Here is a 56,499-nt window from a genome sequence, read left to right as displayed (position 1 = left end):
CGCCGCTTCACGCCCGTTCCTGACGCTTTGTATTCATGCGCCGATGATTCACGTCAGTGCCTGCGATGATTCACGGCAGGTGCAGGTAAGGCCTGTCGATTAGAAAAATGCCCTTGCTGTAAGGCGTGCATCGCTTTGAAACAGATCCCCCGTTGGTCAGCATGAGCTCCATGTTCCCGGTGTTGCTTTCCTGCAATCAGCGCAGGCGAAATGTCGTGCGGCGAATCATCCGGAAGGATGATGCGATCGTTATCACGAAATGGTCTGACCTTGCAATGGAGGAACCATGGACACTGATCTTGATGGCATGTCGCGGGAACAACTCATCGCCGAAGTCAGAAAGCTCAGGCACGGCATTCGCGTGCATCGCGACAGCACCGGCCACGAGTTGTGCTGGCACCACCCCGCCTTGTGGTCGCTGCTGCCGGAGAAAACGGATCCGCTTCCGCTTGTCCCCGAGTGGCCACAATTTCTTCTCGGATGCTTGCGTTATCGAGAATCGCTCGACACCCAACTCCCAGATGCGCCGAGAAATGATAAACCCTATCGCGCCTGAAACAACATAAAACCCTTCACACCATCTTTCTGTCTGCAGCTTGTCCAATAACGTTGTACGCTGTAGCCTTGGGTACCGGAAATTTTTCACTGACCCCGCAACTTGTCCGGTACAACCATGAGGTGTAAACAGTCGAGTCACAGCGCGGTTACCTGAAGCGATTTGGTACCACGGGGTCAGCGATCCTTCAGGTGCAGCGTGCATAGGAGGCCCTATGAATGTCGTTCGCAATTTTCTGACGCGTTACGAACAGACGCGAGAAGAAGAACTGTCCATCGAGGAGTACCTCGATGCCTGCAAAAACGATCCCCTGGTTTACGCGACGGCGGCTGAGCGAATTCTCGCCGCTGTGGGTGAGCCTGAACTGGTCGATACCCGACACGATCAGCGCCTGTCTCGCCTGTTCGGCAACAAGGTCATCAAGATTTACCCGGCCTTCCGTGACTTCTACGGACTCGAAGATCCGATCGAGCAGGTGGTGTCCTACTTCCGCCATGCCGCGCAGGGGCTGGAAGAAAAGAAGCAGATCCTGTATCTGCTGGGCCCGGTGGGCGGCGGCAAGTCTTCCATCGCGGAGCGGCTCAAGCAGCTGATGGAAAAGGTGCCCTTTTATGCACTCAAGGGTTCGCCCGTCAACGAGTCGCCGCTGGGGTTGTTCAACAATGCCGAAGACGCGCCTGTGCTTGAGGCCCAGTACGGCATTGCACCGCGCTACCTGCAGCGGGTAATGTCGCCGTGGGCCGTCAAGCGGCTTGAAGAATACGGCGGCGACGTGCGCCAGTTCCGCGTGCTCAAGCGTTACCCGTCCATCCTCAAGCAGTGCGCGATAGCCAAGACCGAGCCCGGTGACGAAAACAATCAGGACATTTCTTCGCTGGTGGGCAAGATCGACATTCGCAAGCTGGAGACCTACGCCCAGGACGATCCCGACGCCTACAGTTATTCCGGCGGCCTGTGCCTGGCCAACCAGGGCCTGCTCGAGTTTGTCGAGATGTTCAAGGCACCCATCAAGGTGCTGCACCCTCTGCTCACCGCTACGCAGGAGGGCAACTTCAAGGGAACGGAGGGCTTTGGCGCCATTCCCTTTGACGGCATCGTGATGGCGCACTCCAACGAAAGCGAATGGAAGGCTTTCAAGAACAACAGAAACAACGAGGCTTTCCTGGACCGGATCTACATCGTCAAGGTGCCTTATTGCCTGCGCGTCACGGAAGAGGTCAAGATCTATGAAAAGCTGATCCGCAACTCGTCGCTGCTGAACGCGGTTTGCGCGCCCGGCACGCTGAAGATGATGGCGCAGTTTGCCGTGCTGACGCGCCTGAAGGAGCCGGAAAACTCCAGCATGTTCAGCAAGCTGCAGGTGTATGACGGCGAGAACCTCAAGGACACCGACCCGAAAGCCAAGAGCTATCAGGAGTACCGCGACTACGCCGGCGTGGACGAGGGCATGAACGGCATCTCGACACGGTTTGCCTTCAAGATTGTTTCCAAGGTGTTCAACTTCGACTCCACGGAAATTGCCGCCAACCCGGTGCACCTGATGTATGTGCTGGAAAAGCAGATCGAGCGCGAGCAGTTTCCGGTGGAAACCGAGCAGAAGTACCTGGGCTTCATCAAGGAAACCCTGGCCGCGCGTTATGCCGAGTTCATCGGCAAGGAAATCCAGACCGCCTACCTGGAGTCCTACTCGGAGTACGGCCAGAACATTTTCGATCGCTACGTGACCTACGCCGACTTCTGGATCCAGGACCAGGAATACCGCGACACGGACACCGGCGAAATTTTTGACCGGTCTTCCCTGAATGCCGAGCTCGAGAAAATTGAAAAACCGGCGGGCATCAGCAACCCGAAGGATTTCCGCAATGAAATCGTCAACTTCGTGCTGCGTGCGCGGGCCAACAATGCGGGCAAGAACCCGACGTGGACCAGTTACGAAAAATTGCGGACCGTGATCGAGAAGAAGATGTTCTCGAACACCGAGGACCTGCTGCCGGTGATTTCATTCAACGCCAAGGCCAGTGCGGACGAGCAGCAAAAACACGAAGACTTCGTCAACCGCATGGTTGACAAGGGCTACACGACGCGCCAGGTCCGGTTGCTGTGCGACTGGTACTTGCGGGTTCGCAAGAGTTCCTGAACCCCAGGGAAGGTTGCGCGCCATTTAGTATCAGACCAGGGAACCCCATGCTCCAGCAAGTCATTGACAGGCGCCTGTCGGGAAAAAACAAATCCATCGGCAACCGGGAACGTTTCCTGCGCCGGTTCAGGGGGCAGATACGGGACGCCGTTCGCCGCGCAGTTTCCGGCCGCAGCATCCATGACATCGAGCAGGGCGAAGACATCACGCTGCCGCGGCGCGATGTGTCCGAGCCTGTTTTTAGCCACGGCGCGGGCGGTACCCGCGAGATGGTTCACCCCGGCAACCGTGAGTACGTGCGCGGCGATCGCATCGAGCGTCCCGAGGGCGGTGGCGCCGGCGGGTCGGGCCAGGGCGCCAGTCAGGACGGGACGGGCGAGGACGACTTCGTGTTCCGCATCACGCGTGAAGAGTTCATGCAGTACTTCTTCGACGACCTGGCTCTGCCGCATCTGATTCGCACCCAGCTTCTGCCGGACGCGCCGGAGTGGAAGTCCCAGCGTGCCGGTTTTGTTTCGGAGGGCACGCCGACCAACCTGCATGTGGTGCGCTCGATGCGGGTGGCCCTGAGCCGGCGTATTGCGCTGGGTGGTGAGTCCCGGCGGAAGCTGCATGAGCTGGAAGCGCAACTGGCCGAGGCCTTGCGCCTGGGCCCCCGCGTGCCCGACGAAACGCCTGCGTTGATTGTGCAGATTGAAGCGCTGCGGCGCAGGCTCAGGCACATTCCCTTTTTTGATCCGTTCGACCTGCGGTACCGCAATCGCGTCAGGGTGCCGGTGCCAACGGCCAAGGCGGCGATGTTCTGCCTGATGGATGTCTCGGGTTCGATGGACGAAGCGCGCAAGGATATTGCCAAACGCTTTTTCATCCTGCTGTATCTTTTCCTGCAGCGGCACTACGAACGGACCGACGTCATCTTCATCCGCCACCACACCCAGGCGTCGGAAGTCAGCGAAGAAGAATTTTTCCGGTCGGCCGAGACCGGTGGCACCGTGGTGTCGAGTGCTCTGACATTGATGCAGCAGATCATCGAGGCGCGTTATCCGCCCGGGGAGTGGAACATTTACGGCGCCCAGGCGTCGGACGGCGACAACTGGCACCAGGATTCGTCCAAGTGCCGCGAACTTCTGGTGAGCAAGCTGCTGCCGGCCTCCCGGTACTTTGCCTATGTGCAGGTGGGTGATGAAGACCAGAACCTGTGGCAGGAATATTCCGAGATACTCGGCACCCACGCCAACTTCGCCATGCGAAAGATCAGCGAGGCGACGGACATTTACCCGGTGTTCAGGGACCTGTTCAAGAAGGAAGGCGTCAGCATATGAGCGCAGCTGAATCCGCCTTGCCCTCGCGGATGACGGCGTCCGACCTGCGCGCCGTGGAACGGCGCGAGCGGCTTCCCTGTCCGTCGGACTGGTCGTTCGAGCTGATTGAGATTTACCACAGGGAGATCGCGCGAACGGCCCGGTCCTTTGGCCTGGACACCTACCCGGTACAGCTTGAGGTCATCACGGCCGAGCAGATGATTGATGCCTATGCGGCGGTGGGCATGCCGGTGAACTACCGGCATTGGTCATTCGGGAAACAGTTTATTTCGACCGAAAAAAGTTACCGCCGCGGCCAGATGGGACTGGCCTATGAGGTGGTGATCAATTCCGACCCCTGCATTGCCTACCTGATGGAAGAAAACACCATGCCGATGCAGGCACTGGTGATGGCGCATGCCTGTTATGGGCACAACTCCTTCTTCAAGGGCAATTACCTGTTCCGGATGTGGACCGATGCCGGCTCCATCATTGACTACCTGGTGTATGCGCGGGCCTACATCGCCGAGTGCGAGGAGCACCACGGCTGGGATGCTGTCGAGCAGTTGCTGGACTCCTGTCACGCGTTGATGAGCCATGGGGTAGACCGCTACCGGCGTTCGCAGAAGCTGTCGCTGGCCGAGGAAGAGGCGCGCCACAAGGACCGCGAGGCTTACCTGCAGCAGCAGCTCAACGATTTATGGCGCACCGTGCCCAAGTCCGCGGAAAAACAGGCGGACAGTGAAAAGGCCAACCGCCGCTTTCCGGCGGAGCCGGAGGAAAACCTTCTTTACTTCATCGAGAAGAATGCGCCCCTGCTGGAACCCTGGCAACGCGAAGTGGTTCGCATCGTGCGCAAGGTTGCGCAGTATTTTTATCCGCAGCGGCAGACCCAGATCATGAACGAAGGCTGGGCCACGTTCTGGCACTACACGCTGCTCAATACCATGTACGACGAGGGCCTGCTGACCGATGGCTTCATGATCGAATGCCTGCGCTCCCACACCAACGTCATTTACCAGCCGCCGGTCACGCACCCGGGCTACAGCGGCATCAATCCCTATGCGCTGGGCTTTGCCATGTTCAGCGACATCAAGCGCATTTGCCAGACACCCACGGAAGAAGACCGGCAGTGGTTTCCCGACATCGCCGGTTCCGACTGGCTCAAGACGCTCGACTACGTCATGCGGCACTTCAGGGACGAGAGTTTCATCGGGCAATACCTTTCACCGCACCTGATGCGCGAGTTCCGGCTTTTTTCTGTGCTGGACGATGCCTCGGAGACGGAGCTGGAGGTGGCGGCTATCCACGATGAAGCCGGCTACCGGCATGTGCGCGAGGCACTGTCACGGCAGTTTGACATCAGCTACCGCGAACCCAACATCCAGGTCTGGAACGTGGACGTGCGCGGCGACCGTTCCCTGACCCTGCGCCACACCCGCCATGACGACCGGCCGCTCACGGAGGACGTGCAGGAGGTCATCAAGCATGTGGCGCGGCTTTGGGGGTTTCGGGTCCAGCTCGAGAGCGTGGACAAACACGGCAAGGCGTTGCAGACCTGGGACGCGAAACCACACGCTTGAACCGCCTAAGGGGTCTCCCGCGGGGGAGGCTAAATCGCAGCTTCCAGTCCGCTCCTGAAATGGGCCTGCATGGTTTGCATGGCGCCCGGCGAGTCATGCCGGGCCAGCGCATCCATGATGGCGCGGTGCTCGGCCAGCGACTCCTCAATGCGGCCGCTCTTGAGCAGCGAGTTATGCCTGTTGAGCTTCATGACTTTGCGCAGGTCAGCCACCATCTGGTCGCGCCAGCGGTTATTGGCAATTTCCAGCAAGCGCATGTGGAAAGCCTCGTTGATCTGGAAAAACCGTTCGCGATTGTTGACTGCTTTTTCCAGATCACGGTGCAGCGTTTGCAACTCCTTGAGCTGGGCGTCGGTCGCCTGGATGGCCACCACGCCGGCAGCATCACTTTCCAGAAGCGAGAGCAGGTGGTAGACGTCGGCCAGGTCGCGCTCGGACACTTCGGTGACGTAGGCACCGCGGCGCACCTTCATGGTCACCAGCCCCTCGGTGGCCAGCACCTTCAGCGCTTCGCGCAGGGGAGTGCGGCTGATACCGTATTCTTCGGCCAGCTTGAGTTCGTCGATCCAGCTGCCGGGCGCCAGTTCTCGGCTGAAAATGCGCTGGCGCAACAATTCCGCCACTTCTTCGTAAAGTGCTCGGGGGGTCAATGAAACAGCGGCCATAGTCTTATATAGAGGTCAATTGCAGCCTGAGGCTGGACAGGGCGATCTTATATGAAACTATATTTTGCATCAATAATTATAAATAATGTAAACTGACGACCTCGGCAGCGCACCTGCCCAACCAGACCTTATCCGCGCCATGAGCACCCCAAAATCTTCCGACAGTCCAGAATTTGCCCCCGCCAGCCTGGAAGCCTGGGCCAAAGCGGCCACCAAATCTGCACCGGGCGGCGATCTCAATGCGCTCAATTGGCACACGCCCGACGGCATTGTGGTTAAACCCCTGTACACCGCAGCAGACGTCAAAGACCTGCCGCATACCGACACTCTGCCGGGGTTTGAGCCGTTTCTTCGCGGCCCCCAGGCCACCATGTACGCGGTTCGCCCGTGGACCATTCGCCAATACGCGGGGTTTTCCACCGCCGAAGAATCCAACGCCTTCTACCGCAAGGCCCTTGCCGCGGGCGGCCAGGGTGTTTCAGTCGCCTTTGACCTGGCAACGCACCGCGGCTACGACAGCGACCACCCGCGCGTGACCGGTGACGTCGGCAAGGCCGGCGTGGCGATTGACAGCGTCGAGGACATGAAGATCCTGTTCGATCAGATCCCGCTGGACAAGGTGTCGGTGTCCATGACCATGAACGGCGCGGTACTGCCGGTGCTGGCGGGTTATGTGGTGGCGGCCGAAGAGCAGGGCGTGGGCCAGGAGCAACTGAGCGGCACCATCCAGAACGACATCCTCAAAGAGTTCATGGTGCGCAACACCTACATCTTTCCGCCGGCGCCCAGTATTCGCATCATCGGCGACATCATCGAGTACACGGCGCAGAAAATGCCCAAGTTCAACTCGATCAGCATTTCGGGTTACCACATGCAGGAGGCCGGAGCCAACCAGGCGCTGGAGTTGGCTTTCACGCTGGCTGACGGAAAAGAATATGTGAAGACCGCCATTGCCAAGGGGCTGGATGTTGATGGTTTTGCCGGGCGCCTGAGTTTCTTCTGGGCCATCGGCATGAACTTCTACCTCGAAGTGGCCAAGATGCGTGCGGCGCGCCTGCTCTGGTGCCGCATCATGAAGGAGTTCAACGCCAAAAGCCCCAAGAGCCTGATGCTGCGCACCCATTGCCAGACCAGCGGCTGGAGCCTGACCGAGCAGGATCCGTACAACAACGTGGTGCGTACCACCATCGAAGCCATGGCCGCGGTGTTTGGAGGCACGCAAAGCCTGCACACCAACAGCTTTGACGAGGCGATTGCCCTGCCCACCGAGTTTTCATCGCGCATTGCCCGCAACACCCAGCTCATCATCCAGGAAGAAACTCACATCCCCAACGTGATCGACCCCTGGGCCGGCAGCTACATGATGGAAAAGCTGACCCAGGACATGGCCGATGCCGCCTGGGCCATCATTGAAGAAGTGGACGCCATGGGCGGCATGACCCGTGCCGTGGACAGCGGCTGGGCCAAGCTCAAGATCGAGGCCGCGGCCGCTGAAAAGCAGGCACGCATCGACAGCGGCAAGGACGTGATCGTCGGCGTCAACAAATACAAACTCAAAACCGAAGACGCGATTGAAACCCGCGACATTGACAATGTGGCGGTGCGCGACGGGCAGATCAAGCGGCTCAAGGCCATACGCGCCAGCCGCGATGGGGCGGCAGTGCAGGCGGCGCTGGACGCGTTGACAGCAGCGGCCGAAAAGGGCGACGGCAATCTGCTGGACCTGAGCATCAAGGCCGTGCGCCTGCGCGCTACAGTTGGTGAAGTGAGCGATGCGCTCGAAAAAGTTTACGGGCGCCACCGCGCCGATACGCAAAAGGTGACCGGTGTGTATGCAGCTGCCTATGACTCGGCCGAAGGCTGGGAAACCCTCAAGACAGAAATCAACGCGTTCGCGGAGGCCCAAGGGCGGCGACCGCGGGTGATGATTTCCAAACTCGGCCAAGACGGCCATGACCGCGGCGCCAAGGTGGTGGCCACGGCCTTTGCCGACTTGGGTTTTGACGTGGACATGGGCCCGCTTTTCCAGACCCCTGAAGAATGTGCGCGCCAGGCGATTGAAAATGACGTGCACGCCGTGGGTGTTTCCACCTTGGCTGCCGGTCACAAAACCCTGGTGCCGGCCATCATTGCCGAGCTGAAGAAGCAGGGCGCCGACGACATCATCGTTTTTGTCGGCGGCGTGATTCCACGGCAGGACTATGAGATGCTTTATGAAGCAGGTGTCAAAGGCATCTACGGCCCGGGTACACCGATTCCGGCCAGTGCCAAGGACGTGCTTGAGCAGATCAAGGCTGCGCTGAAGTGACACCCGTCGAGTTGGCCGAGACCTTGTTGCATGGCGAAGCCGCCATGCAGCGTCGCGCCATCGCCAAAGCCATTACGCGGCTGGAATCGACTCGCAGTGACCACCGCGCACAGGCCGACGAGTTGCTCACCGCCTTGCTGCCACATACCGGCAAGGCCTTCCGCTTGGGCATCAGCGGCGTGCCCGGCGTGGGCAAATCAACTTTCATTGAAGTATTGGGCCTGTACCTGATAGCGCAAGGTCACCGGGTGGCCGTGCTGACCATCGACCCGTCTTCCAGTGTCTCGGGTGGCTCCATCCTTGGCGACAAGACGCGCATGGAAAAACTCTCGGTGCACGAACGTGCTTACATCCGGCCCAGCCCGGCCAGCGGCACACTGGGTGGCGTGGCCGAGAAGACACGTGAGGCCATGCTGGTGTGCGAGGCTGCAGGTTACGACATCGTGATTGTGGAAACCGTGGGTGTGGGGCAGAGCGAAACCGCCGTGGCCGGCATGACCGACATGTTTGTGCTGATGCAATTGCCCAACGCCGGCGACGATTTGCAGGCCATCAAGAAGGGTGTGATGGAGCTCGCCGACCTGGTGGTCATCAACAAGGCTGACCTGGACGTTGACGCCGCCACCCGTGCAGAGGCGCAGATTACCAGCGCCATGCGCCTGTTCGGGCAGCACGGCCATTCCACCCATGCGCAACATGACCAGACCCTGTGGCACCCGCGCGTCATCCAGCTCAGCGCCCTGCACGGCAAAGGCATAGACATTTTCTGGAGCGCGGTCACCGATTTCCGGAAGCTGCAAGCCGCCAATGGCAAATTGGAGTCGCGCCGTCGGCAGCAGGCCCTGGCGTGGATGTGGGAGCGCGTCGAGGCAGGATTGAAGCAGGCTTTCCACGGTCACCCAGCCGTGCGTGCCCATCTGCCTGAAGCCATTGACAGTGTGCTGGCGGGTCGTGCCGTGCCTTCGGCCGCGGCCCGCAAGATGCTGGGCCTTTTGTTTACGGACAAGCCATGACCAGCGACGATTTGCAGCACATAAGAGCGTCGACCGGCTGGCGCCAGCACCGCACTGAAGTCATCCGGCTTGCCGGTGGCACTGTGGTGGTGAAGGGGCAGCGGCCAGCGCGGGCAGCCGGTGGTGCCGGCGCGCTGAGTCTTCTGGCTTCGCTAACAGGCCTGTCGCTTGTGAAGCCGGCGCCGGCGCCCGGCGGCACTGACGGACAGGCGATCGAGGTAGGGCGCCTTGTCGCACTTCGCGCTGCCGGGTTGCTGGCGCCGCAGGTTCTGCATGTGGATCCGGAATTTTTTGTCATGGAGTTCCTGGCCGGGCCCAACATGGCGCAAGCTATGGAGGATGAGCCCGCCCAGGCCTTGTTGCTTTGGCAGCAGGGCTTGCAGGCTCTGCTGGCGCTGCACGCGCAGGGACAGTATCTGAGCCAGGCCTTTGCGCGCAACTTTATCTTGTCGCCACAGGGTGTGGCTGCCATTGATTTTGAAGACGACCCCGTGCAAGCGATGCCCTTGCTGCATGCCCAAGCCAGAGACTGGCTGTTGTACCTGCAGTCCACCGTGTGGCTGCTGCCTGCAGATACGCGCCCAGCTGCGCAGGCGGCGTGGCAGGACACCATCGTCACAGAGTCCTCGGCTGTCACCGCTGCGCTGCGTGCCGCCGTTGGCCGGCTGGCCTGGATGCGGCGCCTGCCATCCAGCCGCAAGCCCTGGGGCCGCGACATCATCAGCGCGCAGGCAGCTGCCGCTTTTCTCCACGCCTGGGCCCGTTCGTCGAATACCCGGCAACCTTCCTGACCATCCGGAACTTTTATGCAAGAAATCCTTGAACAACTCGAAAAGAAACGTGCCGCGGCCCGTCTGGGCGGTGGTCAAAAGCGCATAGACGCGCAACACGGCAAAGGCAAACTGACGGCGCGCGAGCGCCTGGAGCTGCTGCTTGATGAAGGCACGTTTGAAGAGTGGGACATGTTTGTCGAACATCGCTGCACCGACTTTGGCATGCAGGACAACAAGATTCCCGGCGATGGGGTGGTCACCGGCTACGGCATGATCAACGGCCGCCTGGTGTTTGTTTTCAGCCAGGATTTCACCGTCTTCGGCGGCGCGCTGTCGGAAGCGCATGCCGAGAAGATCTGCAAGGTGATGGACCAGGCCATGAAGGTGGGCGCGCCGGTGATTGGCCTCAACGACTCGGGCGGTGCGCGTATCCAGGAAGGTGTGGCCTCGCTGGGTGGCTATGCCGACGTGTTCCAGCGCAATGTGATGGCCTCCGGCGTGGTGCCGCAGATCAGCATGGTCATGGGTCCCTGCGCCGGCGGCGCGGTGTATTCTCCTGCCATGACCGACTTCATCTTCATGGTGAAAGACAGCTCCTACATGTTTGTCACCGGTCCGGAGGTCGTCAAGACAGTGACGCATGAAGAAGTGACCGCCGAGGAGTTGGGCGGCGCCACCACCCACACCACCCGCAGCGGTGTGGCCGATCTGGCATTTGAGAACGACGTCGAAGCGCTGTTGATGCTGCGCAGGCTCTACAACTACCTGCCGCTGAACAACCGCGAAAAGGCGCCTGTTCGCCCGAGTGCCGACCCGGCCAGCCGCATGGACCTGAGCCTGGACACACTGGTGCCTGAGAACCCGAACAAGCCGTATGACATGAAAGAGCTGATCATCAAGACGGTGGACGACGGCGACTTCTTCGAGATCCAACCCGAGTATGCGAAGAACATCATCATCGGCTTTGCCCGCATGGAGGGCCAGTCCGTCGGCATCGTCGCCAACCAGCCGCTGGTACTTGCCGGCTGCCTGGACATCAAAAGCTCCATCAAGGCTGCGCGGTTTGTGCGCTTTTGCGACGCCTTCAACATCCCTGTGATCACCTTTGTCGATGTGCCCGGCTTCATGCCCGGCACCAGCCAGGAATACGGCGGCATCATCAAACATGGCGCCAAGCTGCTGTATGCGTATGCCGAATGCACGGTGCCCAAAATCACCGTAATCACGCGCAAAGCCTATGGCGGCGCTTATGACGTGATGGCCTCCAAACACCTTCGCGGCGATGTCAACTTTGCCTGGCCGAATGCAGAGATTGCTGTGATGGGCGCCAAAGGCGCGGTGGAAATCATCTTCCGCGAAGACAAGGGCGACCCGGTCAAGCTGGCTGCCAAGGAAGCCGAATACAAGGCGCGTTTCGCTAATCCGTTTGTGGCCGGTGCACGCGGGTTTATCGACGACGTGATTTTGCCGCACGAAACGCGCAAGCGCATTTGCCGCTCGCTGGTGATGCTCAAGGATAAAAAAATTGAAAACCCGTGGCGCAAGCACGGCAACATCCCGCTCTGATCTCACCGAAAGGAAACGACCTCATGGCTCTGACGCTCTACTACCATCCCTACTCGCGCGCCGCCGGCACGATCTGGGCACTCGAGGAAGCCGGCGTGCCTTATGAGCTTCATATCGTCGACATCATGAAAGGCGAACAAAAACAGCCAGACATGGTGTCGAAAAACGCGATGGGCAAGGTGCCCACGCTGCTGGATGATGGTCTGGTCGTCACCGAGGCGGCCGCAATTGCGCTCTACCTCGCGGACCGTTATGCGCCTGGACGTCTGGCCCCTGCGCTCGATGATCCGCGGCGCGGCAGCTACCTGCGCTGGTCCTTCTTCGCACCCAGCGTGATCGAACCCGCCGTGATGACAAAGCACTCAGGTTGGGAGGTCAAGGACAGCGCTGCGGGCTGGGGCACCTACGATGCGATGCTTGCGGCCGCAGAGGGCGCCATCGCGAAAGGCCCCTTCCTGCTCGGTGAGCAGTTTTCGATGGCGGACGTCGTTTTTGGCGGGACGCTGCGCTTCATGATCGGCTTCAAGCAGATCGAGCCCAGCCCGTCCTTCACTGCCTATGTCGCACGGCTGGATGCCAGGCCGGCAACCCAGCGCGCCGACGCCAAGAACGTCGAAATGCGCAAGAAGTTGGGACTGCAATAAGACCATGTTCACAAAAATCCTGATAGCCAATAGAGGAGAAATCGCCTGCCGCGTCATCCTCACCGCCCGCAAGATGGGTATCAAAACCGTCGCGGTGTACTCCGACGCCGACAAGGACGCGCGCCACGTTGAACTGGCCGATGAGGCCGTCAACATAGGCCCGGCACCGAGTCGCGACAGTTATCTGCAAGCAGAAAAAATCATTGCGGCCTGCAAACAAACCGGCGCCCAGGCGGTGCACCCGGGTTACGGCTTCCTCAGCGAAAACGCCGGCTTTGCCAAGCGGGTGGAGGAAGAGGGCATCATTTTCATCGGCCCCAAGCACTATTCGATTGCTGCCATGGGCGACAAGATCGAGTCCAAGAAGCTGGCGGGTGCTGCGGGCGTGAATTGCATTCCGGGCGTGAACGATGCGATTGAAACTGCGGAGAAAGCGGTGGAAATCGCCAAGGGTATTGGTTACCCGGTGATGATCAAGGCGTCGGCTGGCGGCGGCGGCAAGGGCTTGCGCGTGGCGTTCAACGACAAGGAAGCCCTTGAAGGCTTCACCTCTTGCCGTAACGAAGCCCGCAACAGCTTCGGCGATGACCGCGTCTTCATCGAAAAGTTTGTCGAGGAACCGCGCCACATTGAAATCCAGCTGATGGGCGACAGCCACGGCAACGTGATTTACCTGAACGAGCGCGAATGCTCCATCCAGCGGCGTCACCAGAAGGTGATTGAAGAGGCGCCATCACCTTTTATCAGCGACGCGACGCGCAAGGCCATGGGCGAGCAGGCTGTGGCCCTGGCCAAGGCGGTGAAGTACCAGAGCGCCGGTACTGTGGAGTTTGTGGTCGGCAAGGACCAGAGTTTTTATTTTCTGGAAATGAACACCCGCCTGCAGGTGGAGCACCCGGTGACGGAGTGCATCACCGGTCTGGACCTGGTGGAGTTGATGATTCGCGTCGCCGCCGGCGAAAAATTGCCGCTGGCGCAGAAGGATGTGCAGCGTAACGGCTGGGCCATCGAATGCCGCATCAACGCCGAAGACCCGTTCCGCAGTTTTTTGCCTTCGACCGGCCGGCTTGTGCGCTTTCAGCCGCCCAAGGAAACCATGTTTGCTGCCGACACCTCGCAGCTGTACGGCGTGCGCGTAGATACCGGTGTGCAGGACGGCGGCGAGATCCCGATGTTTTACGACTCGATGATTGCCAAGCTGATCGTTCATGGCAAGGACCGAGCGGAGGCCATTGCGAAGATGCGCGAGGCACTCAACGCCTTTGTGATTCGCGGCATCAGCAGCAATATTCCGTTTCAAGCGGCGCTGCTGGCGCACCCGAAATTCAAGGCTGGCGACTTCAACACCGGTTTTATTGCCGAGAACTATGCCAAGGGCTTTCACGCCGAAGATGTGCCGCATGATGAGCCCGACTTTCTGGTGGCGCTGGCGGCGTATGTGAACCGCCGCATGCTGGGCCGTGCAGCCGGCATCAGCGGCCAGTTGCCCGGGCACGGCGTACTGGTCGGCGAAGAGTTTGTGGTGATCAACCTGGGCGCTGAGGGTAAAAACACCTCGCAACCGGCCATGGTGCGCGATTATCAAGCCCAATCGGGCTCCAGCCGAATAGAGACGGGCGCGAGCAGCTATGAAATTTGTAGCAACTGGCATCTGGGCGGCGCCCGCATACGCGGTACCGTCAACGGCGAACCCTTCGCCGCGCAGGTTGAGCGCGGTGTGGGCCGCAATCCCCTGGCCATCCGTATCGCGCATAACGGCACCCGGCTGGACGCGCTGGTGCTGTCGCCCCGTGCGGCCAGGCTTCACGCACTGATGCCCTACAAGGCGCCGCCAGACATGAGCCGCTTTGTACTCTCGCCTATGCCCGGCCTGCTGGTCGAGGTGGCTGTGCAGCCTGGGCAGAAGGTTCAGGCCGGTGAACGGGTGGCGGTGATCGAGGCCATGAAGATGGAAAACGTGCTGTTTGCCACGGCCGACGGCGTGGTTGGCAAGGTGCTGGCCGGCAAGGGCGAGTCTCTCAGCGTGGATCAGCCGATTGTGGAGTTTCAATGAACCCCCACGGTCGCTCGCTTCGCGTAGCTTCCTGCCCCCCGAAGGGACCGCTGCGCCTGCGGCCCGGCGAAGCCGGTTCGGCGGCCCCGGCTGGTCCGGAGCAGACCTCCGCACTTGTCGGCAGCGCCGAGGCGATTGATTGTTCGTTGAGGAAAATGAAATGACGCGTCCGTTTAAGGTCTTGGGCATCCAGCAAATTGCCATTGGCGGTACCGACAAACAGCGGTTGGGCAAACTCTGGGTTGACATGCTGGGCCTGGAGGTCACCGGCAACTTCGTAAGCGAACGCGAAAACGTCGATGAAGACATTTGCGCCATTGGCAGCGGGCCCTTCAAGGTCGAAGTTGACCTGATGCAGCCGCTGGACCCGGACAAAAAACCGGCGGTGCACACCACGCCGCTCAACCACGTCGGCCTGTGGATTGACGACCTGCCCAAGGCAGTGACCTGGTTGACGGCACAGGGGGTACGCTTTGCGCCGGGCGGCATTCGCCAGGGTGCCGCGGGTTTTGACATCTGTTTTCTGCACCCCAAAGCCAACGAAGAATTTCCCATTTCTGGCGAGGGCGTGCTGATTGAGCTGGTTCAGGCGCCGCCCGAGGTTGTGGCGGCTTTTGGCCGGCTGCAGGCTGCGGCTGACTGACTGCCCGCCCACGACTGAGGGATTCACCCGAGAGCGCCCTGTGGCAGGCGGGGCGTAAACTGGTCTGACCTCCTGACCCTGTCTTGGTGCCGAAGGGGGCAAGGAGCCAGTACGTGCAGCCAACCAACGTAGCCAATCCGTCTTACTTCCACAAGGTCGTCGATTGCCAATGGGCTTGTCCGGCCCATACCCCCGTTCCGGAATACATACGCCTGATAGGCCAGGGTCGCTACAGCGATGCCTATATGGTCAACTGGGTGTCGAATGTCTTTCCCGGCATTCTTGGGCGTACCTGTGACCGACCCTGCGAGCCGGCATGCCGCCGCAGTCGCGTCGAGGAAAACAATGGCGAACAGCCTGAACCCGTAGCGATATGCCGGCTCAAGCGCGTGGCAGCGGACATGAAAGACGACGTCCGCCAGCGCATGCCGAAAATCTCACCGAAAAACGGTAAGCGGATTGCCTGCATAGGTGCGGGGCCGGCTTCGCTGACGGTGGCGCGTGACCTTGCGCCGCTGGGTTATGAAGTCACGGTATTTGACGGCGAGGCCAAGGCCGGTGGTTTCATCCGCACCCAGATCCCGCGCTTTCGCTTGCCCGAGTCGGTGATTGATGAAGAAACCGGCTACATCCTCGATCTGGGCGTTGCTTTCAGAAGTGGCCAGCGGATCGAGTCAATGAAAGGCCTGCTGGCTGAAGGGTACGACGCGGTGTTTGTCGGCTGCGGCGCGCCGCGCGGGCGCGACCTGAACCTGCCGGGCCGCAGCGACATCAAGGAGAACATTCATATCGGCATTGACTGGCTCGCCTCTGTGTCTTTTGGCCACATCACCAGCATCGGCAAACGCGTGATCGTTCTGGGTGGCGGCAACACCGCCATGGATTGCTGCCGTTCCGCCAGGCGCCTGGGCGGCACCGACGTGAAAGTGATTGTGCGCAGCGGTTTCGAGGAAATGAAAGCCTCGCCCTGGGAGAAGGAAGACGCCCAGCATGAAGGCATTCCGATCATCAATTTTCACGTGCCCAAGTCTTTTGAGCACAGCCAGGGCAAGCTGACCGGCATGCGCTTTGAAGTGGTCAAGGCCGTTTATGACAACAAGGGAAAGCGCAGCCTGGTGCCGACGGGGGAGCCTGACGTACTGGTCGAGTGCGATGCCGTGCTGATTGCGGTGGGCCAGGAGAATGCCTTTCCCTGGATAGAGCGGGACTGCGGCATTGCTTTTGACGAGTGGGGCCTGCCGGTGCTGGGCAAGGAAACTTTCCAGTCCAGCGTGCCGAATGTGTTTTTTGGTGGCGATTCGGCTTTTGGCCCAAAAAACATCATCACGGCAGTGGCGCATGGGCATGAGGCGGCGGTGTCGATCGACCGCCTGCTCAGCGGCGAAGACATCGCGCGGCGGCCCGACCCGATGACCAATCTGATGTCCACCAAGATGGGCATTCACGAGTGGAGCTACGACAATGACACGTCCAATGATCCCCGCTTCAAGGTGCCCTGGGCCAAGGCGGAAATTGCGCTGGCCAGCATCCGTGTTGAGGTGGAGCTGGGTTTTGACGCGGCAACTGCCTTCAAGGAGGCCGGGCGCTGCCTGAACTGCGATGTGCAGACCGTGTTTGCTGCGCCGGCGTGCATCGAATGTGATGCCTGTGTCGACATTTGCCCGATGGACTGCATCAGCTTCACCGCCAACGAGGACGAGGCCGGTTTGCGTGCGCACCTGAAAGCGCCTGCGCTGAACCTGACACAGGATCTTTACGTGTCAGACGAGCTCAAGACTGGCAGGGTGATGGTGAAGGACGAAGACGTCTGCCTGCACTGCGGCCTGTGCGCCGAGCGTTGCCCCACCGGTGCCTGGGACATGCAGAAGTTTCTGCTGCAGACCACGCAGGCCGGGCCGTCGTGCAGAGATGGCAGCAAAACTGCCGCCCGCGCAGGAGGGGTGCCAGCATGAAAAACAGGATTGAAGCCGTCAACGATTTTGTGATCAAGTTTGCCAACGTCAATGGCTCGGGTTCGGCCTCTGCCAACGAGTTGTTTGCCAAGGCCATCTTGCGCATGGGCGTGCCGGTCAGCCCGCGCAATATTTTCCCCAGCAACATCCAGGGCCTGCCGACCTGGTACGAAGCGCGGGTGAGCGACAAGGGCTACCAGGGCCGGCGTGGCGGCATCGACATGATGGTGGCCATGAACCCGCAGACCTGGGATGCCGATGTGGCCGAGCTGGAGCCGGGCGGGTATTTGTTTTACGACAGCACTCGCCCCTTGCCACCGGAGAAATTTCGCGAAGATATTAACGTCATCGGCATGCCGCTGACGGAAATCTGCAACGCTGTCTATAGCGATCCGCGCCAGCGCCAGCTCTTCAAGAACATTGTGTACGTGGGTGCGTTGTCGGTTCTTCTGGAAATTGAACCAGAGGTGCTGGAAAAGCTGTTTGGCGAGCAATACAAGGGCAAGGAAAAACTGCTGGCGTCGAACGTTCAGGCGCTGCATCTGGGGCGTGATTTCGCCAGCGAGCACCTGCAGGCACCGCTGGGCATACGCGTGCAGCGCAGCAACCAGGTGGGTAACAAGATTTTTGTCGACGGCAACAGTGCGGCGGCGCTGGGTTGCGTCTATGGCGGTGCCACCGTGGCGGCCTGGTACCCGATCACGCCGTCTTCTTCGGTGGCCGAGGCCTTTCAGTCTTACTGCGCCAAATACCGGGTGGACCCTGCGACGGGCCGCAACAACTACGCCATCGTGCAGGCCGAAGATGAAATTGCCTCGATCGGTATGGTGGTCGGGGCAGGGTGGAATGGTGCGCGGGCCTTCACGACCACTTCGGGCCCAGGCGTGTCGCTGATGACCGAGTTCCTCGGCCTGGCTTACTTTGCGGAGATACCAGTCACCATCATCAATGTGCAGCGCGGCGGCCCCTCGACCGGCATGCCGACGCGCACGCAGCAGGCCGACCTTATTTCCTGCGCCTATGCGTCGCACGGGGACACCAAACACGTGCTGCTGTTGCCCGAAGATCCGCATGAGTGCTTCGAGCATGCTGCGGCGGCGCTGGACCTGGCGGAGCGGCTGCAAACACCGGTATTCCTGATGACCGACCTGGACATCGGCATGAACCAGCGCCTGTGCGAGCCCTTTGCGTGGGACGACAGCCGAAGTTACGACCGCGGCAAGGTGATGAGCGCCGAGGAGCTGGAGGCGGGCAAGGACTTTGGCCGCTACAAGGACGTGGACGGCGACGGTATTCCCTGGCGAACCCTGCCGGGTACGCACCCCAGCAAGGGCAGCTATTTCACGCGCGGCACCACGCGCAATGCCTACGCGCAGTATTCGGAGCGCGGGCCGGACTACATCTACAACGTGCAGCGCCTGCTGAAGAAGTTTGAAACGGCGGCGACGCTGGTGCCGCAACCGGTACTGCGCTCTGCCGCACGCAAAACCTCGCTGGGTGTCATTTATTTCGGCTCCACCAGCCCGGCGATGAACGAGGCGCTGGATGTGCTGGGTGAGGAGGGCATTCACCTGGACGCGATGCGGCTTCGTGCCTTTCCGTTTCCGGAGTCGGTCAGGCAGTTCATTGCCGTGCATGACAAAGTATTCGTGGTCGAACAAAACCGCGATGCGCAGATGCATTGCCTGCTGGTCAATGAACTCGATATTGACCCGGCGCGCCTGGTGCGTGTGCTGCATTTCGACGGCACGCCGATCACCGCACGGTTCATCACCAAGGCCATCACCGAGCATGTGAAGGCTCAGGCGGGCAGACCCCAACAAAAAGGCAAGGAGCGCGTGGCATGACTTATCTGGCCAAACCCAGGCTGCATCACCCATCCCTGACCGTCAACAAGGTCGGCTACACCCGGCGCGACTACGAAGGCAAGATCTCCACCTTGTGCGCCGGTTGCGGGCATGACTCGATTTCTGCGGCGATCATTCAGGCCTGCTGGGAACTCGACATCGAACCGCACCGCGTCGCCAAGCTTTCGGGCATAGGTTGCAGCTCGAAGACGCCGGATTATTTTCTCGGGGCGTCGCACGGCTTCAACACCGTGCATGGACGTATGCCTTCGGTATTGACGGGCGCCAGCCTGGCTAATCGAGATCTGCTTTACCTGGGCGTCTCCGGCGACGGCGACTCGGCCTCCATCGGTCTGGGTCAATTCGCGCACGCTATGCGGCGCGGCATCAACATGGTGTACATCGTTGAAAACAACGGCGTTTACGGCCTGACCAAGGGACAGTTTTCGGCCACCGCAGACCAGGGATCCAAAAGCAAGAAGGGCGTGGTCAACAGCGACAGCCCGGTCGACCTGGTGGCCTTGGCGTTGCAACTGGGTGCTACTTATGTGGCACGCGGGTTCTCGGGCGATAAGGCGCAACTGGTGCCGCTGATCAAGGGGGCCATCGGCCATGGGGGTGCTGCTTTCCTTGACATCGTCAGCCCGTGCGTGGCCTTCAACAACCATGCCGGCAGCACCAAAAGCTACGACTATGTGCGTGAGCACAACGAGGCGGTCAGCCGCATTGACTTCATCAGTTCGCGTGAGGAAATCACGGCAAGTTATGCGCCGGGCGAGGTGATTGAGGTGCTGCAGCACGATGGCTCTCCGCTGCGTTTTCGCAAGTTGCAGGAAGACTATGACCCGACCGACCGTTTTGCCGCGCTGAGTTACATGAACGCCCACCAGGCGCGCGGCGAGGTGGTGACGGGCCTGCTGTACGTTGATCCGCTGGCCACAGACCTGCATGTGGCGCTCAACACCAGTGACACGCCACTGAACAAACTCGGTGCCGGGCAACTCAGCCCCGGTGCAAAGTTGCTGGACAAGCTCAACGCTGCACTGCGTTAGAAGGAGGCCGTCATGGCTGAACGGAATGTATTCCAGTCCATCCCGCACAGGCGGGTGGTGAGCCTTTCGCCACAGGCCAGCGTCTGGGAGGCCGCCTGTGTCATGACCAAGGCCAACTGCGGCAGCGTGTTGATCATCGACACCGCGGGGGTGATGCTGGGAATTCTGACCGAGCGTGATTTGATGACCCGTGTGCTGGCCAAGGCCCTGAATGCCGAAAAGACGCCGGTGACCGAGGTGATGACGCACAACCCGCTGTGCGTGGTGCCCGAGATGCCGGTATCGGACGCTGTGTTGATCTTGCTGGAGCGCGGGTTCCGGCATTTGCCGATTGTTTCTTCAGCCGGGCAAATCCTGGGTGTTTTCTCGATTCGCGACGCTTTGCCGCGCGAGATCGACAGCGCCGTGAGCCTGGCCGAGTTTCGGGACTCGGTGAACGACGCGCTGGGCTGAAGGAACGGGCTTCAGGCTTCGCCGTTTCCAGGGTCGCGCTTGGCCCGCGCACGCGCCAGGGCCGCTTCAATGACAGCGCGTTTCTGGTCCAGGATGACGGGGTCGGTGTGCTGAGAGTGCCCCGTCAGGTCGGCCAGGGCGGCTTCGGCTTTTTCTTCAAGCCTTTTCTGGTTTTCACCCTTGTCCCGCATGCGCCGTGTGCTATGAAATTCATAGCGATTGCGGGCCAGCGCAGCGTCCGCCTCTGACCAGGCCCTCCAGCCGGTGCGCTCTGCTGTGACGTTTTCGAGGCTGATGCAGTCCACCGGGCACACGGGAATGCACAGCTCGCAGCCGGTGCAATAAGGCTCGATCACGGTGTGCATGAGTTTGTTGCTGCCCACAATCGCATCCACCGGGCAGGCATCCAGACACAGGGTGCAACCGATGCACCAGTTTTCGTCGATGACGGCCAGATGGCGCGGGCCTTCGCTGCCGTTCTCTGGGTTGAGTGCCGCCGCCGGCTGGCCGGTGATCAGGGCCAGGCGCTCTACACCTTCTGCGCCGCCGGGCGGGCATTGGTTGATATCGGCCTCGCCCCCGGCGATGGCCTGCGCATAGGCAGCGCAGTCAGGGTAGCCGCAACGCGTGCACTGAGTCTGGGGCAGGGCAGCGTGAATGCGTGCGGCCAGCCCGTTCACTTGCGCCTTACGGCCTTCTTTTTGGGGGCCAGTGGTGTGTTGCTCGCAGCAACGGCCGCGCGCAGCGAGGCTGGATGGTGCGCGGCAATGAAGGCCTTGACCTGCGGATACACAACATCACGCCAGCGGCGGCCGCTGAAAATGCCGTAATGGCCGGCGCCCTTGACTTCCAGGTGCTTCTGGCGCGCCTTGGGCACGTTGTGGCAAAGGGCGTGGGCGGCTTCGGTCTGGCCGGAGCCGGAGATGTCGTCCAGCTCGCCTTCAACCGTGAAGTGCGCCGTTGTCTTGATGTCCTGCGGGCGAACCCGTTCGAGCTTGCCGTCCACGGAGCGCACGTCCCAGGTGCCGTTGACCAGCTTGAACTCCTGGAACACGGTTTTGATGGTGTCGAGGTAGTAGTCGGCGTCCATATCCAGCACGGCGTTGTACTCGTCGTAGAACTTGGTGTGCGCTTCGGTGCTGGCGTCATCGCCCTTGAGCAGGTCCTTGAAATAATCGTAGTGGCTGCTGGCATGGCGGTCCGGGTTCATCGCGACAAAACCGGTGTGCTGCAAAAAGCCGGGGTAAACACGGCGGCCGGCACCCGGGAAATTGCTGGGCACGCGGTAAATCACGTTGTTCTCGAACCATTCGAAGCTTTTGTTCATGGCCAGGTTGTTGACCGCCGTCGGCGACTTCCGAGCGTCGATGGGGCCGCCCATCATGGTCATGCTCAGGGGTGTCAGCTCGCCGCGAGAGGCCATCAGTGACACGGCAGCCAGCACCGGCACGGTGGGCTGGCACACGCTGATGACATGGCAGTTGCCGTAAGTGCCCTGCAGGTGCCGGATGAACTCCTGTACATAGTTGACGTAGTCGTCCAGATTGAACGAACCTTCAGACATCGGCACCGTGCGGGCGTTTTTCCAGTCGGTGATGTAGACCTTGTGGTCCTTGAGCATGCTGCGTACCGTGTCGCGCAGCAAGGTGGCATAGTGGCCCGACAGCGGCGCCACAATCAGCACCGCCGGCTCGCCCTTGAGCTGGGTCAGCGTCGCCGGGTCATCGGTGAAACGCTTGAAGCGGCGCAGCTCGCAAAAAGGTTTGTCCAGCTCGACCCGTTCATGGATGGCGATGTTGATGCCATTCACGTCGACCCGGGTGATGCCGAAAGCGGGTTTTTCGTAGTCTTTGCCGAGCCGGTAAATCAGGCTGTAACCGGCGGCTGCACGCTGTGCCAGCGGGTTCTGGCTGAACGGAGACATGGGATTGTTATAAAGCTTGGCGGCGGCTTGCGCAAAGTCGACAAACGGCTCCATCAGGGAGCGTTGGGTCTCATAGACTTGATAGAGCATGTGGCTAACCTTTGTACAACGAAATGCTGCAGTGCAACAAATAATAACAGGTGTGCTTATGATTGTCTGGAGTAGAAACACCAATAACAAAGGGGGCGGATCCGGTCATCGAGCCATTCGATGAAAAAGTTCACAGGGCCGGCGCCGTGGCTTTCGTGTTGGCAGCCCGGCAGAGAGTTGCAAAAGCCTGAATAATGCAGCGCTTGGCGCCGTCCTGGCGCTTTTTTGAGCATCCCATGGAGTGTTATGACCGAGACCACCAGCTTTCTTGCGCTTGACCAGTTCACTTCGCTGGAAAAGTCTGACCGGATGCCGGTGATGTTTGTGGGCCACGGCAGCCCGATGAACGCCATCGGGGACAACGAATACCGACGCAGCTGGCAAGCCCTGGGCGCCGGATTTGGCAGCAAATACCCGCCGCCGCAGCTTATTCTGTGCATTTCGGCTCACTGGCTGACCGAGGGGTGGTGGGTGACGGGCATGGACCAGCCCAAGACCATTCATGACTTTGGTGGTTTTCCTCAGGAGTTGTTCGACCAGCAGTACCCTGCACCCGGCGCGCCGGCTGCTGCGAGGGAGATCAGCCGCTTTGTCAGGCAGCGCGGATCGGCCCCGCTGGGGGTGGATCTGGACGCCTGGGGCCTGGACCATGGCGCCTGGTCGGTGCTCAAGCCGATGTTCCCCGAAGCTGCGATTCCCGTGATGCAACTGAGCATGGATTACAGCCGTTCGCCGTCCGATCACTATGCCCTGGCCCAACAGCTCAAGGGCCTGCGCGAGCGCGGAGTGCTGATTGTGGGCAGCGGAAACATCGTTCACAACCTGCGCCAGGCCCAGCGCGGCGCAGCCGGAAACCAGGCTTACGACTGGGCGCTGGAGTTTGACCAGACCACGGGTGGGTACCTTCAGCAGGGCAACCTGGATGCCCTGCAGAACTTCCAGAAGCTGGGCCAGCTGGCGCTGATGGCGCATCCTACGCACGAGCATTACCTGCCCTTGCTGTACGCGGCAGGCGCGGTGGACGCTGGCGAACAGCCGCATTTTTTCAACACCAGCTTTCAGCTCGGCTCCATCTCGATGCGCTCAGTGATCTGGGGTTGAGAGCAAGCGTTCGGACACCTCCCAAAGGCGCAACGCCAGGGCCGGGTCGGCGATGTGGGGCGAGTAGCCGGAAATCCGGTTACCCGGCTCGGCGGGCAAGCCTTGCCGGCAATCTTCAAGGTACAGGCCGCCACGGCCTTTCAACGCTGGCGCGGTAGCGGCCCATACGCTGGTCGAGGCCCCTTGCGCCGGGGTCTTGAAGATATCCAGCGGCGTGTCGTCCGCCTTGAGCCAACCCAAAGCGCGCATCTCTTCCAGCGGCAGGAATTTCTGCAGGCCGGTCATGATGCCGCCAGGATGCACGGCATTGGCGGTGATGCCGCGAGAGGCATATTTCAGGTGCAAACCCAGCGCCATCAGCGCATTGGCACTTTTGGCCTGGCCATAGGCATGCCACTTGTTGTAGTTACGCCGTTCGAAATGGATGTCGTCGAAGTCAACGCCCGCGATCTTGTGGCCGGTGGAACTCAGGCAGACCACGCGCGTGTCCCCGGTGCTGGCGCCCGCCTGCAGCAAGGCCGGGAGCAGGGCGCTTGTCAGGGCGAAGTGGCCCAGGTGGTTGGTGGCAAATTGCGCCTCCCAACCTTGCGCTGTGCGTGTGAGCGGGCAGGCCATGATGGCGGCGTTGTTGACGAGGATGTCCAGCGCGGCGCCGGTTTCGAGCCAGCCGGCAGCGAAGCTGCGCACACTGGCGAGGTCTGCCAGATCCAGCTGGGCCACGCCGATGTTTGCGTTGGGGAAAGCGGCACGTAATTCCTTGGCGGCAGTTTCGCCCTGTGTCAGGTTGCGCACTGCCAGGGTCACACGGGCGCCCGCAGACGCCAGTGCCCGCGAAGTTTCCAGTCCCAGGCCGGAGGCGCCACCGGTGACGATGGCGTGGCGATTGCGCAAGGAGAGTCCCGCCACCACATCAACTGCGTTGCTGCGCGCCCCGTAGGCTGAGACAAGCGGCGCGGGAGAGGGCGAGTTTGCAGACACGGGAAGGCTCCTGGGCTAAGGGTAATAGGGGTCTGGATAATAAAGTTCTCATCTTCCATGCAGTGGTTCATTCGGGGTGTCGCGCCGGGGGCACCGGACGATGACACAATGCCGGCTCGTTCGTTGAATTTAAAGATCAAAGGAGCCTCATGCCCAGTCGCCAAACCGTCCAGGACTTCATCACCACCGTCGAGCAAGGACGCTACGTTGAAGCCATCGAGCAGTTTTATGCGCCGGACGCGAGCATGCAGGAAAACAGCCAGCCGCCGCGCCGGGGGCGGGACACCCTGGTTGCCTATGAGCGTGCGGTGATCGCGGCTTGCAGCGCCATGCGGACCTTGCCGGTCAAATCGTTTCTGGTTGACGGCGATTTTGTGGTCATCCACTGGGTGTTTGAGTTCACCCGGACCTCGGGGAACATCATGCGGATTGATGAGCTGGCCCATCAACGCTGGGAAGGTGAAAAGATTGTGGAAGAGCGCTTCTTTTACGACCCGGTTGCCGCACTGGCCGACTAGCGTTTCTTCAGTTTGCTATAAATTCAGGAGCTGCTCGCGCCCGTCAAATAAGGGCTAGAGGCATGTTTTATGCCTCTATGTGGCCGAAACTCATGATTTGAAGGTCTCGGGCGTTCGCAGCCATGCCCAGCGCGCCTGGTAGTCCCGTGATTTCCGTTCATACAGGGGGCCGTGGTCCACCGTCGGATTGGGGGTGAGGACCCCGCTGTAAAGGTCGTCCAGGCCGTAGGGCGCATGCAGAACCATGGCGCCCGCTTCCCGGTGGACTGCTACGCTGGTGCTGCCGACCAGAAAGCGGTCAACACCTTCGCAGGCGCTTCTCAAGGGTGGACAGGGGCGGCCGAAATACGCTTCGTACCAGGTGTGCACGCGCGCCTGGTTTTTGACTTCCAGAACAATGCCGAGCTCGGCAAAACGGGCCCGGGCGCGTTCTTCGACGGCTTGTTCCGTGGTTTCAGATAGATCGTCCGGATCGAAATAGAAGATGTCGTAGTCTCTGATGCCTGCTTGGGGCAGGCGATCGCTTAGGAGGTTCCAGACGGTCTGGAACAGGCAGCCGCCGACCAGCCAGGCGTCTGCAAGCCCCATTTCAGGAAGGCCCTCCAGCAATGCGCGATTGCAGGGGTTGCGCAGCACATCCTCCAGGAAGCGCTGCTGCAAACCTGTCAACGGCGTCTCACAGTACTTTGGCGATGGAGGCGCAGACGTAATCGATGTTCTGGCTGTTCAGCGCGGCCACACACATACGGCCGGTGTCGGTGCCGTACACGCCGAACTCGTTGCGCAAGCGCACCATCTGGTCTTTGGACAGCCCCGAGTAGCTGAACATGCCGATTTGCGTGGTGATGAAGCTCATGTCCTGCTTGACGCCGGCGGCTTTCAAGCCGTCCACCAGCTTCTGGCGCATGGCCTTGATGCGTACGCGCATTTCGCCGAGCTCTTTCTCCCACAGTGCGCGCAACTCCGGATTGTTCAGCACGTTGGCGACCACCGTCGCGCCGTGAATCTGCGGGTTGCTGTAGTTGGTGCGGATCACGATTTTTAACTGCGACAGCACGCGGTCTGCTTCTTCCTTGCTTTCGCACAGTACCGACAGCGCACCGACGCGCTCGCCGTACAGGCTGAAACTCTTGGAGAACGAAGTCGAGACGAAAAAGGACAGGCCTGCGGCTACAAATTTGCCGATGACGGCGCCGTCTTCCTTGATGCCGTGGCCGAAGCCCTGGTAAGCCATGTCCAGGAAGGCTGTCAGGTTGCGTGCCTTGACTGCGGCAATCACCTGGTCCCACTGGGCGCTGGTGATGTCATAGCCGGTGGGGTTGTGGCAACAGGCGTGCAAAACCACGATGGTGCCTGCGGGGGCCGCATTCAGCGCGGCCAGCATGCCGTCGAAATTGACACCGCGCTTGGCCGTGTCGTAGTAAGGGTAGCTTTCAACGGTGAATCCGGCCTGGGTGAACAGGGCGCGGTGGTTTTCCCAGCTCGGATCGCTGATCAGGACCTTGGCGTTGGGGCTGAGCTTTTTGAGGAAGTCAGCGCCAATTTTCAGGCCACCCGTGCCGCCAATACCCTGGGCGGTGGCGACGCGGCCACTTTTGACCGGCTCGCTATCGGCACCAAACACCAGGCCCTTGACGGCCGCGTCATAGGCGGCGACACCGTCAATCGGCAAATAGCCGCGTGGCTTGGGGGATTCCATCATGGCTTTTTCGGCAGCCTGCACACATTGCAGCAGCGGCAGCTTTCCCTTGTCGTCGTAATACACGCCCACGCCCAGGTTGACCTTGGCCGGATTGGGGTCGGCATTGAATTGCTCGTTCAGGCCCAATATGGGATCACGGGGGGCCATTTCGACGGCAGTGAAAAGCGACATGAAAAATCCTTACGAAGGGTGGTTTATGTTTTTCCGGCCTTGTTAACCGGGTGTTACGCAAACATGCGGGTGATCTGCGGCCTCCGGGGAGGCAACCATCGCCCAAATGTCGTATTCTGTTTGGTTGCCCACAGATTTTAATGCGCCAGGATTGAGTTTCTTATGCCAGAACTGATTGAAGTCATAACCGATTCGCCAGCCGTGCCCGCCGCTGGCGAATTTGTGCGTTTCCCGGACTCGCCTTTCGAGCTTTTCATGCCTTACCCGCCCGCGGGCGACCAGCCGGTGGCCATCGAGCAACTGGTGGAAGGCATCAACGATGGGGAAGTGTTCCAGACCCTGCTGGGAGTGACCGGCTCGGGCAAGACTTTCACCATGGCCAATGTGATTGCCAGGCTGGGCCGGCCGGCGATTGTGTTTGCGCCCAACAAGACGCTGGCGGCGCAGCTGTACAGCGAGTTCCGCGAGTTTTTTCCAAAAAACGCGGTGGAGTATTTCGTCAGCTACTACGACTACTACCAGCCTGAAGCCTATGTGCCGCAGCGTGACCTCTTCATCGAAAAGGACTCGGCGATCAACGAACACATCGAGCAGATGCGTCTGTCGGCCACCAAAAGCGTGCTGGAGCGGCGCGACACCATCATTGTTGGCACCGTCAGCGCGATTTACGGCATAGGCGCGCCCGAGGACTACACGCAGATGCGTTTCATCGCGCGCTCGGGCGACAAGATGAACCAGCGCGACGTGATCTCGCGCCTGATCCGCATGCAGTACGCGCGCAACGACCAGGACTTTGCGCGCGGTACTTTCCGTGTGCGCGGTGATGTGATCGACGTCTTCCCAGCGGAACATTCCGAGCTGGCGATCCGCATCGAGCTGTTCGACGACGAAATCGAGTCGCTGCAGCTGTTCGACCCCCTAACCGGGCGCATTCGCCAGAAGGTGCCGCGTTTTGTGGTCTACCCCAAGAGCCACTACGTCACGCCGCGCGACAAGGTCATGGCAGCGGTGGAAACCATCAAGCTGGAGCTGTCCGAGCGGGTGGCACAGTTTGTCGCCGACGGCAAGCTGGTGGAGGCGCAGCGCATCGAGCAGCGCACACGCTTTGACCTGGAGATGCTCAGCGAGATCGGCCACTGCAAGGGCATTGAGAACTACACCCGCCATCTGAGCGGTTCGCCGCCGGGCTCGCCGCCCTCGACGCTGTGCGACTACCTGCCCAAGGACGCGATCATGTTCCTGGACGAGAGCCACGTGATGATCGGCCAGCTCAACGCCATGTACAACGGCGACCGTGCGCGCAAGACCACGCTGGTGGAATACGGCTTCCGCCTGCCTAGCGCACTGGACAACCGGCCGCTCAAGTTCGAGGAGTTCGAGGCCAAGATGCGCCAGGCGATTTTTGTATCGGCCACGCCGGCTGCGTACGAGCAGCAGCATGCCGGCAAGGTGGTCGAGCAGGTGGTGCGGCCCACCGGGCTGGTGGACCCGGAGGTGGAGGTGCGGCCGGCCACGAACCAGGTGGACGATGTGCTGCAGGAAATCCGCATCCGTGTGGACAAGAACGAGCGGGTGCTGATCACCACCCTGACCAAACGCATGGCCGAGCAGCTGACTGACTACCTGACCGACAACGGCGTCAAGGTGCGTTACCTGCACAGTGATGTGGATACCGTCGAACGGGTGGAAATCCTGCGCGACCTGCGGCTTGGCAGCTTTGATGTGCTGGTGGGCATCAACCTGCTGCGCGAAGGGCTGGACATTCCCGAGGTCAGCCTGGTGGCCATCCTGGATGCCGACAAGGAAGGCTTTTTGCGCGCCGAGCGCAGTTTGATCCAGACGATCGGCCGGGCGGCACGTAACCTCAATGGCCGCGCCATCCTCTATGCGGACCGAATCACCGATTCGATGAAAAAAGCGATGGGCGAAACCGAGCGGCGTCGCAACAAGCAGATCACCTTCAACCTCGAACACGGCATTACCCCCAAGAGCATCGTCAAGCGCATCAAGGACCTGATTGACGGCGTTTACAGCGAAAAATCAGGCAAGGAAGCGGAAAAGCTCGAGATCCAGAAAGCCTTGGTCGAAGACATGAGCGAGAAAGACATCGCCCGGGAAATCAAGCGGCTCGAGAAACTGATGATCGAACATGCGAAAAACCTGGAATTTGAGAAAGCTGCCAAAGTGCGCGACCAGCTGCATGTCCTCAAACAGCAGGCTTTTGGCGCCCCGGGTGTCGACAATGTGCCGCTTTCTACCGGTCCCGGCAGCGCTTGACTTTGTAGCTTGAGGGCCCGCGGCTGCTCAGGCGGCGTGAACGTACCGGCCCAGAACGGGTCCAAAAACCGCCATCGGATGAAAAGCGTGTGAAAGTTCGGGCCGCTTGCCACCCAAACCAGAGTCGTTCGAGAGGCGGGTACCCAGCAAATCCGCGCCTCATATGCTATACTTGACGAAAACAGTCAAGAACAACCAAAAGCAATAGAAACCCTGAGCCAGGCAGGCCGATTGGCAGGGGTGGGTGGGAAAAGTTCCTTGTAGTTCATAAGACTTACAAGGTGAGCCAAACGACAGTCAAGCCAACTTTTTAAGGAGCTTGAAAATGCGCCTCACAACAAAGGGCCGCTTTGCGGTCACCGCGATGATCGATCTGGCCCTGCGCCAGAACAATGGCCCCGTAACTTTGGCGGCCATCAGCCAGCGCCAGCAGATTTCGCTGTCCTATCTGGAGCAGCTTTTCGGTAAACTGCGCCGCCATGAATTGGTGGAATCCACCCGTGGCCCGGGCGGCGGTTACACGCTGGGCCGCAAGGCTGCCGAAATCACTGTGGCCGACATCATTGTGTCGGTGGACGAGCCGATTGACTCCACCCAGTGTGGCGGCAAGGAAAACTGCCTTGGTGACGGTGGCCGCTGCATGACGCACGAATTGTGGGCTTCGCTGAACAGCCGCATGGTGGAGTTTCTTGATTCCGTCACCCTGCAGAAACTGGTCGACGACCAGTTGGCCAAGGGTGTGGTCGTTGAAAACACGCCCATGGTGAAGAAAGCGATCTTCACTGCGCCGGTGGCCAAACCGATGCGGGTCAACGCGCCCAATTCGGTTTTTGCCCTGGGTAACGCGTTCTCGAAGTCCTGAGCGGAACCGGGTTGACAGGCGTTATCGCCGTAAACTGCCGTCCTTTTTTGATGCTGCAAGCCAGCCGTGAATTGAAAAGCTAGCCAAATGGAAACTCCCCACTTCCCCATTTATATGGACTACAGCGCCACGAACCCGTGTGACCCACGGGTGGTGGACGTGATGATTCCCTGGTTGCGCGAGCATTTCGGCAACCCCGCATCGCGCAGCCATGCCTGGGGCTGGGAAGCAGAAGCCGCCGTTGAAAAGGCGCGGGAGCAGGTGGCCGAACTGATTGGCGCCGACCCGCGCGAGATTGTCTGGACCAGTGGCGCGACTGAATCCAACAATCTGGCGCTCAAGGGCGCGGCGCATTTCTACAAGTCCAAGGGCAAACACCTCATCACGGTCAAGACCGAACACAAAGCCGTGCTCGACACCTGCCGCGAGCTGGAGCGCCAGGGTTTCGATGTGACTTACCTCGATGTGCAGGCCGACGGCCTGCTTGACCTGGAAGTATTGAAGGCCGCGATTCGTCCAGACACCATCGTGGTGAGCGTCATGTACGTCAACAACGAAATCGGTGTCATCCAGGACATCCCGGCTATCGGCGCGCTATGCCGTGAAAAAGGCATTATTTTTCACGTCGATGCAGCTCAGGCCACTGGCCGTGTAGACGTCGACCTCTCTGCTTTGCCGGTGGATCTGATGAGCCTGACCTCGCACAAGACCTACGGCCCAAAAGGCATTGGTGCCCTGTATGTGCGGCGCAAGCCCCGCGTGCGGCTGGAGGCACAAATGCACGGTGGCGGCCATGAGCGCGGCATGCGTTCGGGAACCCTGCCAACGCACCAGATCGTGGGCATGGGCGAGGCCTACCGCATCGCCAAAGCCGAGATGCATGAGGAAAACAAGCGCATCCGTGCCTTGCACGATCGCATGCTGGCCGGTTTGAAGGATGTGGAGGAAGTTTTCCTCAACGGACATGCTGACAAGCGCGTGCCCCACAACCTCAACATGAGCTTCAATTATGTTGAGGGTGAGTCCCTGATCATGGGCATCAAGGGCTTGGCGGTTTCCAGCGGATCGGCCTGCACTTCGGCCAGCTTGGAACCCAGCTACGTGCTGCGCGCCCTGGGCCGCAGCGACGAACTGGCGCACAGCAGCCTGCGCATGACCATAGGCCGCTGGACCACCGAAGAAGAGATTGACTACGCCGTCGCGACGATCAAGGAAAATGTCGCCAAACTGCGTGACCTGTCACCGCTCTGGGAAATGTTCAAGGATGGCGTGGATATTTCCAGCATCCAGTGGGCTGCTCACTAAGCAGCGCAAACAGCTTGAAGAGGTAAACAAAATGGCATACAGCGAAAAAGTGGTGGACCACTATGAAAACCCCCGCAACGTCGGCTCATTTGAAAAGGGCGACGACACGGTAGGCACCGGTATGGTCGGTGCGCCGGCCTGCGGCGACGTGATGAAGCTGCAGATCAAGGTCAATCCGCTGACGGGCGTGATTGAAGACGCACGCTTCAAGACGTATGGCTGCGGTTCGGCCATTGCCTCCAGCTCGCTCGTGACCGAGTGGGTCAAGGGCAAGACCCTGGACGAAGCAGCAAGCATCAAGAACAGCGCCATTGCCGAAGAACTGGCCCTGCCGCCGGTGAAAATCCATTGCTCCATCCTGGCCGAAGACGCCATCAAGGCAGCCGTCAGCGACTACAAGCTGAAGCACACCCACTAACTTTTCATCGATTCGCGAATCATGTCCGTCACCCTCACCGACGCCGCAGCACGGCACGTCACCCGCTATATGGCCAAACGCGGCAAGGGTGTGGGCGTGCGCCTGGGCGTCAGGACCACCGGCTGCTCAGGCCTGGCCTACAAGCTTGAATACGCCGACGAAATTGCGCCTGAAGACGTGGTGTTTGAAGACAACGGCGTGAAGGTGCTGGTGGACCCGAAAAGCATGGCCTACATCGATGGCACCAAACTCGACTTTGTGCGCGAGGGGCTCAATGAAGGCTTTAAATTCATTAACCCGAATGAGCGTGACCGCTGCGGCTGTGGCGAAAGCTTTCGCGTGTAAAGCTACTGCGCGGGCGCCATGCGTCGTTGCGCGGTGCTCGCAATCCTCACGTACCTGAGTACGTTCCGGTTGCTGCGCTCCGTGCGCCTAGCCTGACGACCGCTCGCTACGCTTTCCATCACGAAACCAGATTCTCCAAGTGGCGTCGCTCCAATCCAACGATTTCGAACTCTTTGACGTACCTGTGCAGTTTGCGCAGGACCGCGCGGTGCTTGATGCTCGCTGGAAAGAGTTGCAGCGGGAAGCGCACCCTGACAAGTTTGCGGCGCAGGGTGCATCGGCCCAGCGGCTGGCCATGCAATGGTCGGTGCGCATCAATGAGGCTTACCAGCGGCTGAAGAATCCGCTCAAGCGTGCCATGTACCTGTGCGAGCTGCATGGCGCACCCATCCAGGCCGAGAGCAACACCGCCATGCCGCCGGATTTCCTGGTCCAGCAGATGCAGTGGCGCGAGGCGCTGGAAGAGGCGGAAGGCCTCGAAAGCCTGGAAGAAATTGCCGCCCAGGCCAATGAGAGCAAGCGCGTGCAGCTATCAAAAATAGAGCAATCGCTGGACCGCGAGAAAAATTTTCCGGCAGCGGCACAGCAGGTGAGAAGCCTTATGTTTATTGAGCGCTTTGGCAGCGAGATTGATGCCCGCATCGACTCGCTGGGACAATAAGCTTTCACAGACCCCCTTCGCCCCCTTTGTCTTCGCGCGACCCAGAACATTCATGGCACTACTGCAAATTTCCGAACCCGGCCAGACGCCTGATCCGCACCAACGGCGTATTGCCATTGGCATCGACCTGGGCACCACCCATTCGCTCGTGGCCAGCGTGCGCAATGGCGTGGCCGAGTGCCTGCCCGATGCACGGGGCCGTGTGCTGCTGCCCAGCGTGGTGCGTTACCTGCTGGACGAAAGCAGCGGTATCAGCCGCCAGGTCGGGTTTGACGCGCAAGCCGCGCAGGTGGAAGACCCGCAGAACACCATCGCCTCGGTCAAGCGCCTGATGGGCCGTGGCATCGAGGACATCGGCAGCCGCGCGCAACTGCCTTACGAATTGATCGACAAACCCGGCATGGTGACGCTTCAGACCGTGGCCGGCGAGAAAAGCCCGGTCGAAATCAGTGCCGAGATTCTGGCCACGCTGCGCTACCGGGCTGAAGACACTTTTGACGACGAGATCTACGGCGCGGTTATCACGGTGCCTGCGTATTTTGACGACGCCCAGCGCCAGGCCACCAAGGACGCGGCCCAGCTGGCCGGGCTCAAGGTGCTGCGCCTGATCAACGAACCGACAGCCGCAGCCATTGCGTATGGGCTGGATAACGCCAGTGAAGGGATCTACGCGATCTACGACCTGGGGGGCGGCACTTTCGATATCTCCATCCTGCGCCTGACGCAGGGTGTGTTTGAGGTCGTGGCCACCGGCGGCGATTCGGCTCTGGGCGGCGACGATTACGACCGCGCCCTGGTCGACTGGGTGCTGACCAAGGCAGGGCTGGCCGTCGACACGCTCACGCCCGGTGACAAGGCCGCGTTGCTGCAGGCCGCACGTGCCTGCAAGGAAGCCCTGTCTGCTACAGATTCAGTAGCATTCTCTGCCCGGCTGACAAGGGCTAATGTTCAATTTGACATGAAGTCTGCGGACTTTGAAGCCGCCACGGCCGGCCTGACGCAGCGCACCCTGACGGCTGTCCGCAAGGCCTTGCGCGATGCAGGGCTGGGCAAGGACGAGGTACAGGGTGTGGTACTAGTGGGCGGGTCCACCCGCATGCCGCAGGTGCGCCGCGCAGTGGCTGGCCTGTTTGGCCGGGAACCCCTGATCAACCTGAACCCGGATGAGGTGGTGGCGCTCGGTGCTGCCATTTCAGCCAACCAACTGGCCGGTAACAGCACCGGTGGTGACTTGCTGCTGCTCGATGTGATCCCGCTGTCGCTCGGTATTGAAACCATGGGTGGCCTGGTCGAGCGCATTGTTCCACGCAACCAGACCATTCCGACAGCGATGGCACAGGACTTCACCACCTACCAGGACGGCCAGACCGCGCTGGCGCTGCATGTGGTGCAGGGCGAGCGCGACCTGGTGGCTGACTGCCGCAGCCTGGCGCGGTTCGAGCTGCGCGGCATTCCGCCCATGGCGGCCGGTGCGGCGCGCATCCGCGTGACCTTCACTGTGGATGCCGACGGCCTGCTCAGCGTAAGCGCAAAAGAGCAGGGCAGCGGTGTGGAGGCCAGCATTGATGTGAAGCCTTCCTACGGCCTGTCAGACGACGAGATCGCCCGCATGCTGCAGGAAAGCTTTTCGACGGCCCAGCAGGACATGCAGGCACGGGCACTGGCCGAAGCGCAGGTGGATGCCGACCGCATGCTGCTGGCGACGCGCAGCGCCCTGGATGCCGACGCCGATTTGCTGGCGCCCGAAGAAAGGGTGGAGATCGACCGGTTGATGGCCGAACTGGCCAGCATCCGGCAGAAGGGTGATGCCGCACAGATCGAGACCGCCATCAAGGCCCTGGCAGCAGGGACAGAAAACTTTGCTGCGCAGCGAATGAACCGCGGCATTCGCCAGGCCCTGGCCGGAAAAAACATAGCGACCGTCTGAAAGCGCCGAACCCACCATGCCCATCATCAAAATACTGCCTCATCCCGAATACTGCCCGAACGGCGCCGAGGTGTCTGCGTCGGCCGGCACGTCTATCTGCGAGGCACTGCTCGACAACAACATCAACATCGAGCACGCCTGCGACATGAGTTGCGCCTGCACAACCTGCCACGTCATCGTGCGCGAGGGGATGAAGTCGCTCAACGAGATTGACGAGAGCGAGGAAGATCTGCTGGACCGTGCCTGGGGCCTGGAACCCAACTCGCGCCTGAGCTGCCAGGCCATCCTGGCGCAGGCCGATGTGACCGTCGAGATCCCCAAGTACTCGATCAATCACGCCAAAGAAAACCATTAGCCCCCACGCTTGCCACTGCGTGTGCGGCGCTGCCCCCGAGGGGGCGCGCATTTTTCCTTGGGGCGGCCCTGCAGAAAAACATCCACGGACCGAGCGCAGCTATCATCTGAACCATGCGCCAAATTGTTCTAGACACTGAAACCACCGGCCTGTCCGCTGAAAACGGCGACCGCATCATCGAAATCGGCTGCGTCGAGCTGATCGGCCGAAAACTCACCGGCAACAACCGGCATTTCTACCTGAACCCGGAGCGTGACAGCCATGAGGACGCGCTCAAGGTGCACGGCATCAGCAACGAGTTCCTGAAGGACAAGCCGAAATTTCCGGCCGTTGCCGACGAGTTGCTGGCTTACCTGGAGGGCGCTGAAGTCATCATCCACAACGCGCCGTTTGACATCAGCTTTCTGAACAAGGAGCTCGAGCTGATGGGGCGCGAGCCCATCGGGCGCTGTGTGGCCAAGGTCACCGACAGCCTGATGATGGCCAAGGAAATGTTTCCCGGCAAACGCAATTCGCTCGACGCGTTGTGCGATCGCCTGGAGGTCGACAATTCCGGGCGCACCTTGCACGGAGCACTGCTGGATGCGGAATTGCTGGCCGATGTGTACATCAACCTGACGCGCGGGCAGAACTCGCTGGTGATGGACGTGGGCGGCGGCGCGCAGGAAGGCCGTGCTGCTGTGGTAATAGACCTGAGCGGATTTGATTTACCGCTGCTGCTGGCCAACGAACAGGAGGTGGCCGCTCATGAAGTGCTGCTCGCCGACATTGATAAAAGCAGCAAAGGCAAAACTGTGTGGCGCGTGCTGGCCAGTGCATGACAAAAGCCCTTATAATCTAAGGCTGACCAAACAGGGCGGTTAGCTCAGGGGTAGAGCACTGCATTCACACTGCAGGGGTCGCAAGTTCGAAACTTGCACCGCCCACCAAATTTAAACCCCAAGCCAGCGATGGCTTGGGGTTTTTCTTTGTTACTGCGCGGCCCAGCCGCCGTCCATGTTCCAGGCCACGCCGCGCACATTGTTGCCGGCGGGTGAGCAGAAAAACACAGCCAGTGCGCCAAGCTCCTCGGGTGTGGTGAACTGCAGCGATGGCTCTTTTTCGCCCAGCAGTTGCTGCGTGGCCTGTTCGTTGGAGATGCCGCCTGCTGCGGCTTTTGCATCGACCTGTTTCTGCACCAACGGCGTGAGCACCCAGCCGGGACAGATGGCATTGCAGGTCACACCGGTCGTGGCGTTCTCAAGGGCTGTGACTTTGGTCAGGCCCACGATGCCGTGTTTAGCGGCTACATAGGCGGATTTTTCAGCCGACCCGACCAGGCCATGGACCGAGGCGACGTTGATGATGCGGCCCCAGCCCTTGCCACCATTGGCAGCTTGCATGGCGGGCAGTGCCAGGCGTGTGGCATGAAAGGCGCTGCTCAGGTTGATGGCGATCACGGCATCCCAGCGCTCGATCGGAAAGTTCTCGATTTTTGCCACATGCTGGATGCCTGCGTTGTTCACCAGAATATCGACCTGGCCGAACTTTGCAGCGGCAAAGTTCATCATTGCTTCAATCTCAGCAGGCTTGCTCATGTCTGCGCCGTGGTAAGCCACTTTCACGCCAAGCGCCGCAATTTCTGCCTGGGGTCCTTCGGCATCGCCGAAACCATTGAGCACAATGTTGGCGCCCTGGGCTGCCAGCGCTTTGGCGATACCCAGGCCAATGCCGCTGGTGGAGCCGGTCACGAGTGCAGTTTTACCTTTGAGCATGAAGTTTTCTCCGGATGATTTACGATGCCATGAAACGCTGAAAAGCGGCTTGGGCGATTATCAAGCCTGCCAACCGGATTCCCTCCGCCATGACTGAACCTACGCTGAACTACGTACCCTGCTCCGATGCCTCGGGAGGGCATCGCATGGCTTACTGGCAATGGGGCGACCCGGCCAATCCGCACGTGGTCGTGTGTGTCCATGGCCTGTCGCGCCAGGGGCGGGATTTTGATGTGCTGGCGGAGTACCTGTGTGACCAGGTCCGGGTCATCTGCCCCGATGTGGCGGGCCGTGGCCAGAGCGACTGGCTCCAGGACCCCATGGGCTACCAGATTCCGCAGTACGCGGCCGACATGATGGGGCTGCTCCACCAGCTGCACCTGCAAACGCCTCTCACGACCCTGGACTGGGTCGGTACCAGCATGGGCGGTCTGATCGGTATGGCGATTGCCGGCCAGCCTGAACTCCCCCTGCCTGTGCCCGTCAATAAACTGGTTCTCAACGATGTGGGGCCGGCCATCGAATGGCAGGCCATCACGCGCATTGCCGCCTACCTCGGCAAGGCTGGCCATTTTGCTTCGCTGCAGGAAGCCGCTGACACGATGTGGGCGATTTCAACCAGTTTCGGCCCGCATACGCCCGAGCAGTGGCTGGCGTTGTCGCGCCACATGGTCAAGCCCGTGCCCGGGGCGGTTGATGGCAGCGTGATGCTGCATTACGACCCGGCCATTGCTGTGCCGGTGCGGGCAACGACCGAGGAGTCGGCCAGGCAGGGCGAAGCCATGCTTTGGCAACTTTTTGACAACATTAAGGCGCCGACACTGGTCCTGCGTGGAGCACAATCGGATCTGCTCAGCCATGCCACGGCGCTGGCCATGACGCAACGCGGTCCCCGGGCACGCCTGGTGGAGTTTGAAGGGGTCGGGCATGCACCGACCCTGGTCGCCATGGATCAGGTCAGCACGGTGGGCGATTTTCTTCTTGTCTGAAATTTTTTCCTGAAAAACTGCTCGTGATGAAACATGCCGGGGCCGGGCCAGGTGCCTCGCCCAAACCGTCGTTGTCTCCCTTTCCCAATGCGTCCATCGTGACGGCCACGGCAGACAGCCTGCCTGACCAACCGCATGCATTGGCCCGTGCCAGAGCCTTCGCCGAGCCGCTGATCGCCAGCGAGACCCTTGACACCGGGGAAAACATCCTCGCCCATGCGGACGCGGTTGCCGCCATCCTCCGGGCCATTGGTGGGTCGGAAGCCATGCAGGCCGCTACCTACCTGGTGCATGCCTGTGCGCATCTGAACAAGCCGCAGGAGGTGATTGCCAAGGCGTTTGGCGCCAATTTCGCGGCGCTGGCCATGGAGACCACCAAACTGGTCAATGTGCAGAAGCAGGCCCGCACCGCGGAGACCCGGGCGCAGCTGGAAGATCCGGCGGCACAGACCGAAAACGTCCGCAAGATGCTGCTGGCGTTTTCGCGCGACCTGCGGGTCGTCATGCTGCGGCTCGCATCACGCCTGCAGACCCTGCGTCACTTTGCGGCGATTCGGCAGCCGTGCCCAATGGCCGTGGCGCGGGAATCGCTGAACGTTTTTGCACCTCTGGCCAACCGTCTCGGCATCTGGCAGGTCAAGTGGGAAATGGAAGACCTGGCCTTCCGTTTTCTGGAACCCGACACCTACAAGAGCATTGCCCGCCTGCTTGATGAAAAACGTGCCGAGCGCGAGGTTTTCATGGAAGCGTTGCGCGCCCAGCTGGAACGCGAGCTGAACCAGAACGGCATCGCCGCGCTGGTGCAGGGCCGGCCCAAGCACATCTACAGCATCGTCAAGAAGATGCGCGGCAAGGGGCTTGACTTCGAGCAGGTGTTTGACATCCGCGCGCTGCGCGTGATTGCCGCCGACGTCAAGGGCTGCTACGCGGCGCTCGGGTTTGTGCATTCGCATTTCACGCCGGTGGAAGGCGAGTTCGACGACTACATTGCCAAGCCCAAATCCAACGGTTACCAGTCGCTGCACACGGTGGTGCGCGATGCGCAGCAGCGGGCGGTCGAGATACAGATCCGCACGCAGGCCATGCACGACCACGCCGAACATGGCGTGGCCGCGCACTGGGCCTACAAGGAGGCTGGCGCCAAGGGTTACAGCGGTGTATCGGCAAGCAGCGAGTACGACGCAAAAATTGCCGTGCTTCGGCAGTTGCTGGCCTGGGAGCGCGACCTGTCGGGGCCGGTGGCGGCCAAGGCGCGAGAAGGCAATCAGGGCCTGTTCGAAGACCGCATTTACGTGCTCACGCCCGACGCTGCCGTCGTTGAATTGCCGCAGGGCGCGACGGCACTGGACTTTGCCTACAGCGTGCATACCAGTCTGGGCCATCGCTGCCGCGGCGCGCGCATCGACGGTGCCATGGTGCCACTGAACACGCCGCTGCAGAACGGTCAGACCGTGGAAGTTGTCACCACGAAAGAGGGCGGCCCTTCGCGCGACTGGCTCAATCCTGAGTTGGGCTTCCTGGCCAGCCACCGCGCCAGGTCGAAAGTGCGTGCCTGGTTCAACGCGCAGGCCATGGCCCAGACCGTGGCCCGCGGGCGCGAGGCGGTGGAAAAGCTGCTGCAACGCGAAGGCAAGACCGCCATGAAGCTTGAGGATGTGGCAACCCAGCTGGGCTTCAAGAGCGCTGAAGATCTGTTCGAGGTGGTGGGCAAGGACGAGCTGTCATTGCGCACGATTGAAAACATGCTCAAGCCGCCTGAGCCCGCCCCGACCCAGGACGACTACGTCTTGGCGAAAAAGCCCCGCCATGACAAGGCCGCAGAGCGCGGACGTAAGGGTGGCGTGTTGGTGGTCGGCATCGACTCGCTGCTCACGCAACTGGCCAAATGCTGCAAGCCCGCGCCGCCCGATGCCATTCTCGGTTTTGTCACCAAGGGCAAGGGCGTGAGCATCCACCGCAGCGACTGCAGCAATTTCAGGAACATGGCCGGCGGCAGCCCTGACCGGGTGATTGAAGTCCAGTGGAGCCAGCCCAAGAGCAGCGACGGTTCGGTCTACCCGGTGGACGTGGCCGTGGAAGCGGCTGACCGGCAAGGCCTGCTGCGCGATATTTCGGAAGTGTTTGCGCGGGAAAAAATGAACGTGATTGGCGTGCAGACCACCTCGGTCAAGGACAACCGCGGCGGCACTGCCTGGATGACCTTCACCGTGGAGGTGGCGGATTCGGGGCGGCTCAATCAGGTGCTGACCATTGTTGCCGAGGTCGGTGGCGTGCGTTCAGCGCGGCGGCGGTGACGGCCTGCAAAAAATACGGCGCCTCGGGCAAAAGACCGGTTTTGCCCTGCTACAATGACGAGGTCGAACAGTCCTTAGGCGCGTAGCTCAGCTGGTTAGAGCACCACCTTGACATGGTGGGGGTCGTTGGTTCGAGTCCAATCGCGCCTACCAATTTCCTGAAGTTGTTTTCCCGTCCACCGGACCTCCGGTGCACACAGGGTAAACCAAGGTGATTGTGAGCATGCATACTTCCTAGAATGTCAGCAAGTCTTGTGCATTGGTACAGGCAGTCATTCACAGGAGTTCCGCAGTGCCCAAAAGCAAGCCCAACAGTCACTCCAGGAGCCGGTCAGCAGACGCGGCATCTCCCGCCGGCGATGCGACGGAAAAAATGTCAGGCATCAAAGGCGGCAATGGCAAGACGGCATCGCCGCGTGTCATCAAGAAATACCCGAATCGCCGTCTCTACGATACGGATACCTCGGCCTACATCACGCTAACCGAGGTCAAGAACCTCGTCATGGACAGCGCCGATTTTGTGGTGCGGGATGCCAAGACCAACGAAGATCTGACGCGCAGCATCTTGCTGCAGATCATCCTGGAGGAAGAAGCCGGCGGCGCGCCCATGTTCACTGAGGCGGTGCTGGCCAACATCATCCGGTTCTACGGTAATGCGCTGCAGGGTTTCATGGGCAGCTATCTCGAAAAAAACGTGCAGTCTTTCATGGACCTGCAGCTCAAGATGTCGGAGCAGTCCAAGGGACTGACGCCAGAGGCCTGGGCGCAGTTCGTCAATGCCCAGTCGCCTGCCATGCAGGGCATGATGGGCAATTATGTGGAGCAGTCAAAAACCGTGTTCACGCAAATGCAGGAACAGATGCAAAAGCAGAGTGAGCAGATGCTGGCTGCGCTGGGCCTGAAGCGCTGACCTTATCCGGGTCTTTCGGGCGGTGCCTGTCTGCTGCAGGCCGGCTCTGAGACAATAGAGGGCATGAGCCAAGCCCTTGCCAATCCCCCATCTTCCACGCTGAACACGGCGCCCCGCGTCGGTTTTGTCAGCCTGGGCTGCCCCAAGGCCCTGACCGATTCCGAACTGATCCTCACGCAGCTAAGCGCCGAAGGCTACCAGACCTCCAAAACCTTCGAAGGTGCCGACCTCGTGATCGTCAACACCTGCGGGTTCATTGATGATGCGGTCAGGGAAAGCCTGGACACCATAGGCGAGGCACTAGCGGAAAACGGCCGGGTCATTGTGACGGGCTGCCTGGGAGCCAAGACAGGCGAGGGCGGTGCCAACCTGGTGCGCCAGATGCATCCCAGCGTACTGGCCGTGACCGGCCCGCATGCCACGCAGGAGGTCATGGACGCGGTGCACCTGAACCTGCCCAAACCGCATGATCCTTTTGTGGACCTGGTGCCCAACGCCTTCGGCATTGCCGGCATCAAGCTCACGCCGAGGCACTATGCCTACCTGAAAATCAGCGAGGGCTGCAACCACCGCTGCACCTTCTGCATCATTCCCTCGATGCGCGGCGACCTGGTTTCGCGTCCGATCAGCGATGTGCTCAATGAGGCGCGCGCACTGTTCGAAGGCGGCGTCCGGGAACTGCTGGTGATCAGCCAGGACACCTCGGCTTATGGCGTGGACGTGAAATACCGCACCGGCTTCTGGGATGGGAAACCGGTCAAGACCCGCATGCTGGAACTGGTGCAGGCGCTGGGCGAGATTGCCGAGCCCTACGGCGCCTGGGTGCGCTTGCATTACGTGTATCCGTACCCAAGTGTGGACGAGATCCTGCCGCTGATGGCCACCGGCAAGGTGCTGCCTTACCTTGACGTACCGCTGCAGCACAGCCACCCCGATGTACTCAAGCGCATGAAGCGGCCGGCCAGCGGCGAGAAGAACCTGGAGCGGATTGCGCGCTGGCGCGAGATCTGTCCTGAAATCGTGATCCGCAGCACCTTCATTGCCGGCTTTCCCGGAGAGACCGAGGGCGAATTCGAGCACCTGCTGGACTTCATGCGCGAAGCGCAGATCGACCGGGCAGGCTGTTTTGCCTATAGCGCGGTCGAAGGCGCCACGGCCAACGACATTCCCGGCATGCTGCCGCTGGAACTTCGCGAAGAGCGCCGCGCGCGTTTCATGGCGGTGGCCGAGGCCGTGTCTGCCGACAAGCTGCAGCAGCGCGTGGGTTCGACCATGCAGGTACTGGTCGATTCGGCACCTGGCATGGGGAAAAAAGGCGGCGTGGGACGCAGCTACGCCGACGCCCCCGAGATTGACGGCGTCGTGAAATTGTTGCCGCCTGAGAAGATCAGCAAGACGCTGAAAGTTGGTGAATTTACCAAAGCACGGATCGTCGGCACGCAGGGCCACGATCTGGTGGCGGTGCCGGTCTGAGCGTTGCGGATGAAGCTGCAAAAGGCGCCGAAAAAAACACCTGAAAAGCAAAAAGGCCACTGGGTTGACAGTGGCCTTTGCTTTGCCAGCATTTGCTGGCTGGATGTATCTGGTGCCCGGGAGAGAACTCGAATCTCCACATCTTGCGATACACGGACCTGAACCGTGCGCGTCTACCAATTCCGCCACCCGGGCACAGCCAGCAGTGTACCATTACAGAATCGATTTTCTGGACCGGGCATCAAAAAATTTCAGTCATGGCGCGAGCTATAAAGTGCATGACGTCCCGCCGATTTTTTTGCCACGCAAGCTAAAAACAGGCGCCGTGAATTTCCCGCAGGCAGCCTGCCAGCGCCAAAATTCCTTACACAACTAACCATCTCAAAAAAGAGAGATTTCTTATCAAAACAACTACACACAGCAGCGGCCAGGGTGCCGGACTGCTTGCCGAATTTGAAGGCACTGTTTCAGGCCACCGCGACGGCCACGGCTTTGTGCTGCGTGATGACGGCGAAGCCGACATCTACCTGCCGCCCAACGAAATGCGCGCCGTGTTGCACAAGGACCGCGTCAAGGCGCGCATCGTGCGGCATGACCGGAAGAATCGTCCCGAAGGCCGCGTCACCGAGATCATCGAGCGTTCGTCCAACCCCATCATCGGCCGTCTGCTGCAGGAAAGCGGCGTCTGGCTGGTAGCGCCTGAAGACAAGCGTTACGGCCAGGACGTGCTGATTCCCAAGGGTGCCACCGGTGCGGCCAAACCCGGCCAGATCGTGGTGGTCGAGTTGACAGAACCGCCAGCGTTATTCGGCCAACCGGTCGGGCGCGTCAAAGAAGTGCTCGGCGAGATCGATGACCCGGGCATGGAGATCGAAATTGCCGTGCGCAAGTATGGTGTGCCGCACGAGTTCAGCGATGCCGCGCTGGCGCTGGCCCGCACCTTGCCCGATGCAGTGCGTCCCACCGACAAGAAACACCGGATCGACCTGACCGACGTTCCGCTGGTCACCATCGACGGTGAAGATGCACGCGACTTTGACGATGCGGTTTATTGCGAGCCGGCCAAAGTCGGCCGCGGCAAAGGCTGGCGCCTGCTGGTGGCCATTGCCGACGTCAGCCATTACGTGGAAACCGGTAGCGCGATCGATATCGACGCCTATGACCGGGCCACCAGTGTTTATTTCCCGCGCCGCGTGATTCCCATGCTGCCCGAGAAGCTGTCCAACGGCCTGTGCTCGCTGAACCCGAATGTCGAGCGCCTGTGCATGGTGTGCGACATGCTGGTCAATGCAAAAGGTGAAGTTCACGCCTACCAGTTTTACCCGGCGGTGATGTTCAGCCACGCGCGTTTTACCTACACCGAAGTGGCTGCCATCCTGGCCAACACGCGAGGCCCGGAAGCGGCCCAGCGCAAGGCCCTGGTGCCGCATCTGCTGGATCTGCATGATGTGTACCAGGCCTTGCTCAAGGAGCGTGGTGTGCGCGGCGCGGTGGACTTTGAAACCACCGAGACGCAAATCGTCTGTGACGAAGCCGGGCGCATCGAAAAAATCGTGCCGCGCACGCGCAATGTGGCGCACCGCCTGATTGAAGAGTCCATGCTGGCGGCCAATGTCTGCTCGGCCGACTACATTGCGCAGAGCAAACACGTCGGGCTGTTCCGCGTGCACGAAGGTCCGACGCCCGAGAAGAAGGACATGCTGCGCAACTACCTGAAGGCCATCGGCCTGGGCATGAGCATCAGCGACGACCCGACACCGGGCGAGTTCCAGCAGATCGCCGTGGCGACTAAGGACCGGCAGGATGCGCAGCAGATCCACTCCATGCTGTTGCGCTCCATGCAGCAGGCCATCTACACGCCGATGAACAGCGGCCACTTCGGCCTGGCCTACGAGGCCTATACGCACTTCACCAGCCCGATCCGGCGTTACCCCGATCTGCTGGTGCATCGCGTGATCAAGGCCATCCTCAACAAGAGCAAATACGAGCTGCCGCTGCTGCCGACCCCCGGCGAGGCCGAGGCCAAGCTCTCCAAGCGCCTGGCATCGCGGGTGAAGGATCCCGATCAGAAACCGAAAAAAGCCAGCGCCGACCAGCTGGCCTGGATGGCCGCCGGCCTGCATTGCAGCGCCAACGAAAGGCGCGCCGACGAGGCCAGCCGCGATGTGGAGGCCTGGCTCAAGTGCAAGTACATGCGCGAGCACCTGGGCGAGGAGTTCGGCGGCGTGGTCACGGCGGCCACCAGCTTCGGCATTTTTGTCACGCTCGATGCGATGTATGTCGAAGGGCTGGTGCACATCACCGAGCTGGGGGGCGAGTATTTCCGCTTTGACGAGGCGCGCCAGGAACTGCGCGGTGAGCGCACCGGCATACGCTACGCCATCGGCACGCGGGTGCGTGTGCAGGTCAGCCGCGTCGACCTTGACGGCCGCAAGATTGACTTCCGTCTGGTGCGCGAAGGCGAAGAATTGCTCACCCGCGCCATGAAAGACAAGGCCGGCGGGCGCAGCTCCGACCTGCCCGACCAGGAGCGCTCGCCTGCGCGCAAAACCGATCCGCGTGGCGACGAACGCAGTGGCAGGCGGACCGGCAAAGGTGCGGAGCAGCGTTCCGGCGCGCGCAGCGGCAATGCGGCCGGCAACAGCCGCACAGCCAAGTCGCCTATTCAGGCGCTCAAGGCGGCCGTCAAGAAGTCGGCTGCCAGCGCAGGACGTAAGCAGAGCAAGAAGCCCAGGCGTTGAACATCAGTGACGCCTCTAAAACCCGGGACTGAAACAACATGCTGATCCGCATCCTGTCCTTCCTGCTGGAAACCCTGTTTTTCGTGCTGATCGGGGCCGCGCTACTGCGCGCCTGGATGAACCGCCTGCGCATCAACATGAGTGCGCAGCCGGGCTATTTCGTGATGGCCGTGACCGACTGGCTGGTCAAACCTTTGCGCCGCGTTTTGCCCAAGGCGCTGGCGCAATCACGCGTGGACTGGGCCAGCCTGCTGGCTGCGCTGCTGCTGGCACTGGTGTACGCGCTGCTCTGGGCGGCTCTTGTTGGCGCCTTGCTGAACCTGACTGCGGCCATGGTGCCCGCGCTGTTGCTGGCGGCGCTCAAGATGCTGGTGCGCGTGGCGCTGCAATTGGCCTTTGTCGTGGTGCTGGTGTACGCCATCATTTCCTGGCTGCAGCCGGGCTCACCCATGTACGGCCTGCTGGGGCGTCTGACCGAGCCCCTGCTGGCGCCGCTGCGCCGCATTGTTCCGATCGTCGGTGGGCTGGACCTGTCAGCGCTGGTGCTGCTGCTCCTCCTGCAGATCGGCCTGATGATTCTGGGCTAGCAGGGACGCGGTCAGCGCCTGCCCGGGGTGGCGGGCCGGCCATTCGTCGGCCAGCTGACCATGCTGAAAAACGGCGCTGCACGCAGCGTCGAAGGCGCTATGGCCGCCAGCCAGCAGGGCGCCGACCATGCCTGCCAGCACATCGCCGGTGCCTGCCGTGGCCAAGCGTGCATTGCCCGTGGGGTTGATGACCGGGGTTTCGCCGGGGGCGGCGATCACCGTGCCCGAGCCCTTGAGCACCACCACGCAGCCGAATGCCTCAGCCAGTTGCCGTGCGGCCGTTAGGCGGTCGGCCTGCACCGTGGCGACGCTGCTGCCCATCAGGCGCGCGGCTTCCAGTGGATGAGGTGTCAGCACCGTGCGGTAAGCGCGGCCATGGCGTGCCTGGAGTTGTGTTTGCAGCTGCGTGTCCCGGGCGATGGCGTTGAGCGCGTCGGCGTCCAGCACGATGGTGGTGGCACTTGAGAGCAGTCGGGGCAGAACGCCTGCCACCGCCTCGCCGCCGCCGCAGCCGCAAACCACCACCAGGGTTTTCAGGTCCAGCGCAGCCGGGCTGCGAAACATCAACTCGGGCTGTTGTGGGTCCACCCTGATGGCGGCCTGGCCGAGCAGGGCCACGAACACCCGGCCGGCGCCCGCATGCAGGGCGGCACGGCCGGCCAGCAGGGCGGCGCCGCTCATGTGGGTTGTCCCGTCTGCGCCGGACTGCCCGCCGACGATGGCGACATCTCCAAAGCTGCCCTTGTGGCTGGCATGTGCCGCGTGGGCCCGGCTATGGCTGCCCGCGCGGTCCTCGCCCAGCAGCCAAGCGTCAGGCGACGCGGCGAGCACTGGCGCGACGCCGAGGTCGTCCCACCAGACCTGTCCGGCCAGGTCGCGGCCAGCGGCGGTGAACAGGCCTGGCTTCAACGTCAGGAATGTCAAGGTAAATCGGCTTCCAGCCCTTTTTGTACGGGCGCAGTCAGCTATCGATTTGGTAGCAAGATCGAATCCGGTGCCGGCGTCCAGCCCACTCGGAATATCCAGCGCCAGAACGGGTTGGCCGGTGGTGCGCAGCAGGGCCAGCCACTCGCCGAGCAAATCGGCCTGGCCTGCGGCGTGGGGCGGACGGGGTGCGGCGCCTATGCCGAGCAGGGCGTCAATCGCGAAGTCGAAGCCGGGCGGCGTTTTTGCAAAGGGGACACCGGCCGCGCGTGCCCGCACCAGCGAGGCCAGCGCATCGGCCGGTACTTTTGCCTGGTTCTGCGCGCCCAGCCAAGTCACGGTCACGTTTTTACCCCACTGGTGCAGATGCATGGCCGCTTCCAGGCCGTCGCCACCGTTGTTGCCCGGCCCGCAGGCGACCCAGATGTGCTGCGCATGTGGCGCCAGTGCCAGACTCAGGCGAGCACTTGCCAGCCCAGCGCGCTGCATCAGGGTGTGCGGTGCAAGGCCGGCGGCTGCCTGCTGCTCCAGCAGGCGGGTCGCCGCCACGCCATGAAGCGGCAGGCTGAGGGTGCTGGAGATGGCTTGCATGCCTTGATTGTGGGCGCTTCAGTTGCCTGATGCCTTGAGCCGGCTCAGGTCCAGCCCTTCCATGTCGATGTCCGGCGTTTTACCTGCCATCAGATCTGCCACGGCCAGCGCGCTGCCGCAGCTGAGTGCCCAGCCGCTGGAACCATGGCCGAGGTTGAGCCACAGGCCGGGCAGGCCGCTGGCGCCCAGTATGGGCGGGCCGTCTGCCAGCATGGGCCGGGCGCCTTTCCATTCCTGCACATGGGCGGCCGCATTGGAGGTATGGGCGGCCCCGGGGAACCAGTCCTGCAGCACCTTGTACAGCGTCTGGAGGGATGCGGCGCGTTTTTTGTCCGGTGCGCCGCCGATCTCGGCGCTGCCGGCCACTCGCACGCGGTTGCCCATGCGCGAGATGGCAACCTTGTAGCGCTCGTCCATCAACGCGCTGCGCGGCGCGTTTAGCGGCTCACGGACGGAGGCGCTCACGGAGTAGCCATACACCGCCGCCATCGGAATTTTGATGCCCAAGGGTCTGAGCAGTGTCGCCGAGTCCAGCCCGGCGCAAAGCACCACCGCGTCAAAGCTCCTCGGCGCAGTTTCGCCTGCTATAAAAAAAGTAGCTGGTTGCGCCCGATCTATATGGGCCACGGTCGTATTGAACTCGAATTTGACGCCCAGGCGCTGGGCTTCGGTTTTGAGCAGCAGGGCGAACTGGCGGCAATTGGCCACCTCGTCTTCGGGCAGGTGAATGGCGCCCAGCAGGGCGGTGTCCGGATTCAGGGCCGGTTCTATCCGGCGCGCTTCGTCGGAGCCGATTTGCCGGAAAGCCACGCCGGCCTCACGCAGCACCTGCAGGCCGGGTTCGACCAGTTGGGCGTCCTGTTCGGCGCGCAACAGCACCATGTAACCGGGGCTGCGGTCGTATTCAAGCTCCAATTCCGCGGTGAGCTGGTGCAGGCGTGCGCGGCTGTAAAAGGCCAGACGCTGCATCCGGGACCGGTTGGCCAGGTAGGTTTCCAGCTTGCAGGCGCGCCACCACTTCCACATCCACGCAAGTTCACTACCGGACAGGGGTAGGCTGAGCCGGACCGGTGCATGGCGGCCCAGCAGGTGGCGCAGCACCTTGCCCGGCATGCCCGGTGCAGCCCAGGGCGTGACGTAGCCAGGAGCCACCACCCCGGCGTTGGCAAAACTGCTTTCTTCGGCGGCCGCGCCGCGCCGTTCGAACACGGTGACCTCGTGGCCGTCCTGGACAAGTTCCCAGGCGGTGGTGATGCCGATGATGCCGGCGCCGATGACCGCAACTCTCATGAGGCGACCCGCCGTGGGTCAGGGTGAGAAGCGGAGAGGGGGTAATTCATGGATAGAGGGTCGGTTTGGTCTGCAGCCCTCGTCAGTCGGGCGCGGACAGCTATCATTTTTATATCGAAGGTATGTCGAGGGTAAGGCTGCCATGCTGGAGGCAAATGCCGCCTGCCAGGGTACGGCGGTCTCCGGCTGGGGACGGCAGACTGGCAGGGATGTTATACTCTGTGGGTTGTGCGAAAGGCAATTCCGCCACCGCGCAATAAATCGCAAATCAGCCATTCAAGGTGTTGCCCGCGAAACTTTTTCAAGGTTTGCAGGCGATAAGCGCTGATTTTAGACACAACCTTTGGAGTTACTTATGTCAATTAGCATGCGTGAAATGCTGGAAGCCGGCGTCCATTTCGGTCACCAAACCCGCTTCTGGAATCCCAAGATGGCCCCGTATATCTTCGGCCATCGCAACCGTATCCACATCATCAACCTCGAAAAATCGCTGCCGATGTTCGAGGATGCGATGAAGTTCGCCAAGCAGCTCTCCGCCAACCGCGGCACCATCCTGATGGTGGGCACCAAGCGCCAGGCCCGCGAACTGGTCTCCGCTGAAGCCAAGCGCGCCGGCGTTCCTTTTGTTGACCAGCGCTGGCTGGGCGGCATGTTGACCAACTTCAAGACGGTCAAGACCTCGATCAAGCGCCTCAAGGAAATGAAGGCCCAGCAGGAAGTTGGCCTCGACACCCTGAGCAAGAAAGAGCAGCTGACCTTCAAGCGCGAAATGGAAAAGCTGGAAAAAGACATCGGCGGCATCCAGGACATGAACGCTCTGCCGGACGCCATTTTTGTGATCGACGTGGGTTTCCACAAAATCGCTGTGCTCGAAGCCAAGAAGCTGGGCATCCCGCTGATCGGAGTGGTTGACTCCAACCACTCGCCTATCGGCATTGACTATGTCATTCCCGGCAACGACGACTCGTCCAAGGCTGTGGCGCTGTACGCTCGCGGCATCGCGGACGCCATCATCGAAGGCCGCGCCAATGCGGTCAACGACGTGGTCAAGATGGTTTCGGCCGAAAGCGGCGACGAATTCGTCGAAGTGGAAAACGCTGCAGCCTGATCGTTGCGGCCCTGCGCCTGACGCGAAAAAGGGGCTCGCGTAGCCCCTTTTTCACAGCCTTGTTCAAAAGGCACACCCTATTTAATTGAAGTTAATACGACATACGGAGAACTGAAGATGGCAATCACAGCAAGCATGGTCGCAGAGTTGCGCGCAAAAACCGACGCACCGATGATGGAGTGCAAGAAAGCCCTGACCGAGGCCGACGGCAACTTCGAAAAAGCCGAGGAAATCCTGCGCGTCAAGCTCGGCAACAAGGCCGGCAAGGCCGCTTCCCGCATCACCGCCGAAGGCGTGATCGCCTTCCACAGCGAAGGTGCCGTGGGCGCGCTGGTCGAGATCAACTGCGAAACCGACTTTGTCACCAAGAACGACAGCTTTCTGGCTTTCACCGACGCGGTGGTCAAGGGTATCGTCAAGAACAATCCGGCCGATGTGGCCGTGATCGGCGCCATGCCGCTGAGCCTGGACGGTTTCGGACCGACAGTGGAAGATGTGCGCAAGGGCCTGATCGGCAAGATCGGCGAAAACATGAGCGTGCGCCGCTTCAAACGCTTTGAGGGCGGCAAGCTCGCTTCTTACCTGCACGGCACGCGTATCGGTGTGGTTGTCGAGTATGAAGGCGACGAAGTGCCTGCCAAGGATGTTGCCATGCATGTGGCCGCCATGAAGCCGGTATCCCTGTCAAGCGACCAGGTGCCTGCTGATTTGGTCGCCAAGGAGCGTTCGGTGGCAGCCGCCAAGGCGGCAGAAGACGCCGCTGTGGCCACCGCTGCAGGCAAGCCCGTGCAGTCTCCCGAAATTGTTGCCAAACGTATTGAAGGCGGTGTGCAGAAATACCTCAAGGAGGTGTCCCTGTTCAACCAGCCTTTCGTCAAGAACGACAAGCAGACCGTCGAGCAGATGCTCAAGGAAAAAGGCACGACCGTGAAGGCTTTCACGCTGTATGTCGTCGGCGAAGGCATCGAGAAAAAGGTCGACGATTTTGCTGCTGAAGTGGCTGCCCAGGTGGCTGCCGCCAAAGCTGCCTGATTGCACCCGCTGACCCGAAAGGCCGCTAAACTTACGCCGATAAAAACGACAGGAACTCCCCTCATGCCAGCCTACAAGCGAATCTTGTTGAAACTTTCAGGTGAAGCCTTGATGGGAGACGATGCCTTCGGTATCAACCGTGCGACGATTGTGCGCATGGTCGAGGAGATTGCCGAAGTCACCCGCATGGGCGTGGAAGTGGCTGTCGTGATCGGCGGAGGCAACATCTTCCGCGGCGTTGCGGGCGGCTCGGTCGGTATGGACCGTGCCACCGCCGACTACATGGGCATGCTGGCCACCGTGATGAACGCGCTGGCGCTCGGCGACACCATGGACAAGGCGGGCCTGACGCCGCGTGTCATGTCGGCAATCGGCATCGAGCGCGTTGTCGAGCCCTATGTCCGTCCCAAGGCCCTGCAGTACCTCGAAGAGGGCAAGGTCGTCATATTTGCCGCGGGCACCGGCAATCCATTCTTCACGACCGACACCGCGGCTGCCCTGCGCGGTGCGGAGATCGGTGCCGAGATCGTGCTCAAGGCCACCAAGGTCGACGGCGTGTACAGCGCCGACCCCAAGAAAGACCCGGCTGCCACGCGTTACACCAACATCACTTTCGACGAAGCCATGGGCAAGAACCTCGAAGTGATGGACGCCACCGCGTTTGCACTGTGCCGTGACCAGAAGCTGCCGATCAAGATTTTCAGCATTTTCAAGCACGGCGCGCTTAAGCGCGTGGTGCAGGGCGAAGACGAGGGAACCCTGGTTCACGTCTGAGCTCGAACCGCTGTGTCGATCCAGCCAGATTTAGCAGAACAAAGATTTATTCGGAGATTTCCATCATGAGCATTCCCGACATCAAAAGCCATGCCGAGCAGAAAATGCAGCAATCGGTGGAGTCCTTCAAGCATGCGCTGACGAAAATCCGTACCGGCCGTGCCAACCCCGGCCTGCTGGACACCGTGCAGGTGGACTACTACGGTGCCATGGTGCCGATCAGCCAGGTGGCCAACGTGTCGTTGCTTGATGCGCGCACCATCAGTGTGGCGCCGTGGGAAAAAGGCATGGGTGCCAAGATCGAAAAAGCCATTCGTGATTCCGACCTCGGCCTCAATCCGGCGTCCCAGGGTGACCTGATCCGCGTGCCCATGCCGGCCATGACCGAAGAGCGCCGCAAGGAACTGACCAAGGTGGTCCGTTCCGAAGGCGAACATGCCAAGGTCGCCATCCGCAATCTGCGCCGCGATGCCAATGACAGCGTCAAGAAACTGGTCAAGGAAAAACTGGCCTCTGAAGACGATGAGCGCCGTGCCCATGACGAAGTTCAGAAGTTCACCGATCGTTTCATTGCAGAAGTCGACAAACTGGTCGCGGGCAAGGAACAAGACATCATGGCAGTTTGACCCCGCCGCAACGGCCTGATTATTGACATGGCCAAAACAAATTCCACCGTTGTTCCGCACCACGTTGCCATTGTGATGGATGGCAATGGCCGATGGGCAACGCGCCGCTTCCTGCCGCGTATTGCCGGACACAAGCAGGGCGTGAGTGCGCTCAACCGGTGCGTACAGGCCTGCATGGAGCGTGGCATTGGTGTGCTGACCGTGTTTGCGTTTTCTTCCGAAAACTGGAACCGGCCCCCGGAGGAAGTCTCCGGGCTGATGGAGCTGCTTGGGTTGTCGCTGGCGCGGGAAGTGCCTTCGCTCAAGGCCAATGGCGTGCAGCTACATTTTGTCGGTGACAGGCAGCGCCTGTCCGACAAGTTCAGGGCTGGACTGACGCAGGCCGAGCAGGCCACCGAAGGCAATCAGCGTCTTGTTCTCAACGTGTGTTTCAACTATGGCGGCCGATGGGACATCGCCCAGGCGGCACGCAAGCTCGCTGCTGAAGGCCAGGAAATCACGGAAATGGCGCTGGACCGCGCGCTCGCGCTGGCCCATGTGCCGGACCCAGACCTCGTCATTCGCACCGGCGGCGAGCTGCGCATCAGCAACTTCCTGCTCTGGCAAGCCGCTTACTCCGAATTCCATTTTTCCGACAAGCTCTGGCCTGATTTTGACGACGCGGCGCTCGATGAAGCCATCGCTGTCTACCGCAGCCGCGAGAGGCGCTTCGGGCAGACTTCCGCGCAGCTTGCGCCGGAGTCCGCCGGAGACTCCACCATGAAGGCTGCCTGATGCTCAAGCAACGTGTCATCACCGCGCTTGTCATGCTGGCCATCCTGCTGCCAGCGCTGTTTTATCGCACCCCGGTGCCATTCGCCCTGGTGGCCTTGGTGCTGATTGCAGCCGGTGCGTGGGAATGGGCTCGTCTTAATGGTTACAGCCAGCTCAGCGCGCTGCTGGCCGGTTTTGTCTGCGTGGTGCTGTGCGGCATGTCCTGGGACCTGGGCCTGCTCGATCAAACCCTGCCATTGCTCTGGCGCCTGGCCGGCGCCGCCTGGGTGCTGGTGGGTGCCTGGCTGCTGCGCGGTGGCGTGGCAGGGTGGTCGCGCATTCCGCGGGTTGTGCGCCTGGTCGGCGGCGTGCTGGCACTCTGGCTTGCGTGGCTGGCTGTGGCGCAGGCACGCTTCATCGGCATCGAGTTCCTGTTGTCGGTACTGCTGGTGGTCTGGGTTGCCGACATCGGCGCTTATTTTGCCGGCAAGGGACTGGGCGGACGCTTCAGCAAGAGCAAGCTGGCCCCGGCGATCAGCCCCGGCAAGAGCTGGGAAGGTGTCTGGGGCGGCATGGCCGGTGTGCTGGTGTTGTGCATTGTCTGGCTGTTGCTGGACACGACCGGAGAAAGTTTGTATGCCCGCCTGGTTGCGCAGCACGGCCTGGCGCTGACATTGCTGTCCATGGTGTTCCTGGCCACCCTCAGTGTGGTCGGTGACCTTGTCGAATCGCTGATCAAGCGCAGCGCGGGCGCGAAGGATTCCAGCGGCCTCCTGCCTGGCCACGGCGGCGTGCTCGACCGCGTCGATGCGCTCATGCCCGTGCTGCCGCTGGTCATGATGCTGCTGACGGTCTAACCTGAATCGCATGACACCCATGAAACAACGCGTCACGGTGTTGGGCTCTACCGGCTCGGTTGGGGTCAATACGCTGGATGTCATCGCTCGCCACCCTGAACGCTTTGAGGTGTTTGCCCTCAGCGCGGCTACCCAAACCGAATTGCTGCTGGCGCAATGCGCGCAGTTCAAGCCCCAATATGCCGTGATGGCCAGTGAGCCGCATGCCCGCTTACTGGCGGAAAAAATCAAGGCAAATCAGCTTCCAGTCCAGGTTTTATGGGCGCAAGATGCTCTCGAAATGATAGCGTCGCACGAACTGGTGGATACCGTCATGGCGGCCATTGTGGGTGCAGCGGGTCTGGCGCCGTGCATTGCTGCGGCAAGGTCCGGTAAACGGCTGTTGCTTGCCAACAAGGAGGCATTGGTGGTTGGGGGCGAGGTGTTTATGCAGGCGGTTCATGAAGGCGGCGCCCGATTGCTTCCGATTGACAGCGAACATTCGGCCATTTTTCAGTCATTACCCGAAGACCCGGCGGTTTGGCCCCGGCGCATTGAAAAAATCATGCTGACCTCGTCGGGCGGTCCTTTTCGTGCCCGTGATCCGGTAACTTTGCGTGACGTAACGCCCGAGCAGGCCTGCTCGCACCCCAATTTTTCGATGGGTCGCAAGATTTCGGTGGATTCGGCCACGATGATGAACAAGGCTTTGGAGGTGATCGAGGCCAAGTACCTGTTTGGTGTCGTGCCGGAGCAGATCGAGGTGGTGATTCATCCGCAGCAAATCATCCATTCGATGGTGCAGTTCCATGATGCATCGGTGATGGCCCAGCTGGGTACGCCGGATATGCGGGTGCCGATTGCTTATGGTCTGTCCTGGCCAGAGCGGATCGAAAGCGGCACGGCACGCCTGGACTTCGCCCGGATGGCCGCCATGACCTTCGAGGTCCCGGACTTTCAGCGTTTCCCCTGCTTGCCGTTGGCTTGGGAGAGTTTGCGTGCACCGCCCGGTACTTGCGTGGTGCTGAATGCCGCTAATGAAATAGCGGTGGCAGCCTTTCTTGAAAAACGCATTCGTTTCGACCAGATCCACGCAGTAAACCGTGGAACCCTGGATACTGTGAACGCCTCTGAAATTCGCGGGATAGGGGACTTGCTGGCGCTGGACGCCGAATCCCGCGCTGCAGCCATCAAAATCGCCGGAAATCTGGCGACTTGACAGGAGTTTTGCCATGCTGACCTTGGTCGCCTTTGTTGTTGCCCTGGGAGTTCTGATTGCCGTCCACGAGTATGGCCACTACCGCGTGGCTGTGGCCTGCGGTATCAAGGTTCTGAAGTTTTCCGTCGGCTTCGGCAAGCCCATTTACACGTGGCGGATCAGGAACCGGTCGACCGAGTTTTCCATCGGCCTGCTGCCTCTGGGTGGTTACGTCAAGATGCTCGATGAACGGGAAGGCCCGGTTGACCCGTCAGAGCGGCACCTGGCTTTCAACACGCAGTCTTTGCGTTCGCGCGCTGCGGTGGTCGCTGCGGGGCCGGTTGCCAACCTGCTGCTGGCGATCGTCCTGTATGCCGTCGTCAACTGGAGCGGTTTGCAGGAGCCCGAAGCCGTTCTGGCCAGTCCCGTGGCGGGTTCCATCGCCGAGCGCGCGGGCCTGCACGGTGGGGAACGGGTGCAGCAAGCGGCTTTTGACGGAGAGCCTTTGCAGGACGTTCGATCTTTCGAGGACCTGCGATGGCTGTTGACCCAAGGCGCGCTGAACAGCCGCGACGTCCGGTTGGCGATCTCCTCCAGCGCCACTACAGCTGGGGCAGCGGCGCGAGAACTGGTGTTGCCGCTGGGCCAGCTCCAGGCCGCCGATGCCGATGCGCAGCTATTTAGAAAAATCGGCATCATCGGCCCCTGGACCGAGCCGCTGATCGGCGAGCTGATGGCTGGCGGCGCCGCCGAGAAATCTGGTCTTCGCAGCGGCGATCTGGTGTCTCGCATTGGCAGTCTGGCCATCATCGACGGCCCGCAACTGCGTGAAATCATCCGGGCTTCCAGCGGAACCCAAACCTGGTACATCGTGCGGGACGGGCGGGCGATGGACTTGCCGGTCACGCCAGAGATCAGGCAGGAGGACGGCCGGTCGATCGCCCGCATTGGCGCCTATGTCGGCGCGCCGCCCGCCATGGTCACGGTGCGGTATGGGCCGCTTGACGGCCTCTGGAGTGCCGCCGTCCGTACCTGGCAGGTCTCTGTGCTCACACTGAAAATGATGGGCAAGATGGTCATTGGCGAGGCCTCTCTGAAAAACCTCAGCGGCCCGCTGACGATTGCCGACTACGCCGGCAAGTCGGCAAGCATCGGTTGGACCGCCTATCTGCTGTTTCTGGCGCTGATCAGCGTCAGCCTGGGCGTGCTCAATTTACTGCCACTGCCGGTTTTGGACGGGGGGCACCTGATGTATTATCTTTGGGAGGCGATTACCGGCAAAAGCGTGTCTGACGCGTGGATGGACCGGTTGCAGCGCGGAGGCGTTGCAATCCTGCTGGGCATGATGTCAGTTGCCCTGTTTAACGATGTCTCGCGGCTTTTGGGTTAACTCCATACTTTTCATGCAAAAACAAATCAAACGATTCAAGGTTCGCAGC

The 56,499-nt window shown here is 61.0% G+C and carries 51 protein-coding genes and 3 tRNA genes (2 of these 54 only partly in view); 44 read left to right on the top strand and 10 right to left on the bottom strand.

The genetic code is table 11. From position 1 onward, the window contains the following. From B0B52_RS17945 to B0B52_RS17925, 5 genes are all read left to right on the top strand, one after another. Positions 1-23 carry the 3' portion of a DMT family transporter gene (locus tag B0B52_RS17945; protein WP_077595032.1) on the top strand. The gene continues 901 nt to the left of window position 1, outside the view, so 23 of the gene's 924 nt are visible here — the last part of the coding sequence; its start codon lies off the left edge, out of view; its stop codon occupies positions 21-23. Positions 24-286: 263 nt separating this feature from the next. Further along, positions 287-556, top strand: coding sequence for a hypothetical protein (locus B0B52_RS17940; RefSeq protein WP_077595031.1), 270 nt, complete (start codon positions 287-289; stop codon positions 554-556). A gap of 214 nt (positions 557-770) precedes the next feature. Then, positions 771-2,693 (top strand): PrkA family serine protein kinase, encoded by a 1,923-nt coding sequence (locus B0B52_RS17935; RefSeq protein ID WP_077595030.1) that lies wholly within the window; start codon positions 771-773, stop codon positions 2,691-2,693. Positions 2,694-2,740: 47 nt separating this feature from the next. Next, positions 2,741-4,015: a YeaH/YhbH family protein gene (locus B0B52_RS17930; protein WP_077595029.1), complete on the top strand. Its 1,275-nt coding sequence runs from the start codon at positions 2,741-2,743 to the stop codon at positions 4,013-4,015. 29 nt (positions 4,016-4,044) lie between these two features. Beyond that, entirely contained in the window at positions 4,045-5,577 is a 1,533-nt protein-coding gene (locus B0B52_RS17925) for a SpoVR family protein (RefSeq protein WP_077595052.1), read from the top strand. A 29-nt stretch (positions 5,578-5,606) separates the two neighbouring features. Here B0B52_RS17925 and B0B52_RS17920 read toward each other — a convergent pair whose 3' ends face one another. Beyond that, the gene (locus tag B0B52_RS17920; RefSeq protein ID WP_077595028.1) at positions 5,607-6,242 is read right to left on the bottom strand and encodes a GntR family transcriptional regulator; all 636 of its coding nucleotides are present in this window, start codon (positions 6,240-6,242) and stop codon (positions 5,607-5,609) included. Positions 6,243-6,381: 139 nt separating this feature from the next. Here B0B52_RS17920 and scpA point away from each other — a divergent pair, with 139 nt between their 5' ends. The 11 genes from scpA (at position 6,382) to B0B52_RS17865 (ending at position 20,546) form a co-directional block, all read left to right on the top strand. Beyond that, on the top strand, positions 6,382-8,550 hold the full coding sequence (gene scpA / locus B0B52_RS17915; RefSeq protein WP_077595027.1) for a methylmalonyl-CoA mutase: 2,169 nt from the start codon (positions 6,382-6,384) through the stop codon (positions 8,548-8,550). Further along, on the top strand, positions 8,547-9,563 hold the full coding sequence (meaB, locus tag B0B52_RS17910; protein ID WP_077595026.1) for a methylmalonyl Co-A mutase-associated GTPase MeaB: 1,017 nt from the start codon (positions 8,547-8,549) through the stop codon (positions 9,561-9,563). Before scpA ends, meaB begins: the two co-directional genes overlap by 4 nt. Beyond that, positions 9,560-10,354, top strand: a complete 795-nt coding sequence (locus B0B52_RS17905; protein WP_077595025.1) for a hypothetical protein — start codon at positions 9,560-9,562, stop codon at positions 10,352-10,354. The genes meaB and B0B52_RS17905 overlap by 4 nt, the downstream gene beginning before the upstream one ends. A gap of 15 nt (positions 10,355-10,369) precedes the next feature. Next, positions 10,370-11,902, top strand: a complete 1,533-nt coding sequence (locus B0B52_RS17900; protein ID WP_077595024.1) for an acyl-CoA carboxylase subunit beta — start codon at positions 10,370-10,372, stop codon at positions 11,900-11,902. Between the two features lie 23 nt (positions 11,903-11,925). Next, positions 11,926-12,546 (top strand): glutathione S-transferase family protein, encoded by a 621-nt coding sequence (locus tag B0B52_RS17895; protein WP_077595023.1) that lies wholly within the window; start codon positions 11,926-11,928, stop codon positions 12,544-12,546. Positions 12,547-12,550: 4 nt separating this feature from the next. Next, positions 12,551-14,599 carry an acetyl/propionyl/methylcrotonyl-CoA carboxylase subunit alpha gene (locus B0B52_RS17890; protein WP_077595022.1) on the top strand — a complete coding sequence of 683 codons (2,049 nt, stop codon included), beginning with the start codon at positions 12,551-12,553 and terminating at the stop codon, positions 14,597-14,599. A gap of 160 nt (positions 14,600-14,759) precedes the next feature. Beyond that, entirely contained in the window at positions 14,760-15,242 is a 483-nt protein-coding gene (locus B0B52_RS17885) for a VOC family protein (RefSeq protein WP_077595021.1), read from the top strand. A gap of 113 nt (positions 15,243-15,355) precedes the next feature. Beyond that, the gene (locus B0B52_RS17880) at positions 15,356-17,194 is read left to right on the top strand and encodes an FAD-dependent oxidoreductase (protein ID WP_077595020.1); all 1,839 of its coding nucleotides are present in this window, start codon (positions 15,356-15,358) and stop codon (positions 17,192-17,194) included. Continuing rightward, positions 17,191-19,041, top strand: coding sequence for a 2-oxoacid:acceptor oxidoreductase subunit alpha (locus B0B52_RS17875; protein ID WP_077595019.1), 1,851 nt, complete (start codon positions 17,191-17,193; stop codon positions 19,039-19,041). Before B0B52_RS17880 ends, B0B52_RS17875 begins: the two co-directional genes overlap by 4 nt. Beyond that, positions 19,038-20,093 carry a 2-oxoacid:ferredoxin oxidoreductase subunit beta gene (locus tag B0B52_RS17870; protein WP_077595018.1) on the top strand — a complete coding sequence of 352 codons (1,056 nt, stop codon included), beginning with the start codon at positions 19,038-19,040 and terminating at the stop codon, positions 20,091-20,093. Before B0B52_RS17875 ends, B0B52_RS17870 begins: the two co-directional genes overlap by 4 nt. Positions 20,094-20,105: 12 nt before the next feature. After that, complete coding sequence (locus B0B52_RS17865) at positions 20,106-20,546, top strand: cyclic nucleotide-binding/CBS domain-containing protein (protein WP_077595017.1); 441 nt, start codon at positions 20,106-20,108, stop codon at positions 20,544-20,546. A gap of 11 nt (positions 20,547-20,557) precedes the next feature. Here the strand turns inward: B0B52_RS17865 and rsxB are convergent, their stop codons facing one another. Both rsxB and B0B52_RS17855 read right to left on the bottom strand, forming a co-directional pair. After that, entirely contained in the window at positions 20,558-21,226 is a 669-nt protein-coding gene (rsxB, locus tag B0B52_RS17860; protein ID WP_077595016.1) for an electron transport complex subunit RsxB, read from the bottom strand. Beyond that, positions 21,223-22,560, bottom strand: a complete 1,338-nt coding sequence (locus B0B52_RS17855; RefSeq protein ID WP_077595015.1) for a polyhydroxyalkanoate depolymerase — start codon at positions 22,558-22,560, stop codon at positions 21,223-21,225. Before B0B52_RS17855 ends, rsxB begins: the two co-directional genes overlap by 4 nt. Positions 22,561-22,806: 246 nt before the next feature. On the opposite strand from B0B52_RS17855, the gene ygiD reads away from it, so the two are divergent. Then, complete coding sequence (gene ygiD, locus B0B52_RS17850; protein ID WP_077595014.1) at positions 22,807-23,661, top strand: 4,5-DOPA dioxygenase extradiol; 855 nt, start codon at positions 22,807-22,809, stop codon at positions 23,659-23,661. Here the strand turns inward: ygiD and B0B52_RS17845 are convergent. After that, a complete protein-coding gene (locus B0B52_RS17845; RefSeq protein ID WP_077595013.1) occupies positions 23,644-24,639 on the bottom strand; it encodes an SDR family NAD(P)-dependent oxidoreductase in 996 nt (331 codons plus the stop codon). The genes ygiD and B0B52_RS17845 overlap by 18 nt on opposite strands. A 149-nt stretch (positions 24,640-24,788) precedes the next feature. Here B0B52_RS17845 and B0B52_RS17840 point away from each other — a divergent pair, with 149 nt between their 5' ends. Next, the gene (locus tag B0B52_RS17840; RefSeq protein ID WP_077595012.1) at positions 24,789-25,157 is read left to right on the top strand and encodes a nuclear transport factor 2 family protein; all 369 of its coding nucleotides are present in this window, start codon (positions 24,789-24,791) and stop codon (positions 25,155-25,157) included. Between the two features lie 90 nt (positions 25,158-25,247). On the opposite strand, the gene B0B52_RS17835 is transcribed toward B0B52_RS17840, so the two are convergent. Together B0B52_RS17835 and B0B52_RS17830 are read right to left on the bottom strand one after the other, a co-directional pair. Further along, on the bottom strand, positions 25,248-25,826 hold the full coding sequence (locus B0B52_RS17835) for a nucleotidyltransferase family protein (protein WP_254425749.1): 579 nt from the start codon (positions 25,824-25,826) through the stop codon (positions 25,248-25,250). Between the two features lie 7 nt (positions 25,827-25,833). Next, positions 25,834-27,030, bottom strand: coding sequence for an amino acid aminotransferase (locus B0B52_RS17830; protein ID WP_077595011.1), 1,197 nt, complete (start codon positions 27,028-27,030; stop codon positions 25,834-25,836). Positions 27,031-27,192: 162 nt separating this feature from the next. Here B0B52_RS17830 and uvrB point away from each other — a divergent pair, with 162 nt between their 5' ends. From uvrB to B0B52_RS17780, 10 genes are all read left to right on the top strand, one after another. Continuing rightward, on the top strand, positions 27,193-29,307 hold the full coding sequence (gene uvrB, locus B0B52_RS17825; protein ID WP_077595010.1) for an excinuclease ABC subunit UvrB: 2,115 nt from the start codon (positions 27,193-27,195) through the stop codon (positions 29,305-29,307). A 325-nt stretch (positions 29,308-29,632) separates the two neighbouring features. Next, on the top strand, positions 29,633-30,169 hold the full coding sequence (gene iscR / locus B0B52_RS17820) for a Fe-S cluster assembly transcriptional regulator IscR (RefSeq protein ID WP_077595009.1): 537 nt from the start codon (positions 29,633-29,635) through the stop codon (positions 30,167-30,169). 87 nt (positions 30,170-30,256) lie between these two features. Continuing rightward, on the top strand, positions 30,257-31,474 hold the full coding sequence (locus B0B52_RS17815) for an IscS subfamily cysteine desulfurase (protein WP_077595008.1): 1,218 nt from the start codon (positions 30,257-30,259) through the stop codon (positions 31,472-31,474). Positions 31,475-31,505: 31 nt separating this feature from the next. Then, the gene (gene iscU / locus B0B52_RS17810) at positions 31,506-31,892 is read left to right on the top strand and encodes a Fe-S cluster assembly scaffold IscU (protein ID WP_077595007.1); all 387 of its coding nucleotides are present in this window, start codon (positions 31,506-31,508) and stop codon (positions 31,890-31,892) included. A 21-nt stretch (positions 31,893-31,913) separates the two neighbouring features. Next, positions 31,914-32,237 (top strand): iron-sulfur cluster assembly protein IscA, encoded by a 324-nt coding sequence (gene iscA, locus B0B52_RS17805; protein ID WP_077595006.1) that lies wholly within the window; start codon positions 31,914-31,916, stop codon positions 32,235-32,237. A 139-nt stretch (positions 32,238-32,376) separates the two neighbouring features. Continuing rightward, positions 32,377-32,898, top strand: a complete 522-nt coding sequence (gene hscB / locus B0B52_RS17800; protein WP_077595005.1) for a Fe-S protein assembly co-chaperone HscB — start codon at positions 32,377-32,379, stop codon at positions 32,896-32,898. Between the two features lie 52 nt (positions 32,899-32,950). Beyond that, positions 32,951-34,825 (top strand): Fe-S protein assembly chaperone HscA, encoded by a 1,875-nt coding sequence (hscA, locus tag B0B52_RS17795; RefSeq protein WP_077595004.1) that lies wholly within the window; start codon positions 32,951-32,953, stop codon positions 34,823-34,825. 16 nt (positions 34,826-34,841) lie between these two features. After that, positions 34,842-35,180, top strand: a complete 339-nt coding sequence (gene fdx / locus B0B52_RS17790; protein WP_077595003.1) for an ISC system 2Fe-2S type ferredoxin — start codon at positions 34,842-34,844, stop codon at positions 35,178-35,180. Between the two features lie 113 nt (positions 35,181-35,293). After that, positions 35,294-36,001 carry a DNA polymerase III subunit epsilon gene (gene dnaQ / locus B0B52_RS17785; RefSeq protein WP_077595002.1) on the top strand — a complete coding sequence of 236 codons (708 nt, stop codon included), beginning with the start codon at positions 35,294-35,296 and terminating at the stop codon, positions 35,999-36,001. 33 nt (positions 36,002-36,034) lie between these two features. Next, positions 36,035-36,109, top strand: a tRNA-Val gene (locus B0B52_RS17780). A gap of 42 nt (positions 36,110-36,151) precedes the next feature. Here the strand turns inward: B0B52_RS17780 and B0B52_RS17775 are convergent. Further along, the gene (locus B0B52_RS17775; protein WP_077595001.1) at positions 36,152-36,934 is read right to left on the bottom strand and encodes a 3-hydroxybutyrate dehydrogenase; all 783 of its coding nucleotides are present in this window, start codon (positions 36,932-36,934) and stop codon (positions 36,152-36,154) included. Positions 36,935-37,023: 89 nt separating this feature from the next. Between B0B52_RS17775 and B0B52_RS17770 the strand changes: the two genes are divergently transcribed. The 5 genes from B0B52_RS17770 (at position 37,024) to rimO (ending at position 42,600) form a co-directional block, all read left to right on the top strand. Beyond that, entirely contained in the window at positions 37,024-37,923 is a 900-nt protein-coding gene (locus tag B0B52_RS17770) for an alpha/beta fold hydrolase (protein WP_077595000.1), read from the top strand. Between the two features lie 26 nt (positions 37,924-37,949). Further along, positions 37,950-40,217 (top strand): bifunctional (p)ppGpp synthetase/guanosine-3',5'-bis(diphosphate) 3'-pyrophosphohydrolase, encoded by a 2,268-nt coding sequence (locus tag B0B52_RS17765; RefSeq protein ID WP_077594999.1) that lies wholly within the window; start codon positions 37,950-37,952, stop codon positions 40,215-40,217. Positions 40,218-40,293: 76 nt separating this feature from the next. Next, positions 40,294-40,370 (top strand) — tRNA-Val (locus B0B52_RS17760). Between the two features lie 220 nt (positions 40,371-40,590). Continuing rightward, positions 40,591-41,127, top strand: a complete 537-nt coding sequence (gene phaR / locus B0B52_RS17755) for a polyhydroxyalkanoate synthesis repressor PhaR (RefSeq protein ID WP_077594998.1) — start codon at positions 40,591-40,593, stop codon at positions 41,125-41,127. Positions 41,128-41,190: 63 nt separating this feature from the next. Next, a complete protein-coding gene (gene rimO, locus B0B52_RS17750) occupies positions 41,191-42,600 on the top strand; it encodes a 30S ribosomal protein S12 methylthiotransferase RimO (RefSeq protein WP_077594997.1) in 1,410 nt (469 codons plus the stop codon). Between the two features lie 110 nt (positions 42,601-42,710). Here the strand turns inward: rimO and B0B52_RS17745 are convergent. After that, positions 42,711-42,795: transfer RNA gene (locus B0B52_RS17745), tRNA-Leu, on the bottom strand. A gap of 206 nt (positions 42,796-43,001) precedes the next feature. Here B0B52_RS17745 and rnr point away from each other — a divergent pair. Continuing rightward, a complete protein-coding gene (rnr, locus tag B0B52_RS17740) occupies positions 43,002-45,341 on the top strand; it encodes a ribonuclease R (protein ID WP_254425753.1) in 2,340 nt (779 codons plus the stop codon). Positions 45,342-45,379: 38 nt separating this feature from the next. Then, complete coding sequence (locus B0B52_RS17735; protein ID WP_077594995.1) at positions 45,380-45,928, top strand: YggT family protein; 549 nt, start codon at positions 45,380-45,382, stop codon at positions 45,926-45,928. On the opposite strand, the gene B0B52_RS17730 is transcribed toward B0B52_RS17735, so the two are convergent. Together B0B52_RS17730 and B0B52_RS17725 are read right to left on the bottom strand one after the other, a co-directional pair. Beyond that, positions 45,875-47,443: an NAD(P)H-hydrate dehydratase gene (locus B0B52_RS17730; RefSeq protein ID WP_077594994.1), complete on the bottom strand. Its 1,569-nt coding sequence runs from the start codon at positions 47,441-47,443 to the stop codon at positions 45,875-45,877. The two genes, B0B52_RS17735 and B0B52_RS17730, sit on opposite strands and share 54 nt — an antisense overlap. Before the next feature lie 18 nt (positions 47,444-47,461). After that, on the bottom strand, positions 47,462-48,733 hold the full coding sequence (locus B0B52_RS17725; RefSeq protein WP_077594993.1) for a D-amino acid dehydrogenase: 1,272 nt from the start codon (positions 48,731-48,733) through the stop codon (positions 47,462-47,464). 355 nt (positions 48,734-49,088) lie between these two features. Between B0B52_RS17725 and rpsB the strand changes: the two genes are divergently transcribed. The 9 genes from rpsB to bamA all read left to right on the top strand — a co-directional run. After that, positions 49,089-49,841 carry a 30S ribosomal protein S2 gene (gene rpsB, locus B0B52_RS17720; RefSeq protein WP_077594992.1) on the top strand — a complete coding sequence of 251 codons (753 nt, stop codon included), beginning with the start codon at positions 49,089-49,091 and terminating at the stop codon, positions 49,839-49,841. A 117-nt stretch (positions 49,842-49,958) separates the two neighbouring features. Beyond that, entirely contained in the window at positions 49,959-50,873 is a 915-nt protein-coding gene (tsf, locus tag B0B52_RS17715; protein ID WP_077594991.1) for a translation elongation factor Ts, read from the top strand. Positions 50,874-50,936: 63 nt separating this feature from the next. Further along, positions 50,937-51,647, top strand: a complete 711-nt coding sequence (gene pyrH / locus B0B52_RS17710; protein WP_077594990.1) for a UMP kinase — start codon at positions 50,937-50,939, stop codon at positions 51,645-51,647. 65 nt (positions 51,648-51,712) lie between these two features. Further along, a complete protein-coding gene (gene frr, locus B0B52_RS17705) occupies positions 51,713-52,273 on the top strand; it encodes a ribosome recycling factor (protein ID WP_077594989.1) in 561 nt (186 codons plus the stop codon). 27 nt (positions 52,274-52,300) lie between these two features. After that, complete coding sequence (uppS, locus tag B0B52_RS17700) at positions 52,301-53,047, top strand: polyprenyl diphosphate synthase (RefSeq protein ID WP_077594988.1); 747 nt, start codon at positions 52,301-52,303, stop codon at positions 53,045-53,047. Beyond that, positions 53,047-53,883 (top strand): CDP-archaeol synthase, encoded by an 837-nt coding sequence (locus B0B52_RS17695; protein ID WP_077594987.1) that lies wholly within the window; start codon positions 53,047-53,049, stop codon positions 53,881-53,883. The genes uppS and B0B52_RS17695 overlap by 1 nt, the downstream gene beginning before the upstream one ends. A 10-nt stretch (positions 53,884-53,893) precedes the next feature. Next, on the top strand, positions 53,894-55,081 hold the full coding sequence (gene ispC, locus B0B52_RS17690; RefSeq protein ID WP_254425748.1) for a 1-deoxy-D-xylulose-5-phosphate reductoisomerase: 1,188 nt from the start codon (positions 53,894-53,896) through the stop codon (positions 55,079-55,081). 13 nt (positions 55,082-55,094) lie between these two features. Beyond that, positions 55,095-56,450 carry an RIP metalloprotease RseP gene (rseP, locus tag B0B52_RS17685; RefSeq protein ID WP_077594986.1) on the top strand — a complete coding sequence of 452 codons (1,356 nt, stop codon included), beginning with the start codon at positions 55,095-55,097 and terminating at the stop codon, positions 56,448-56,450. Positions 56,451-56,463: 13 nt separating this feature from the next. Then, positions 56,464-56,499 carry the 5' end (the start) of an outer membrane protein assembly factor BamA gene (gene bamA, locus B0B52_RS17680; RefSeq protein WP_077594985.1) on the top strand. Its footprint extends 2,271 nt past the window's final position, so the window shows 36 of its 2,307 coding nt (coding positions 1-36); it begins with the start codon at positions 56,464-56,466; its stop codon lies off the right edge, out of view.

The sequence above is a fragment of the Polaromonas sp. A23 genome (genome assembly GCF_002001015.1).
Lineage (GTDB): Bacteria > Pseudomonadota > Gammaproteobacteria > Burkholderiales > Burkholderiaceae_C > Polaromonas.
This window is presented reverse-complemented; position numbering and strand designations above follow the sequence as displayed.

What these genes read in the sequence shown, in the direction of transcription:
- B0B52_RS17875 (WP_077595019.1), top strand. Translation starts at nt 17,191, where the DNA reads ATGAAAAACAGGATTGAAGCCGTCAACGATTTTGTGATCAAGTTTGCC.
- B0B52_RS17765 (WP_077594999.1), top strand. Translation starts at nt 37,950, where the DNA reads ATGAAACATGCCGGGGCCGGGCCAGGTGCCTCGCCCAAACCGTCGTTG.
- uvrB (WP_077595010.1), top strand. Translation starts at nt 27,193, where the DNA reads ATGCCAGAACTGATTGAAGTCATAACCGATTCGCCAGCCGTGCCCGCC.
- iscA (WP_077595006.1), top strand. Translation starts at nt 31,914, where the DNA reads ATGTCCGTCACCCTCACCGACGCCGCAGCACGGCACGTCACCCGCTAT.
- B0B52_RS17890 (WP_077595022.1), top strand. Translation starts at nt 12,551, where the DNA reads ATGTTCACAAAAATCCTGATAGCCAATAGAGGAGAAATCGCCTGCCGC.
- B0B52_RS17895 (WP_077595023.1), top strand. Translation starts at nt 11,926, where the DNA reads ATGGCTCTGACGCTCTACTACCATCCCTACTCGCGCGCCGCCGGCACG.
- B0B52_RS17855 (WP_077595015.1), bottom strand. Translation starts at nt 22,560, where the DNA reads ATGCTCTATCAAGTCTATGAGACCCAACGCTCCCTGATGGAGCCGTTT.
- B0B52_RS17865 (WP_077595017.1), top strand. Translation starts at nt 20,106, where the DNA reads ATGGCTGAACGGAATGTATTCCAGTCCATCCCGCACAGGCGGGTGGTG.
- iscR (WP_077595009.1), top strand. Translation starts at nt 29,633, where the DNA reads ATGCGCCTCACAACAAAGGGCCGCTTTGCGGTCACCGCGATGATCGAT.
- B0B52_RS17775 (WP_077595001.1), bottom strand. Translation starts at nt 36,934, where the DNA reads ATGCTCAAAGGTAAAACTGCACTCGTGACCGGCTCCACCAGCGGCATT.
- rpsB (WP_077594992.1), top strand. Translation starts at nt 49,089, where the DNA reads ATGTCAATTAGCATGCGTGAAATGCTGGAAGCCGGCGTCCATTTCGGT.
- B0B52_RS17815 (WP_077595008.1), top strand. Translation starts at nt 30,257, where the DNA reads ATGGAAACTCCCCACTTCCCCATTTATATGGACTACAGCGCCACGAAC.
- B0B52_RS17730 (WP_077594994.1), bottom strand. Translation starts at nt 47,443, where the DNA reads ATGCAAGCCATCTCCAGCACCCTCAGCCTGCCGCTTCATGGCGTGGCG.
- B0B52_RS17920 (WP_077595028.1), bottom strand. Translation starts at nt 6,242, where the DNA reads ATGGCCGCTGTTTCATTGACCCCCCGAGCACTTTACGAAGAAGTGGCG.
- B0B52_RS17830 (WP_077595011.1), bottom strand. Translation starts at nt 27,030, where the DNA reads ATGTCGCTTTTCACTGCCGTCGAAATGGCCCCCCGTGATCCCATATTG.
- hscA (WP_077595004.1), top strand. Translation starts at nt 32,951, where the DNA reads ATGGCACTACTGCAAATTTCCGAACCCGGCCAGACGCCTGATCCGCAC.
- B0B52_RS17900 (WP_077595024.1), top strand. Translation starts at nt 10,370, where the DNA reads ATGCAAGAAATCCTTGAACAACTCGAAAAGAAACGTGCCGCGGCCCGT.
- B0B52_RS17725 (WP_077594993.1), bottom strand. Translation starts at nt 48,733, where the DNA reads ATGAGAGTTGCGGTCATCGGCGCCGGCATCATCGGCATCACCACCGCC.
- fdx (WP_077595003.1), top strand. Translation starts at nt 34,842, where the DNA reads ATGCCCATCATCAAAATACTGCCTCATCCCGAATACTGCCCGAACGGC.
- uppS (WP_077594988.1), top strand. Translation starts at nt 52,301, where the DNA reads ATGGCCAAAACAAATTCCACCGTTGTTCCGCACCACGTTGCCATTGTG.
- B0B52_RS17930 (WP_077595029.1), top strand. Translation starts at nt 2,741, where the DNA reads ATGCTCCAGCAAGTCATTGACAGGCGCCTGTCGGGAAAAAACAAATCC.
- rseP (WP_077594986.1), top strand. Translation starts at nt 55,095, where the DNA reads ATGCTGACCTTGGTCGCCTTTGTTGTTGCCCTGGGAGTTCTGATTGCC.
- scpA (WP_077595027.1), top strand. Translation starts at nt 6,382, where the DNA reads ATGAGCACCCCAAAATCTTCCGACAGTCCAGAATTTGCCCCCGCCAGC.
- B0B52_RS17770 (WP_077595000.1), top strand. Translation starts at nt 37,024, where the DNA reads ATGACTGAACCTACGCTGAACTACGTACCCTGCTCCGATGCCTCGGGA.
- ispC (WP_254425748.1), top strand. Translation starts at nt 53,894, where the DNA reads ATGACACCCATGAAACAACGCGTCACGGTGTTGGGCTCTACCGGCTCG.
- rimO (WP_077594997.1), top strand. Translation starts at nt 41,191, where the DNA reads ATGAGCCAAGCCCTTGCCAATCCCCCATCTTCCACGCTGAACACGGCG.
- B0B52_RS17695 (WP_077594987.1), top strand. Translation starts at nt 53,047, where the DNA reads ATGCTCAAGCAACGTGTCATCACCGCGCTTGTCATGCTGGCCATCCTG.
- B0B52_RS17885 (WP_077595021.1), top strand. Translation starts at nt 14,760, where the DNA reads ATGACGCGTCCGTTTAAGGTCTTGGGCATCCAGCAAATTGCCATTGGC.
- B0B52_RS17735 (WP_077594995.1), top strand. Translation starts at nt 45,380, where the DNA reads ATGCTGATCCGCATCCTGTCCTTCCTGCTGGAAACCCTGTTTTTCGTG.
- B0B52_RS17870 (WP_077595018.1), top strand. Translation starts at nt 19,038, where the DNA reads ATGACTTATCTGGCCAAACCCAGGCTGCATCACCCATCCCTGACCGTC.
- iscU (WP_077595007.1), top strand. Translation starts at nt 31,506, where the DNA reads ATGGCATACAGCGAAAAAGTGGTGGACCACTATGAAAACCCCCGCAAC.
- frr (WP_077594989.1), top strand. Translation starts at nt 51,713, where the DNA reads ATGAGCATTCCCGACATCAAAAGCCATGCCGAGCAGAAAATGCAGCAA.
- B0B52_RS17905 (WP_077595025.1), top strand. Translation starts at nt 9,560, where the DNA reads ATGACCAGCGACGATTTGCAGCACATAAGAGCGTCGACCGGCTGGCGC.
- B0B52_RS17940 (WP_077595031.1), top strand. Translation starts at nt 287, where the DNA reads ATGGACACTGATCTTGATGGCATGTCGCGGGAACAACTCATCGCCGAA.
- B0B52_RS17925 (WP_077595052.1), top strand. Translation starts at nt 4,045, where the DNA reads ATGACGGCGTCCGACCTGCGCGCCGTGGAACGGCGCGAGCGGCTTCCC.
- B0B52_RS17935 (WP_077595030.1), top strand. Translation starts at nt 771, where the DNA reads ATGAATGTCGTTCGCAATTTTCTGACGCGTTACGAACAGACGCGAGAA.
- B0B52_RS17840 (WP_077595012.1), top strand. Translation starts at nt 24,789, where the DNA reads ATGCCCAGTCGCCAAACCGTCCAGGACTTCATCACCACCGTCGAGCAA.
- ygiD (WP_077595014.1), top strand. Translation starts at nt 22,807, where the DNA reads ATGACCGAGACCACCAGCTTTCTTGCGCTTGACCAGTTCACTTCGCTG.
- tsf (WP_077594991.1), top strand. Translation starts at nt 49,959, where the DNA reads ATGGCAATCACAGCAAGCATGGTCGCAGAGTTGCGCGCAAAAACCGAC.
- dnaQ (WP_077595002.1), top strand. Translation starts at nt 35,294, where the DNA reads ATGCGCCAAATTGTTCTAGACACTGAAACCACCGGCCTGTCCGCTGAA.
- pyrH (WP_077594990.1), top strand. Translation starts at nt 50,937, where the DNA reads ATGCCAGCCTACAAGCGAATCTTGTTGAAACTTTCAGGTGAAGCCTTG.
- phaR (WP_077594998.1), top strand. Translation starts at nt 40,591, where the DNA reads ATGTCAGGCATCAAAGGCGGCAATGGCAAGACGGCATCGCCGCGTGTC.